This window comes from Exiguobacterium sp. s141, from assembly GCF_018618085.1.
Lineage (GTDB): Bacteria > Bacillota > Bacilli > Exiguobacteriales > Exiguobacteriaceae > Exiguobacterium > Exiguobacterium mexicanum_A.
Genome location: NZ_JACSLJ010000002.1, coordinates 459,711 through 516,401, shown reverse-complemented (window position 1 = coordinate 516,401; position 56,691 = coordinate 459,711). Strand labels below are relative to the sequence as shown.

The following is a 56,691-nucleotide window of genomic DNA, read 5'->3' as shown; positions in this document are numbered from 1 at the left end:
ACATGACGTCGACCGTACCGCTCGCGATTTCTGGTACTTCGAGCTCGAACAGACGACGCAACAGACCTGGATGTGTCCGTGAGACTTGGATGGCTGCGCCAGAACCTTTCGTCGTCGAATCGACTTTCGTCACATACACTTTGATACGGTCATGAATCTGGTACGATTCATTCGGCATCTGCTCGTTCGGTGTGAGCACCGCTTCGATATTGTTTTCAAGACCGATATACAAGTTGCGTGGGTCGAACCGTTCCACAATCCCCGTCATGATCTCGTCTTCTTTATCGACGAAGTGGTTATAGATGCGCTCGCGCTCGGCTTCCCGCATCTTTTGCGTGACGACTTGTTTGGCCGTCATCGCCGCGACGCGACCGAAGTCGCTCGGTGTGACTTCTTCTTTATGGAAGTCCCCTAACTCGTAGTTCGGGTCGATCTCATGCGCTTCTTCGAGCGACAATTGTTGCTCGGGATGCGAGAGACGTTCAACGACTTCAAGAAGTGCGAAGACACGAATATCACCAGTCACTTGGTCGAATTCAACTTTTACGTTTTCATTCGGGTTGGCGACGTTTCGGCGGTATGCCGAAATGAGCGCCTGCTCAAGTGCATCGATGATAATCTCCTTCTCGATTCCTTTTTCGTTAGCAATCTGTTCGATTGTTGTGAGTAATTGTGGCCCCATCTTTACCTCTCCTTAACTAAACGTGACCGCTAGGCGGGCTTGTGCAATTTTGTCTACCGGTAGCGATATCGCTTTTTTTCTTGTCTTAATACGTGTCTCGACGACGGCGGTCTCGCCGTCATATTCTGTCAAAATCCCTTCGAACTCTTTAGCACCTTCAATCGGGGCGAACGTCTTGATATAGACGTTCTTTCCAATCGCGCGTTCAAAGTCGGTCGGCTTCTTCAGCGGTCGCTCGGCACCGGGACTCGAGACGTCAAGATAATAGGCTTGTTCGATCGGATCGCTATCGTTTAGTTTTTCCGAGAGTTGTTCGTTGATGTTGACGCAATCATCTAAATCGACGCCCCCCGGCTTGTCGATATAGACGCGCAAGAACCAGTCTGGCCCTTCTTTCACGAATTCGACATCGACCAATTCCATGTTCTCACGCTCCACGATCGGCAACGCGATCGCTTCGACGACTTCTGTTATTTTGGACACTCTCATCCCTCCTTCTGGCTTTTACATACAAGAAAGGAGTAGGGTTCCCTACTCCTTTCCGTCGTAGTATCCAACATTGTTCGATACCAATATATCATATTTTCCCGTTTTTTCGCAACTTACACCCCAAAATCAAAGAACGAGAGTTGGTTCTCATCCGGGAGGCCTTCGAGACATTTCATCGTATCGAGCGTCTCAACGATCGTCTTCGACAACTTGGCCCGTTTGCGCAAGTCTTCTTTTGATAAGAACTGTCCTTCGGCACGTGCATCGACAATCGCTTTCGCCGCGTTCGTCCCGAGTCCATCGACTGCATTGAACGGTGGGATGAGCGTGTTCCCTTCAATCAGGAATTCGGTCGCACTCGAACGATACAAATCGATGTTTTGGAACTTCATGCCGCGCTCCAACATCTCGAGAGCGAGCTCGAGCACGGTGTGAAGGCCTTTATCTTTCGCCGTGGCTTCAAATCCTTTTTCACGGATATCCGACATCGCTTTACGCACGGCCTGTGATCCTTTGATCATCGCCGACAAATCGAAGTCGCCGGCCCGGACCGTGAAGTACGTCGCATAATACAAGATTGGATGATGCACTTTGAAGTAGGCGATTCGCACGGCCATAAGCACGTACGCCGTGGCGTGCGCTTTCGGGAACATGTACTTAATCTTCTTACAAGACGAGATGTACCATTCCGGGACATCGTTGGCCCGCATCTCCGTCTCCATATCTTCTGACAAGCCCTTCCCTTTCCGCACCGACTCCATGATTTTGAAGGCGAATGACGGTTCGAGGCCCGCATATATCAAGTAGACCATGATGTCATCACGACACCCGATCACGTCTTTCAGTTCACACGTCCCGTTGTAGATGAGCTCGTTGGCGTTTCCGATCCAGACGTCCGTCCCGTGAGACAATCCAGAGATTTGAACGAGCTCGGAGAACGTCGATGGCTTCGTCTCTTCGAGCATCTGCCGGACGAATTTTGTCCCGAACTCTGGAATCCCGAGCGTTCCCGTCTTCGATTCGATTTGCTCTGGCGTGACACCGAGCACGTCCGGCGACGAAAAGATTTTCATGACTGTCGGATCGTCCGTCGGAATCGTCTTCGGATCGATACCGGACAAGTCTTGTAGCATCCGGATGGCGGTCGGGTCATCGTGACCGAGAATATCGAGTTTGAGCAAGTTGTCGTGAATCGAGTGGAAGTCAAAGTGGGTCGTTTTCCACTCGGATGACTTATCATCGGCCGGATATTGGATCGGCGAAATTTCGGCGATGTCCATATAATCCGGGACGACGATGATTCCCCCCGGGTGTTGTCCCGACGTCCGTTTGACGCCGGTGACGCCCGAGACGAGCCGATCGACTTCGGCGTTCCGATAAATCTTATCGTTCTCGGTCGCATAACCTTTCACATATCCATACGCCGTCTTATCGGCAATTGTCCCGATCGTCCCCGCACGGTACACATAATCCTCTCCGAACAACACTTTCGTGTAGGCGTGGGCGTGTGGTTGATATTCACCCGAGAAGTTCAAATCGATATCCGGTACTTTGTCCCCTTTGAAACCAAGGAACGTCTCGAACGGGATATCGTGCCCGTCCTTCGTATACCAAGTCCCACACTCCGGACATTGCTTGTCGGGAAGGTCATACCCGGACCCGACCGATCCGTCGTCGAAGAAGTGGGAATGTTGACACTTCGGACAGACGTAATGCGGCGGCAACGGGTTGACCTCGGTGATTTCGGTCATCGTCGCAACGAAACTCGAGCCGACCGAACCACGTGAACCGACGAGATAGCCGTCATCGAGTGATTTCTTAACGAGCTTATGCGAAATCAAATAGATGACCGCAAAGCCGTGTCCGATAATCGATTTCAGCTCTTTCTCGAGCCGGGCCTCGACGATTTCCGGCAGTTGTTCTCCGTAAATCGAACGGGCCATGTCGTAACTCATGTTCCGGACCTCATCGTCTGCGCCTTCAATCTTCGGTGTGTACAAATCGTCCGGAATGATTTGAATCGACTCGATTTGATCGGCGATCGCATTCGGGTTCGTGATGACGATTTCGCGGGCGAGTTCGTCCCCGAGGAACTTGAACTCTTCCATCATCTCTTTCGTCGTCCGGAAATGGGCGTGCGGGAGTTCTTTCCGCGTGTTGATGAAGTTGGCACCACCTTGCGTCCGAATCAAGATCTCTCGGTATGAGCGGTCTGTCCGGTCAAGGTAATGAACGTTTCCGGTCGCACATACCGGCAGGCCGGCCTGTCCGGCGACGCGAATGATCCGCTTAATGATTTCCCGTAACTCGAGCTCGTTGGCGACGATCTCTTTATCGATCAAATGCATATAGAGCGCCGGGGGATGAATCTCGATGAAGTCGTAGAACGCCATCATCTTCTCAAGCTCTTCGTCTGACTTGTTCAGGGCGGCGTCAAAAATTTCACCGTTGTCACACGCCGAACCGATGAGGAGTCCTTCACGACGCTTCACGATTTCCGAGCGCGGCATGCGTGCCATCCGGAACAAGTAATCGATGTGGGACAACGAGATTAGTTCGTATAAGTGACGAAGTCCCGGTTTTTTCGTTTTCGCATAAATCGTCGCATGGAACGGACGGATTTTCGAGACGTCGCTTCCGACTTTCGCGTTCAGTGAGCGATGCGTCTGCATCTCAAACATCTGTTTGGCGAGTTCGAGCAGTTTCATGAGCAAGTACGCCGTCGCCTCCGCATCATAGATGGCCCGGTGATGCTGGGTCAACTCGATATCGAATCGCTTCGCGAGCGTGTTGAGGCGGTGGTTTTTGAGCGTCGGTAAAATCGTCCGGGCGAGTTCGAGCGTGTCGATGACGGGATAGTCATCCGGCTCGTGCCCCCCGCTCCGAAGCGTCGCTTCTAAGAAGCCCATATCGAACGATGCGTTATGGGCGACGAGGATGCCGTCCCCGCACCAATCGACGAACTGTTTGGCGATGACTTCGGGATCGGGCTGGCCATGGACCATGTCGTCCGTGATGCCCGTCAGCTCGATTGTCGTAGCCGAGAGCGGATGTTTCGGATCGGCGAACGCCTCGAACCGGTCGATGATTTCACCGTCTTTAATTTTGACCCCGGCGAGTTCGATGATTTTGTTGTAGACGGCCGAAAGTCCGGTCGTCTCGACGTCGAAGACGACATACGTCGCATCATCGAGCGGGACATCGGTCGGGTGATACGCGACAGGCACGCCGTCATTGACGACGTTCGCCTCGACCCCGAACAGCACTTTGATGTCATTCTTTTTCCCGGCGTAATAGGCTTCCGGGAACGACTGGACGCCGGCGTGGTCGGTGATGGCGATGGCGCGATGGCCCCATTTGGCCGCCCGGGCGACGAGCGCCGACACGTTCGTGACCGCGTCCATCTGGCTCATTTGCGTATGCGCGTGTAATTCGACGCGTTTCTCGCCGGCCCACTCGTCACGGGCCGGTTCGACTTTCACTTCTTGCAGTTGCGATGCCATCATGCACAGTTCGCGCATGAAGCTGTCATCCTCGACCCGGCCGGCCGCTTGGATCCACATGCCTTTTTTGACGGCGCTGAGCATCCGGTCATCATCGTCATCGCGTGCGAACACTTTGACGATGAGTGAATCGGTATAGTCTGTCATCTTGAACGTGAACAGTTTCTTCCCGCTCTTCAGTTCTTTCCGTTCGGCCGAGAAGACGAGACCTCGGATGGCGACGCGTCGTTCTTCTTCGATGATCGTCTTGATCGGGACGATCTCGTCTTTGATCAAGGCGCCCATCCGTACCTCGGTGACCGGTTCGTCGTTCGTCTCGGTCGCCTTCGCGAATTGCGCTGCGAGGGCGAGCTTCGCTTGTTCCAAATCTTCTTGCACGACTTGTTCGCGGAGCGCTTGGTTTGCTTCTTCATTCTCCGAGAACAGCGCTTGGCAAGGTTTCTTCATAAAGCCATAGGCGCTATAGAGCGCTTGGACTTCTTGGCATAACTCTTTATCGACATAGTTCGCCTCAGGGGCCGAGCGCACCGGGATGAGCAATTTGTTCTGCTCAAAGCGCGGTGAGACCGATGCGAAATAACTGCGCATCGCACCCGACACTTGGCTGAGTTCACTGACGATACGCGGCCAATAGTCGATATAATCCTGTTCGGCACCGCCTGAGGTCGTCGTGAAACGCGCGTACACCTCGTCAGCGAACGTCGCGTACCGGCTCTCGATTCGACTCATGAACAGTTGATACACCTCGTACGGCAACACGCGCTGCAACTGGAAATAAAACGTCCACGTCCGGCGCTGCTTGTTGACGACAAGTCGCGTCAATTCCGCATCGTCGAATTGTTCCGTCTCGGTCGTGATGCCGAGATCGGTCAAGAGCAATTGCATTTTTTGATTAGCTTCCACGGGTAAGAAGTCCCCCCTTTTATCATTCGATGTCGAAAAATGAAGGTGACGGCAAGAAACCGTCACCTTCATCGATCATTTTGCCTCGTTCAGTTGCGCCGTGATCACACGTGGCAACTCATCTACCGTCGTCTCAAGGACTTCGCCAGTGGCACGTACTTTCACTTCGACGATACCTTCGCTCGCTTTTTTCCCGACGTTGATACGAATCGGAAGACCGATCAAATCAGCATCGGCGAATTTGACGCCAGCCCGTTCTTTACGGTCATCATACAACACATCGTACGTCGATGACAGCTCATCGTATAAACGGTTCGCGAGTTCGACTTGCGCTTCGTCTTTCGTGTTGATGGCAATCAAGTGCACATCGAACGGAGCGACGCTCTTCGGCCAAACGATACCGCGATCGTCATGATGTTGCTCGATGACGGCCGACAATGTGCGTGAGACGCCGATGCCGTAGCAACCCATAATGAGCGGTTCGGCCCGACCTTCTTCGTTCAAGAACGTCGCGCCCATCGCTTCTGAATAGCGCGTGCCGAGCTTGAACACTTGTCCGACTTCAATCCCGCGAGCGAAGCGGACCGGACCCGACTCGTCAGGTGCCATGTCGCCTTCGACGACGAAACGGAGGTCATGATACGTCAAATGCGACAAGTCGCGTTCGGCGTTGACGTGCGTATAATGGGTGTTCGCCTCGTTGGCGCCACATACCGCGTCGACCAAATATTTGACGGCGTAATCGGCCACGACTTTGACCGGTGCATGAATCGGTCCGAGCGTGCCCGGCTCACAGCCGAACAAGTCGATGATCGTCGCTTCTTCTTCCATTTGGATGTCGAGTCCGCCGAGGGCGTTCTTCACTTTGACGTCGTTCGCCTCGTGATCACCTCGAACGATGGCCATGACCGTCTCGCCATCGACGTTGAAGAGGACCGACTTGATCGTCGTCTTCGTGTCGACGTTCAAGAAGCGCGCCACATCTTCAATCGTCTTATTGTCTTTCGTGTCGACCTTGTCGAGGGCAAGCACTTCGGCCGCTTGCATGTCATAGCGGTCGAGCGTTTCTGCCATCTCGATATTGGCGGCGTAGTTCGACGTGTCCGTATAGACAATCGTGTCTTCCCCGATATCGGCAAGCGCTTGGAATTCGTGCGTGTCTTTCCCGCCGATGGCACCCGAGTCAGCTACGACCGGGCGATATTTTAAACCGATGCGGTCAAAGATGTTGGAATAGGCGTTATACATGTTCTTGTATTCGTCGTCCAAGTCATCTTGTGTGGCGTGGAACGAATACGAATCTTTCATCAAGAACTCACGACCCCGGAGCAGTCCGAAACGTGGACGACGCTCGTCGCGATATTTCGTTTGAATCTGATACAAGTTGACCGGTAACTTTTTGTAGGAGTTGAGTTCATCGCGCACGATCGACGTGATGAGTTCCTCGTGCGTCGCACCGAGGGCGAAGCGACGATCGTGACGATCGGTCAATCGCATAAGTTCAGGACCATAAATACCCCAGCGACCCGTCTCTTCCCACAGTTCCGCCGGTTGAATCGCTGGCATGAGCAATTCTTGGGCACCGGCCCGGTTCATCTCTTCGCGGATGATCGTTTGAATCTTTTGTAACACGCGGTGGCCTAGTGGAAGATACGAATAAATTCCAGCGGCGTTTTGGCGCATGAAGCCCCCGCGGACGAGGAGTTGATGGCTGATGGCTTCTGCGTCGGCCGGCACTTCTCTAAGCGTAGGCATGAACAGTCTCGATTGTTTCATAGGTATCAACGTTTCCCTTCTATAACCCGATTAGATCTTACTTTTATTATTTAAAGAATGATTGAATATCATTCCACGTGACGATCAACATGAGGAGCATGAGCAAAGCGAACCCGATAAAGTGGACGAATCCTTCCTTTTTCGGATCGATCGGCCGTCCGCGCACCGCTTCGAACAAGAGGAAGATGAGTCGTCCTCCATCAAGTGCCGGGAGCGGCAACAAGTTAAAGATGGCCAAGTTGACTGATAAAAGTGCCGTCCAGTTGAGGAGCATGATGAGCCCGCTCGCCGCCACTTCATCGGTCATGCGGACAATCCCGACCGGTCCGGCCAATTGGTCGACGCCTACTTGACCGGTAACCAAATCACCGACCGCGGAAAAGATGAGCGTCGACATCGTCCACGTCGTCTCAGCCCCAGTCGTGAAGGCTTTCGTCGGTGAACGCTCGAGCGCGTTCGTCACGCCCAATATCCCGACCGTCTCGCCGTTTTGTTCGACCGCTTGCGGCGTGAGCGTCACCGTTTGTTCTGCATCATCCCGAATATACGTCACTTCTGTTGGCGTGTCAGCCCGGTCGGCAAGCACAGTCCGAAGGTCGAGCCAGTCATCAATCGTCTCGCCTTCGATGGAGACAATTTCATCTCCCGCCATGAGACCTGCTTGATCTGCAGCCGAATCTGGCTGCACCGTACCGATTCGTCCATCGTCCGTTGGCGTCCCTTGGACGAGACCGACGATGACAAGCAAGATGAAGGCAAGGACGAAGTTCATCGCTGGGCCGGCTGCAATCGCGAGCACACGTTTCCATACCGATTGAGCTCCGAACGTGCGGTCGTATGGGGCAATTTGAATTTCCATGCCTTGGTCGACGAGAAGCGTGTCCCGTTCAAGTGAATAGACACGGACCTCATCATCGACGAGTAACTGGATCTTCAATTCGCGAATCGAATCGAACTTGTCGACCGTCCCGACGACGTGCACGTCTTTTGCCTGATCCGGCTGAAAGTAGACACGATCGACCGTGCCGGCGTTCGTCAGGCGTAACCCGACGTGTTGACCGGCTTTCACTTCGATCGGCTCAAAATCTTCTCCTGCCATTTTGACATACCCACCGATTGGCAATAAGCGAATCGTATACAGCGTCTCATTCTTTCTGAACGAGAGGATTTTCGGTCCAAACCCGATTGCAAATTCATGACAGAGAATCCCTGCCCGTTTCGCCATGACGAGGTGTCCCCATTCATGAACCGATATGAGTACCCCAAACATCAAAACGATGGCGATAAAAGTCGTCATTGTCTATTCCCCACCTTCACTTTCCTTGCTGAATTTGTTCTCGAACCGCTCGGTCGACTTGAAGGATCTGTTCGAGCGTCGGTTCTGCAATTACCGTATGTGTCTCCATCGCTTGTTCAACGATCCGTTCGATATCGAGGAAAGCGATCTCCCCGTTCAAGAACAGCTCGACAGCCGCCTCGTTGGCCGCATTAAGCACCGTCGGCATCGAACCACCGGCGCGTCCGGCCTCATACGCGAGGCGTAAGGCCGGATAACGCGTCAAGTCGGCTTCTGCGAAGTGAAGCGTTCCGATTTCTCTCAAGTTTAACCGCTTGTTCCCGTCGATTTCAAGACGTTTCGGACCTGAGAGCGCATAGAGGATCGGTCCCCGCATATCCGGATTTCCAAGCTGCGCCATGACGGCGGCGTCTTTGAATTCGACCATCGAGTGGATGATGGACTCACGATGAAGCACCACTTCAATATCATTATAATCGATATCGAACAACCAGTGCGCTTCGATGACTTCGAGTCCTTTATTGAACATCGTCGCCGAATCGATCGTGATTTTCGCCCCCATCGACCAGTTTGGATGTGCGAGCGCCTCTGCGACGGTCACGCTGTCTAATTCATCCCGCGACTTGTCACGGAAACTCCCGCCTGATGCCGTTAAGATGATTTTCGAGACGTCCTCTCGGCGTTCACCGTTCAAACATTGATAGATGGCCGAATGTTCACTATCGACTGGAAGCAGGCTGACCCCATGCTTCTTGACGGCTGCCGTGACGAGATGGCCCGCCGTGACGAGCGTCTCCTTGTTCGCCAAAGCGATGTCTTTACCTGCCTCGATGGCAGCGAGCGTCGGCTCAAGACCGATAGCCCCGACGACGGCTGTGACGACGATGTCAGCCCGCTCTGCGGTCGCACATTCGATCAACCCTTCAAGTCCGATAAAAAAGAGTGGTTCGTATGTAAGTCGTGGTTTGAGTCGTTCGAGCACTTCGATGTCTTTGGCGGACACGTATTTCGGCCGCAAGCGGTTGATCCATTCCTCGGCTACATCTACATTCGTTCCGAAGGCATATGCCTCAAGTTCAAACAAGTCGGGGTGCTGTTCGATGACGTCACATGTCTGTACGCCAATCGAACCAGTCGCCCCGATTAAGCTGATTCGCTTCATCTTGACACTCCTTTATAACAAATTAAATACCCAGATGACGGTGAATACCGCGATCATACTATCAAAGCGGTCCAAAATGCCACCGTGTCCCGGTAACAGATGACCCGAATCTTTTACGTTGAATTGACGTTTATACGCCGACTGTACCAAGTCCCCGAGTTGCCCGACGACGGATACGACGACCGCGAGCACCACTACTTCGAGAATCGGCAACACCGGTTCGACGAGGACGTAGACGAGACCGACGACGATAGACGAGATGATCCCACCGACCGCCCCTTCAATCGTCTTGTTCGGACTGATTGAGGGCCACAGTTTTGTCTTACCGATTGCTTTGCCCGTGAAGTAAGCACCCGAGTCGGTCGCCCAAATCATGAACAGGACGAGAAGTACTTTGACGAGCCCATCCTCCGAAAGACGGACGAGCGCAAAACTAGAGAAACCGATGACGAGATAGACAGCAGATACAAAATAAAAACTCGCGTCTTCATACGTGAAACGGTTTTTTGTGACGACCGTCCAAAACAAGAGGAGCATTAAACCGAGCACCATCCATTGATTCGTCGACATCGGCATCTCGCCCATGACAAGCTGTCGCTCGAGCAACATCAATACGAACGGGAAGGCTACAAGGAGCGACGTCACAAGGAACGGAAACGCCGTCAACTTGTGATTGCGCATCATCGTGAACTCGCTCAGTCCAATCAAGGCGAGCACACCCATCAAGATGACGAACGGACTGCCCCCGAGGGCGATCAAGCTGACAAAAATGGCACCGGCCCAAAGACCGGTAATAATTCGAGTCTTCATGTCACACCCCACCAAACCGGCGCGTCCGCGCGTTATACGCTTCGATTGCCTCGACGAAGTGGTCTCGTTTGAACTCAGGCCATAACACGTCTGTGAAATGGAGTTCAGCGTACGCCCCTTGCCAGAGCAAGAAGTTCGAGAGACGCTGTTCCCCGCTCGTCCGGATAATCAAATCGACGTCTTGCATATTTGTCATGAGACGCTGTCCGATCATGGCGTTATCGATGTCGTCCGGTTGAATCTTCCCTGCCGCTACATCGCTGGCGATATGGCGCATCGCTTGTACGAGCTCGTCGCGGCCACCATAGTTTAAGGCAAAGACGAGATCCAGACCTGTGTTCGTCGCCGTGCGCGTACGAGCCTCATCGACTGCATCCCGCGTGCCGCGCGGTAATTTTGACACATCACCTGCGACGAGGACGCGAACGTTTTGTTCGTCCAGTTCTTTTAAGTCCGTCTCTAAAAATTGTTTCGGCAATTTCATCAAGAAGTTGACTTCTTCTTCCGGACGCGTCCAGTTCTCCGTCGAGAACGCATAGAGCGTCAACGAACGGATCCCGAGTTCTTGGGCGGTGCGAACCGCTTCCCGGACCGATTTCATCCCTTCCCGGTGACCCATGATGCGAGGGAGTCCACGCTTTTTCGCCCAACGGCCGTTGCCGTCCATAATGATGGCGACGTGTTCGGGGATGCTCAGTTCCGCCTCGGTCTTCGTTTTAGGATTCACCCATTTAAACATACTCTATCCTCCTGATTGTATGAAAGAGGGACCCTCTCAGTAAAAGGGTCCCCACACAGCTTTTTGGTATACCACTTCCGTGATTACACTTCCATGATTTCTTTTTCTTTCGTCGCTGCAGATTCATCAATCTTTTTGATATACGAATCCGTTAACGATTGAACGTCATCCGCGTAACCGCGAAGGTCGTCCTCAGTCAAGTCCCCATCTTTTTCAAGCTTCTTCAAGTTTTCGTTGGCGTCACGACGAACGTTACGGACAGCGACTTTCGCTTCTTCCGCATATTTCTTCGTCACTTTCACGAGCTCTTTGCGACGCTCTTCCGTCAAAGCTGGGATGGCGAGACGAATGACGGTCCCGTCCGACGACGGCGAGAGACCAAGGTCGGCTTTTTGGATCGCTTTTTCAACGTCAGACACCATCGACTTGTCCCATGGTTGAATCAAGAGAAGCCGTGCTTCCGGTGTATTGATGTTCGCGACTTGATTGAGCGGTGTCGGTACGCCGTAGTAATCGACTTGAACCGGGTCCAAGATCGACGCGCTCGCGCGTCCCGTCCGAAGTGTCCCGAAGTCACGCTTCAGCGCGGAAACGGCTTTCTCCATTTTCTCTTCAGCAGTTTTCAATACGTCATTTACACTCATGAATTGATTCCTCCTACTACCGTCCCGATATGTTCCCCGAGTACGACACGTTTGATGTTTCCTTCTTCAAGCAATGAGAATACAATCAGTGGGATATGGTTGTCCATACATAGTGACGTGGCTGTCGAATCCATCACTTGGAGACCGTCCTTTAAGACGTCCAAGTACGTGAGCGTGTCGTATTTGACTGCATCCGGAACGAGTTTCGGATCGGCCGAATAGACGCCGTCGACGTTGTTTTTTCCCATCAAGATGACGTCAGCTTCGATCTCCGCTGCGCGGAGTGCCGCTGTCGTGTCTGTCGAGAAGTACGGGTTCCCCGTCCCTGCCGCGAAGATGACGACGCGACCTTTTTCAAGGTGACGCATCGCCCGGCGACGAATGTACGGTTCAGCCACTTGGCGCATTTCGATTGAGGTTTGGACGCGTGTTTGGACACCGTTCGTTTCAAGGCTATCTTGTAGCGCGAGCGAGTTCAATACCGTGGCGAGCATGCCCATGTAATCCGCATTCGCTCGGTCCATGCCGAGCTCGCTACCGGTCTTGCCGCGCCAGATGTTCCCGGCGCCTACGACGACGGCAACTTCGACGCCCAAGGCGACCAATTCTTTAATTTGCCCAGAGATCGAATTGACGATGGCCGGGTCAATCCCGTACCCTTGATCTCCAGCGAGCGCTTCCCCACTCAATTTTAACACAATTCGCTTATATTTCGGTTCCATACTTTGCCTCCTCTTGCTTGAAAAAAGGGAACACGCTCCCTTAACGAACTAACTCAAGGTTATACAGACGTGTTCCCAATTTTGATAGCACCATGTGAATGATGCAGATTATTTTTTAAGTTGGTTCATTACTTCTTCAGCAAAGTTTTCTTCGCGTTTTTCCATACCTTCTCCAACTTCGTAACGTACGAATGAGTTGATACGGCCGCCTTTAGACTCTACGTATTTCCCAACTTTGAAGTCAGCGTCTTTAACGAATGTTTGGTCGACGAGGCAGATTTCCTCGAAGTACTTGTTCATACGTCCCGCAATCATCTTCTCGACGATGTTGGCAGGCTTGCCTTCGTTGAGGGCTTGCTCAGTCAAGACTTTCTTCTCACGATCTGCTTCTTCAGCCGATACTTCGTCGCGTGTCGCGTAAAGTGGGCGTGCTGCTGCTACGTGCATGGCTACGTCTTTTGCAACTGTTTCGTCTGTTGTACCGTCGAGGACAACGACTGAACCGATGCGGCCGCCCATGTGGAGGTACGTGCCGAAGACTGCATCGTCCGCTTTTTCAAGGACAGCGATGCGACGGAGTGAGATTTTCTCTCCGATTGTCGAAGCTTCTTCTTGAATGTGTGTTTCAAGCGTTTTACCAGCTACGAATTCAGAAGCGAGTGCCGCTTCAACTGTCGTTGCGCCTGAAGTAAGAACAGCTTTTGCTACGTCTGAAACGAGTGTTTGGAACTTCTCGTTTTTCGCAACGAAGTCTGTTTCTGAGTTAACTTCGACGAGCGTAGCTTTGTTGCCTTCAACCGCTACTGCCGTCAAACCTTCTGCTGCGATACGGTCGCCTTTAGCTGCTGCTTTCGCGATCCCTTTTTCACGAAGGAAGTCGATTGCTGCTTGCATGTCACCGTTTGTTTCAGTGAGTGCTTTTTTGCAATCGAGCATACCTGCACCTGTTTTTTCACGAAGTTCTTTTACCATTGCTGCTGTAACTGCCATCGGAAATTCCTCCTTGTAAAACTTACAATTTTTTAAGAAAAAGCACTAAGGCTTTATATACGTGTCCTAAAAAAAGGTGATAAAAGGCTTTCCCTTTATCACCTGTTGTCTGACTGATTACTCAGCTTCTGTCGCTTCAGCTTCTGGAGCTACCGCTTCTTCAGCTACTTCTTCTTCGCCTTGTTTCGCTTCGATGATTGCATCTGCCATCTTCGAAGTGAGCAATTTAACGGCACGAATCGCATCGTCGTTCGCTGGGATGACGTAGTCGATTTCGTCTGGGTCACAGTTTGTGTCGACAATCGCAACGATTGGGATGTTCAATTTGTGAGCTTCTGCAATCGCGATCCGCTCTTTACGTGGGTCAACGATGAAGAGTGCATCAGGAACACCTGGCATGTCCTTGATTCCGCCGAGGAACTTCTCAAGACGTGTCATTTCTTTTTTCAAGATGATGACTTCTTTCTTAGGAAGTACTTCGAACGTACCGTCAGCTTCCATTTTCTCAAGCTGCTTCAAACGGTTGATACGTTTTTTGATTGTTGAGAAGTTTGTGAGTGTTCCACCCAACCAACGCTCATTGATGAAGTACATACCTGAACGGAGTGCTTCTTCTTTGATCGTGTCTTGAGCTTGTTTTTTCGTACCTACGAAGAGGACGTTTCCGCCTTCTGCCGCGAGTTCACGAACGAAGTTGTACGCCTCGTCTACTTTTTTGACCGTTTTTTGAAGGTCGATGATGTAGATGCCGTTACGCTCCGTGAAGATGTATTTCGCCATTTTTGGGTTCCAACGGCGTGTCTGGTGACCGAAGTGTACACCAGCTTCGAGCAATTGTTTCATTGAAATTACTGCCATGATAAATTTCCTCCTTGTGGTTTAAAAAAGTCCTCCGCCTCGTTCATCGTTGTATTCCGACCTTTCGGCACCGAGGAATACCATCCCGAGACGTGTGTGATGTGTTTAACACCAAAAAATACTATAGCATATGTCCGCCAATCCGGCAACTCTCACTTTTTGCGAAGTTTGGCATAAAGGGCGACTTCTCCCTCACCTTTTCCGAGGAGTCGGGCCGTCTCCCGGACCGAATGGTTCAGTAAAACGTCCTCGACGTGCGGTGCTGATTGCGTATCGTCATCCGATGTCTCTCGTTTTGGCTCCGCATGGGTCGACTGAGCACCGGCAACCTCTTCGTTTGAGGACGCTGGTTGTTTCACGACATCGTTCATCGATTCCATGAACGACAACAGGAGGGCCTCGGTCTCACGTTTCTCGTGCTCGAGTTGCGTGACGCGAGCGGTCAACGCCTGGACTTGACGAAATAAGATCAGCAGTCCGTAAGCGACGATACAGGCGATTGCGATATATACGATGGTCATCTCCATCCCTCCTTCACGATGTCTTTTCTTCTAAATACGAACGTCCAAGTGCAAGCTTTAACGTCTTTAACGCCTTGGAATGGATTTGGGAGATACGTGACGTCGACAGTTCCAACACTTCGCCAATCTCGGTCAACGTCAACTCGTCGAAGTAGAACAACGAGACGACGAGACGTTCTTTCTCGGACAAGTGCTCGATTTCGGTCGTCAGCACGTCGAGCAGCTCGCGCTGCAATAGCGTATCCTCCGGTTTTTCAGAGTCAGGGTCGAAATACGTGACGGACATGACCTTGCCTTCTTCTTGAAGCGTCACCGCTTCATCGATCGACAACATGTTCGCGAAGTACCCTTCCGCCATCGCCTTCTCGATTTCCGACACCGGCAGTTCGCAGGCGCTCGCGAGTTCTTCTTTCGTCGGGGCCCGGTGCAACTTCTGCTCGAGTTGTTCGGCGATGTGATCAATTTTTTTCACGCGTTCGCGCACCGAACGCGGTAACCAATCAATTTTCCGCAGCCCATCGATGATGGCGCCACGTATCCGAAACGCCGCGTACGTGTCAAACTTGTTGTTATGTTCTGGATCATATTTCATGAGGGCATCGTACAATCCCATGTAACCCAAACTTTTCAATTCGTCGCGTTCGACGCTCTTCGGGAGCGTCACGATCATTCGTTGCACGTGATAATGGATGAGGAACTCGTAGTGCGCCAATAGTTCATTCGCTGTATCCATATCGCGGTCAGTGTTCCAACGATCCCACAACTCGGTAAGCTGAGTCGTCATGTCGATCCCCCCTAGATTTCCTTAGTTCCTACGCTGACCGTTCGAATCGACAGGACGCAAGTCGCCACATCAAATTCGATCGTCCGTCCGTTATGCCCGCCACAGTCTTCTGCGATGAGCGGGATACGGTGCGCTTTCAGTGCGTTGCGCACGGCTTCGGCGTTTCGTTCACCGATCCGCATCGCCTCGTTCTCATACTTGAATTGAAACATTTGGGCGCCGCCGGCCATCTTCGCTTGCAGCCGACCCGCTCCGGCCCGTTTCAACGACGCGACGAGCGCATCGATGGCCGTATCCGCATATTTTCCTACTTCAACCGTTTGGTGTTTCCGGGCAATCGCCGAATCCGGCAACATGACATGGGCCATCGCCGCGACTTGGAGCCGGACGTCATACAAGATGACGCCGACGCACGAACCGAGTCCTGCCGTTCGCAATTTGTTCGGCGCGGTCGTCTGCTTCCATTCCGCGATGCCGATTTTGATGACTTCAGCCATGGCCAATCAACCGCTGTTGTATCCGTTCGAGCGAGCCATGCGTCGGTAGGAACAACACATGCCCAGCACTTACTTTCTCATCGATGCGGAACGTCGTATCGATGTAGAGTGCCGCATCTTCCTCAGGTTGGACCGACGTGACGACGAATTCGACGATCGAACCCGCCATGTCGACCGCTGTCGCCGGGACTTGGATGGAGATTGGTGTATCGAGCCAATCCCCGAGCGCCCGGGCGTAAGCCCCGCTCATGATGTTTCCGATTTCTTCCCATGCCGACTGGCCGAGCTCGTCCGCCGTTTGGAACGAGAACGTGCTTCCGATGAGGGAAGCGACCATTGTTTCGGCATCATCGACCGGAAACAAGATGAGAATCATGCCGCTAATGTCACCGCCGAGCTCCAACAAGACGGACGCCACGTGACGTTCCGGCCCGCCGACGCGTTCCGGCAAATATGTGATCGGTTCCATCTCCGCCGAGGAGACGGTGATCGTAACCGGCTTGCCCAAGAGCGTCGACAATGCCGTCGCGGCATGACCAGAACCGATATTGCCGAGTTCTTTCAATAAATCTTGCTCGAACTCACTCAGCATGCTGTTCCTCGAATAATGCGTTGGCGTCGAGGAGCGAGAACAATTTGTCCTCACCTTTGGCAATCGCCGTCAAGTGAGCCGACAACATGTCTCGGCTCGACTCCGGAATCGGCTCGATGCGAACGTCTTCGCTTTCCACGACCTCGTTGGCCCGGTCGACGATAAAGCCGGCATCGCCTTGATTGAGTGAAGCGATCAAAATCCGTGTTTCTTCGGTCGGTTCGACTGCCTCGTAACCGAGACGGAGCCGAAGGTCGATGACCGGTGTGACGACCCCGCGCAGATTGATGACACCTTTGACGTGAGCCGGCGCGTTCGGGACGCGTGTGACCGGTTGTACCCGTTCAATCGAGCGGACTGACTGGACATCGATTCCGTATGTGTTCGATCCCAATGAAAAGACTACCCATTTTTGTTCCATCCTTCTTCCTCCTTAGAACAGATCGTTGCTGTCGACAATCAAGGCGACACGCCCGTCTCCGAGTATCGTCGCACCAGAGATGGCCGGGATGCCCTCGAGATAAGTTCCGAGCGGCTTCATGACGATCTCTTGTTGGCCAATCAAGTCATTGACGACCACACCGACGAGCTTGTTTCCTTTGCGGACGACGACGACCGGGAATTGCGTCTTCGTTTCCGTTTCGATCGCGAACATTTCTTTCAAGTAAACGAGCGGGACGAGCTGACCTCTGAAGTCGAAGACGCGTTCGCGATGGGCCGTCAATATGTCGGCCTCGTCGAGGAGCGTCGTCTCGAGAATCGATGACAGCGGAACGGCGTACGTCTCATCGCCGACTTGTACGAGCATCGCCGAGATGATCGAGAGCGTGAGTGGCAAGCTGACTTGGAATTTCGTCCCTTGTCCGACGACCGTCTCGAGCGTGACGACCCCGCCGAGCGATTCGATCTTGTTTTTGACGACGTCTAGTCCGACGCCGCGACCTGAAAGATCGGTGACGACGTCTGCCGTCGAGAATCCAGGTGCGAAGATGAGCATGGCTACTTCGTTGTCCGTCATCGCCGTCGCTTCTTCAGGCGTGATGACGCCTCGTTCGAGTGCTTTTGAGCGGACTTTATCGACATTGATCCCTGCCCCGTCATCCTCGATTTCAATGAAGACACGGTTGCCGCCATGGTAAGCGCGAAGCGCGAGTCGACCTTGTTCCGGCTTCCCGGCTTCGAGGCGGACTTCCGGCAACTCGATGCCGTGGTCGATGGCGTTACGAATCAAATGGACGAGCGGGTCACCAATCTCATCGATGACTGTCCGATCGAGCTCGGTCTCAGCACCGGTGATCTCAAGTTGGACTTTTTTATGGATATCTTTCGCGACCGAACGCACCATGCGCGGGAAGCGATTGAACACTTGCTCGATCGGCATCATGCGGAGGGTCAAGACGAGCGATTGAAGTTCGTTCGTACCGCGTTTGATTTTCTCGACCGTTTCGTTCAGTTCAGGTTGACCGACTTCGTCGGCGAGCCGCTCAAGACGACCGCGATCGATGATGAATTCTTCGAACAAGTTCATCAGACGATCGATCCGCTCTAAGTTGACACGAATCGTCTTCGCTTGTGCGACGGCCTGTTCTTTCGGTTCGTCCGCCTCCACCGCTTTCGGTTTCACTTCGGCCACGGCGACACTCTCGGCACTGACGGCGACTTCCGGCGCACCGGCTGCCGCACTCGTGTAAGGTGTCACTTGGACGTGCTCGACTTCCGACACTTGGGACACGGCATGCTCAATCACGTCCGCTGACTCCTGAGACACGAACAAGACGTCAAATGAGAGATCGAACTGTTCTTGCTCGATCGCCTCGGTCTCAGGAACCGTCCGGACGACTTCGCCGAGTTCTTGGAGGCGATCGAACACCATGTAGGCGCGCGCCGCTTTCAACACGACGGCATCCGATAGCTTCACATGAAGTTGGAACGCTTCGAAGCCGGTCTCTTTCGCTTGCGTGATGACCGAATCGGTATATAGGTCGGCCGTGAAGACCGTCTCATCGACCACCTCGACTGCTTTCGGAGTGCTACCGATAAATGACTGGAACGCGGACACTGTCGCCGTCACATCGATGTTTGCGCCTCTGCCTCCCGTCTCGATATCAGCGATCATCTCTTCGATTTGTTCCATGGCCGAGAACATCGTATCGAGCAACAACTGGTTGCTCTCTTTCTTTCCGGCTCGAACCAAATCGAGCGCGCTCTCCATCTCATGCGTCAAGTTGGCGACACTCTCGTATCCCATCGTCGCCGACATCCCTTTGAGCGTGTGTGCCGAGCGGAAAATCTCTTGAATCGCTTCCTGACTGCCCGTCTGTTCTAGTTTCAACAGCTGGGTGTTAACCGATTGGATATGTTCTTGAGATTCGTCTAAAAACAATCCTAAGTATTCGTTCACGTCCATCTATAATGCCTCCCTGTCGTTAGACTCGGTTCCACTGACGTTTCAAGTTCCCCATCAAGCGTTCCATAAAATGACGCGGCTTCGGCGGTGTCCCGGTCAATGTCGTTAAAATCCGTTCAAGCCGCCAACTGATGTCACTCTTCCGGTCCAGATGGTAAAACGGGACTTGGGCGATGACCGCTCGTCTGACCGTGGCGTCATCTGGTAAATACCCGAGGAATCGAATCGATTTCTTTAAAAACTGCTCACATGCAACTTCCATTCGTTCAAAACATTGCAGCGCTTCTTCACCCGATTGGGCCCGATTGACGATCACACCGAGCGGTAAGTCCGGACTTTGACGATGAACGAGCTTCGTATAGGCATATCCATCCATGAGCGAGGTCGGTTCAGGCGTCAAGATAAGGAACATCTCATCGCATCCCTCGATGAACTGGAGCGACGTGTCTGTCGCCCCGGCCCCCATGTCGAATAACACATAATCGTATTCGGTCAGCACTTCGAGTTCACGCATAAAAAATTGCATATCTGCATGTGAGAATTGGACTAGTTCGTCGAGCCCACTTCCCCCATGTAATATATCGACACCATGCACGTCTTTCTGAACCGAGGCGGCGAGCGGAATTCGCGCTTTTACCGAATCCATCATCGTTCGTGACCGCGACGCGTTCAATAAAATGTGCACGTTCGCCATCCCGATGTCGAGGTCGACGATCAAGACACGTTTCCCGAGCTCGACGAGACCGATGGCCGTATTGACGCAGACGTTCGTTTTACCGACCCCGCCTTTCCCGCTCGCAAAAGCGATTGTCGTCGGTGCGGTCTCCGTTTTCGCCCTCAGACGTCTTGCTTGGTCCATTGGGTCCACCCTTCTTTCTCAAGTAAACGATCCGTCAATCGGTCCGGCTCTCCGGCGACAAGGTCGTCCGGCACTTCTTGTCCGTCCGTTAGCCAAGCGACCGGCAGTCCGCTCTCGCGGACCATCCGATACATCGCGTGAATGTCACTCGTCTCATCGGCTTTCGTGAAGATGAGCGACTGGAGCGGCAACGGTTCGAATTGGCGATAAATCATGTCCATATCCCGCATCTTCGACGTCAAGCTGAGGACGAGCGACAAGCTCGTTTCCGAGAAATCGTGATGTCGCTCGAACTGTTCGACGTACGCCTCGTCGCGGAAGTTGCGACCGGCCGTATCAATCAAGATGATGTCTTTCCGTGCGAACAGTTGTTTCGCTCGTTTGAAGTCATTGAAGTCGTAGGCGACCTCGACCGGGATGTCTAAAATCTCGGCGTACGTTTTCAATTGTTCGATTGCCGCGATCCGGTACGTGTCCGTTGTGATGAGACCGACCGAGAGCCCATGCTCGAGTTTGTAGTGAGCGGCAAGTTTGGCGAGCGTCGTCGTCTTGCCAACCCCGGTCGGACCAACGAGCATCATATACCGTTTCGGTTCGGGGACAGCCAAGAAGGAACTCCGGATTTGATCACGCACGTAGCGTTCGACGACTTCCACCGATTTTGTCGTGTAATACAGCTCGTTGATCGCTTCGTCCCACGTCTCACCACGGAACGACTCGGAGGCGAGCAGTGATTCGACATGCGCCAGCGCTGCGGGCAACCGTCTCGACGTCGACACGGTCGCCGCCTGACTTGATTCGTTCGTTTGGTGCGGTGGACGCGTCGTAGCCTTCACAGGCTTCGATGGTGCGACGGGTTTCGTCGCGGCACGCGGTTTGACAGCGAGCGGTGCTTTCTCGAGCGCGGCGATGACCTCGACGTGTTGCGATGCGAACAGGCCGAGCCAGCCTTTCTTCACTTGACGGGAGTTCAAAATCACGGCGTCGTCACCAAACTCCTGTTTGACTTTCGCCATCGCTTCCGCCATCGTCTTGCCGGTATATTTTTTGATTTGCATTTAAATCACCCCAATACTTTTCACTTCAATCGAGCTGAGCAGCTCGTTGTAGGCGAGAACCGGTACGTCCGGATAATATCGTTCGAGCAGTTGTCTCACGAACAAACGAATCGTCGGCGAGCATAAAATGACGGCCGAAGCCCCGTAGCGTTCGAACATCGACAGTTGCTCACCCGAGCGTTCGATAATCTCGCGCGCCTGTTCCGGGTCGAGCGCCAAATAGTTCCCGAACTCGGTTTTTTGAACGGCGTCTTGAATAAGCTGTTCGGTCTGGCCACCGAGTGTGACGACGTAGAGCGGTCCGTCCGGCGGGCTGACTTGGTCCGTCAATTGACGGGACAGGCCTTGGCGGCAATATTCGCCGAGGATATCGGCATCTTTCGTCACTTTTCCATAATCGGCCATCGTCTCGAACAAGAGCGGTAAATTGCGAATCGAGACGTGTTCTTTCAATAGATGACGGAGCACTTTTTGAATGTCGCCAATCGATAGGACGGATGGTGTCACGTCTTCGACGAGCACCGGGTGCGTCTCTTTCAAGTGTTCGACGAGTTGTTTCGTCTCTTCACGGCCGAGAAGGTCTGCCGAATGTTTCTTGAGCGTCTCCGTCAAATGCGTCGCGACGACCGATGGCGGATCGACGACGGTGTACCCGCTCATTTCAGCGCGAGTCCGCGTCTCTTCGTCAATCCAGAGAGCCGGGAGGCCGAACGCCGGTTCCGTCGTTTCGATGCCGTATACTTCCGGGTCTTCGATGCCAGGGCTCATCGCCAAGTAATGATCGAGCAACAGCTCCCCTTCAGCGACGACGTTGCCTTTCACTTTGATGCGGTACGCGTTCGGAGACAGTTGCAAATGATCTCGAATTCGGACCGTCGGCAAGATGAAGCCGAGTTCGAGCGCGAGCTGACGACGAATCATGACGACCCGGTCAAGCAGGTCGCCGCCCTGCGACTCATCGGCGAGCGGGATAAGTCCGTAACCGAACTCGAACTCGATGGCATCGATTTGTAGCAGCGACACGACGGTCTCCGTCGGTGCCATTTGTTCTTCTTCCGGTAGCGGTGTATCGATGACTCGTTTCATGTTGCGGCGCATCGCATACGCCCCATAGAAAGCGACACCGGCGATGATGACCGTCACCGGGAGCAGACTCGGTGAGATAAACCCGAGCATGATCACAATCGAGCCGGCGATATAGAGGAGCGTCGGATTTTGACCGAGCTGGTCGACGACGTCTTCTCCTAAATTCCCATCCGACACGGCACGCGTGACGATGATGCCGGTCGCCGTCGAGATAAGGAGCGCCGGGATTTGACCGACAAGCCCGTCCCCAATCGTCATGAGTGAGAACGTCTGGAACGCTTCACCGACCGGGAGGCCCATTTGGACGGTCCCGATGATGATTCCAAAAATCAAGTTGATGACGACGATAATAATCCCGGCGATGGCGTCCCCTTTGACGAACTTCGAGGCCCCGTCCATCGATCCGTAAAAGTCGGCTTCACTTTGAATTTTTTTTCGACGGATTTGAGCGTCCTTGTCGTCAATCAATCCTGAGTTCAAGTCGGCATCAATCGCCATCTGTTTACCAGGCATGGCGTCGAGCGTGAAGCGAGCCGATACTTCCGACACGCGTTCCGCCCCTTTCGTGATGACGACGAACTGGATGATGACGAGGATAAGGAAGACGACGAACCCGACGAGCACGTTTCCTCCGACGACGAAGTTCCCGAACGTCGCAATAACTTCTCCCCCGTACCCGGTCGAAAGAATCGACCGCGTCGTCGACACGTTCAATCCGAGCCGGAACAGCGTCACGATCAACAAGAGCGAAGGAAAGACTGAGAAGTCGAGCGCTTCGCGGGCGTTCATCGCGACGAGCAAAATCAGCAAGGCGATCAGTATATTAACAATGATTAAAAAATCTAATATGAACCCCGGTAACGGGATGACGAGCATGACGACGATCATAAGAACGCCGATCAATACCGCGAAATCTTTCGCTTTTACAGCCAACACATACTCCTCCTCAAGACGGTTGTTTCAATTGATAGACGAACGCGAGCACTTCAGCGATCGCCTGATAAAACGACTCGTCAACGACTTCCCCGATATCCATTTGGGCGTAAAGTGCGCGGGCCAACGGTTTATTTTCCACAATCGGGATGTCATGTTCTTTGGCCACGTCGCGGATGTTGAAGGCGACTTGGTCGACGCCTTTGGCGACGACGAGCGGCGCAAAGTCTTTCGTGTCGTCATAGCGAATGACGACGGCATAATGGGTCGGGTTTGTGATGACGACGTCCGCGTTCGGAATCTCTTGCATCATGCGGCGCATCGCCATCTCCCGTTGTTGTTGTTTGATTTTTGACTTGATGAGCGGGTCACCTTCACTGTTTTTATACTCGTCCTTCACATCTTGTTTCGACATGCGAATCGATTTCTCAAAATCGAATCGTTGATAGAAAAAGTCGAGCAACGCGAGTGCGAGCAAGGCGACGCTCACCCATAGTCCAAGTTCGATCGTGATGCTCGCGAGCGCGATGACCGATTCACGGACATGTTCGACAGCCATCCGGGACAGCTCTTTTTGATTCTGCCAGAGCACGGCAACAGCAGTCGTCAGGATAATCAATAATTTGAATAAGGACTTTAAAAATTCGACGACCGCTTTCATACTGATAATCCGCTTGACCCCTTTGATCGGGTCGATGCGTTCGAGTTTCGGTTGGATCGCCTCTGCCGAGAACAACGTCCCGATTTGAAGATAGTTGATCAAAATCCCGAACACGACCGCGACGACGAAGAACGGTCCCACAATCAAACCGACACGAAGCAACAAGTCGGTAAGCATCCCGGACAATCCATTCGATAAGTCGAACAACAAGTAACTCGTACCGAGCAAATCCTTCGTCAACCCGAACAGTTGCTTGCCGAGATACGGACCTAAAAACGATAACATGAGAAACATCGCGAACAAGGCGAACGCGCCGGTCAAATCGGCCGACTTGGCGACTTGGCCTTTCTTGCGCGAGTCCTCCCGCTTACGCGGGGTCGCTTTTTCGGTTTTTTCTCCTGCAAAAAATTGAAGATCGACCGATAAGGTATATAGAGGCTTCATGAGGCGTCTCCTAGCAATGTCATAAAATCACGCAACACTTCTTGTAAAATCGGGATGAACTGGCTGATGCCGTTCAAGGTCAACCCCATCATGACGACCATGACCGAGAAACCTGCAATCAGTTTGAATGAGAATCCGATTGCAAAAATATTGAACTGCGGGGCCGATTTCGCCAAGAACCCAAGCGCCATGTCGACAAGCAAGAGCGATGCCATGAGCGGAAAGGCGAGCTGTAAAGCGACCATCATCGTCATCGTGACGACCTTCACGGCCATCATGAGCGACGCTTCACTAAAGTTGATGATCGGCTGGCCCGGTGGATATATTTGAAAGCTATAATAGATGCCATCGATCAGCAGTAAATGTAAATTGCTCGACAGCATGATAAACAATGTGAAGATGTAATAAAAACGTCCGATCAATGGCGACTGGCCTCCGAACATCGGGTCATACGCCGATGCCATCGCGAGTCCGAGCTGCAAATCGATGACCCCTCCCGCAATCTGGGGCGCAAAGAACAAAATATTGATCAATATGCCGAGCACCAAGCCGATCAGCACTTCGTATAACACTTGCAAGATATAGGCTTGCCCGAGCTCGAGCGGCTCCGTCACCGTGAACATCGCATAGTAGGCTAAAAAAGCACTGAAGGCGACGCGATGCATGACAGGTAGCTGTCGGGATGAAAACAACGGGACGCTCACGAAGAAACCGGACAGACGTGCGAACGTCAAACCGTATAGACTGATAAAATCGACCGCGTTCATTTCGAGGCGACCTCGACCATCAGTTCAAAAATCAATCGGGTGAACCCTTCGATCTGTTGCAGCATCCAAGGCCCAAAGATAACGAGCCCGATAAACACCGAGACGATTTTTGGGACGAACGATAACGTCTGCTCTTGAATCTGTGTCGTCGCCTGTAAAATCGAAATGACGAGACCGACGACGAGTGAAATCAACAAGAGCGGCATCGAGATTTTTAATAACGTCCACACACTCTCCGTCGCCAAATAGATGACCATTTCCTGCGTCATATTCGTTCCTCCTACATACTTCTAAGCAAGGACTCCACAATCAAGTGCCATCCATCCACCAACACAAACAATAACAGTTTGAACGGCAAGGCGATCATGACCGGTGGAAGCATCATCATCCCCATCGACATAAGGACACTCGCCACAACCATATCGATAATTAAGAACGGCAAGAAGATCATGAATCCGATTTGAAATGCCGTTTTCAGTTCACTAATCGCATAGGCCGGAACCATCGCGAGGAGTGGGACGTCTTCGACCGACTCAGGTTGCTCATAGTTCCCATATTTAATGAATAATTGCAAATCTTCTTGGCGCGTGTATTGGGCCATGAACCGCTTCATCGTATTCCCCGCCTCTTCGAACGCCTCGTCTTGACTGATTCGGTCGTCCATGTATGGCGATAGTGCCTTGTCATTCAACTCCGATAGCACCGGTGACATGACGAACAACGTGATGAACAGGGCGAGCCCGATAATCAGTTGGTTCGGCGGTGTTTGCTGCGTACCGAGCGCCGGACGGATAAAGGAAAGTACGACGACGACGCGCGTGAAACAAGTCATCAAGATTAAGAAAGATGGCGCGAGCGTGAGCAGTGTCAACACGACTAACAATTTGATCGAAGTCGATGTGCTATCTGGTGTCTCTAGGTTGATCAGTTGTTCAATCGTCGTCATCGTTTCTTCCTCACTTCTTCAATCTGGGCCAATTGCTGTTTAAACGTGTCGAGAAAAGCCGATGTGTTCGAGTTGTTCAAGGCTGGCGCGTCGTGGATCGCTTCATCCATCGCTTCGGCATCGACCCGATCAAGCAGTTGAATCGAGTCACCGACTCCGAGCACGTAAACTTGTTCGCCGAGCTTGACGAGTTGTACCGATCGGTCTTTGCCGAGCGGTACCCCGCCGAGATGTGTCAAATGCTGTGCCGTTTTGACGCCTTGCGTGCGTGCGTTCAACCAACGCACGAGGACGAGAAAACCGCCGATGACAACGACCATGCTCAAGATGAGCTTGATCGCTGTCCCGACTGATGAGACGGCCGATTTCACCGGCTGGTCTTCAGCGTCTGGCTGTTGTTGCTCGAACTGTTGATCGACGGTGGCGGCCTCGACCGTGGCCGGGACGCTTAGCCCGACCACGAGAAGGATAATCAACCACCACTTGTTCATTGTGCGACCGTTTTCGAAACCGCTTCGACGACCCGTTCCGCATTGAACGGCTTGACGATGAAGTCTTTCGCCCCAGCTTGAATTGCGTCGATCACCATCGCTTGTTGTCCCATCGCAGAACACATGATTACTTTCGCGTTTGAATCAAAGCCACGAATTTCTTTCAAAGCGGCCAAACCGTCCATCTCTGGCATCGTGATGTCGAGCGTGACGAGGTCCGGCATGAGTTCACGATATTTTGCGACCGCATCCACACCGTTCTCCGCTTCCCCTACGACTTCAAATCCATTCTTTGTCAAGATATCCTTAATCATCATGCGCATGAACGCCGCATCATCTACCACCAAAATTTTTGCACTCATTGTTCTTCCTCCTTAAACGATGCCAATCCGCTCGTGCGGTTGGATAATTTCTGTTACACGGACCCCGAAGTTCTCTTCGATGACGACGACTTCGCCGCGGGCAATCCGTTGTTGGTTCACATAAATATCGACCGGCTCACCGGCAAGTTTATCGAGTTCGATGATCGATCCTTGCGACAACTCAAGCACTTCGCGGACCGAACGTTTCGTCCGCCCGAGCTCGACCGTCACGCTGAGCGGCACGTCATACAACAGACCGAGGTTTGCGGGAATCGAATCGTTCGTCGCAGGCGCATGCAGCGGCATGAATTCCGCTTGACTGACAGCGACTTCCGGTGCCGACTTCACTTCCTGACGTACAGGTTGTTGGGGAGCCGGTGCGGCCGGTGCTTTTGGTGCTTCTTGCTTCGGGGCGGCCGCAGCAGGCACGACCGGCTGAGGGGATGTGGCCGTCATCAATTCATTGACGAGCTGTTTCCCGAATTGAATCGGTGCGATTTGAACGATTTTTGAGTCGATCAACGTACCGACTTTCAAATTGAACTCGATCAACACCATCGTCTCCCAAAGTTCGAGACGATCGATGATCGTTTGGGTCTTCGTCGCATCGAACACTTCGACGAGAGGCGGTGAAATGTCAATTTTTTTTGAGAACACCGTCGACAAAGATGTCGCCGCTGCCCCCATCATTTGGTTCATCGCTTCTTGCACGGCCGAGAGTCGAATTTCGTCCAACCCTTCCGGATCGACATCGATCCCGTTCCCGCCGAGCATCAAATCCGAGATGATGGCCGCATCCTCACGTGTCAACACGAGGACGTTTTCGCCTTTCAAACCTTCTGTGTAACCGACGCGAAGCGCCACGTGCGGTGTTGGATAACGCTCACGGAGCGCATCGATTTTGACTTCACTGACGATTGGGGTCGTGATTTCTACTTTTTGTTGCAGTAACGTCGATAGTGCCGTCGCCGAGTTACCGAACGAGATATTCCCGATCTCTCCTAAGGCGTCGCTCTCCATCGAGTCAAGATGCTCTTCGGGCTTCGCCTCTGGTTTTGACGAGTCGCTCGTCCCTCGTAATAACGCGTCTATTTCATCTTGTGACAACATCTCACTCATTGCTCTTCCTCCTTCACCCGGTGGAGCACTTGGACGGCCATCCGCTTCCCGCTCACACCGACTTGCCCTTTGAACACTTTATTTTCCCCTACCATGACGGATAATGGGTCTTTCACCAATTGGTCGAGCGTCAAACAATCCCCGACCTCTAAATGTAACAAGTCACCGAACGTGATCGTCGTCTCTCCGAGCAGAGAAACGACCTCAACCGTCGAGTTCATCAATTGGGCTTTGAGCGGTTCCTTGCTGTTGCCGCTCGCATTGCGGCGGTTGGCCTCCTGCATCCAGTAATGGCTCGACAGTTTGGATAACACCGGCTCGATCGTCACGAACGGCAAGCAGACGTTGATCGTGCCGCTCACTTCGCCGATGGTGACACCGATCGAGATAAGGACGACCGTCTCGTTTGGCGAGACGAGTTGAAGAAACTGCGGATTGACCTCGACCGCGGTCATCTCTGACTTGATCTCGGCAATTGACTCCCACGCCTCCCCGTATCCGGCAAACGCTCGTTTATATAACTGGGTCAAGATGCGCATCTCGATTTCTGTGAAGCTCTCGACTTTTTCGATTTCGACTCCTGGACCACCAAGCAGACGGTCGAGCATCGCATATGAGATGTTCGGGTTGACCTCGATGATGAAGCGGCCGTTGAGCGGCGGAGCCTCAATCAAGTTGATCATCGTCATACTTGGGATGGAATGAATGAATTCATCGTACGGGAGCTGCTCGACCGAATTGACCGTGAACTGCACGTACGTCCGGAGCTGAGCCGAAAAGAACGTCGTCAACATGCGCGTGAAATGTTCATGGATTCGGGTCAGACTTCGGATTTGGTCTTTCGAGAAGCGGACCGCCCGTTTAAAGTCATATTGCCGAACCTTCCGCTCTTCTTCTTGATTTAAAAAGGAGTCGGCTTCGACGTCGCCACTGCTTAACGCCGATAGCAAGGCATCAATTTCTTGTTGAGATAAGACTTCTCCCATGATGCCACCTCACTGTATGATTTTCTTCGTCATATAGACTCGTTGGACCTCACCTGACTCCAACAGTCCGTTTAATTGTTTACGGAGCGACTGCTCAAATTTCTGCATGTCTTCCTTCGTCGTCAACTGGGCTTTCGTCATGCCCGCCAAATCACCAAGGATGACGTTATGCACTTGAAACTTGCGAAGTTCGAGATTTTCTTTCGTTTCAGCGGCATCGGTCACGATTGTGAACTGGACGTTGATGAAACGCTCATCTTGAATGTTCGTTGTCATGTCGTCTGTCGTGAAGCTACGTTCGGCCAACTCTTCGGCGGTGACCGGTTTCGTTTTCGCCGTCACGTTGTCTCCGAACAAATATTTATAAGTCATGAATCCGGCCCCGCCCATGACGAGCAGGACGACTAGCAAGATGAGCACCATCTTCATGGCGCCACCTTTTTGTTTTTCTTCACTCATCTTCTTCACCTCGTATGCCTGTCGTTCCAATCAGACCGATCGAGGCATAAAATGCCGTCGTCCGGTCGATGATTTGTTGTTTCGTCTCGCTGACGATATACGTTTTTCCGTTATACAAGTGAATGATCGTATCCGGTTCGGCCTTGACCGTCTCGATGAACAAGGCGTTCAATACGAGTTCTTCACCCCGGAGTGTCGTGACGCGAATCATCAGCGTTTCAAGTTGACGAGTTCTTGGAGGATCTCGTCCGATGTTGTGATGATACGAGTGTTCGCTTGGAAACCACGTTGAGCGACAATCATTTCTGTGAACTCTTCCGACAAGTCGACGTTCGACATCTCGAGCGCGCCCGAGACGAGTTCTCCACGTCCATCTTGTCCAGGGATGCCGATGTTCGGTTCACCTGAGTTTTGCGATTGAATGAAGTTGTTTGCTCCGACTTTCGAGAGTCCGGCATTGTTGGCGAACGTGACAACTTGGATTTGACCGACGACCGTCGATTCCCCGGCATTGTTCACGTAGCTGACTTGTCCGTCTTTACCAATCGAGAGTGACTTCGCACCGGCTGGGATGTTGAGGCGGTCACCCGTCGTACTGAGGACGTAGGCTCCATCTCCATTGACGAGGTCGCCCGTGTTATCTGTATAGAAGTTACCGGCCCGTGTGTATTGCGTTTGACCGTTCACATCCAAGGCGAAGAATCCTTCTCCTGAGATCCCGACGTCAAGTGCTCGCCCTGAGTTTTGCATGGCTCCTTGGTTATAGACGTTGTCGACGGTCGCCATCGTGCCCCCGAGACCGACTTCTTTCGGGTTGACCCCGCCGCTGACTCCGTTCGCCGCGGTCGCACTACCAACTTGCTGACTGACGAGGTCCTTGAACGTGACCCGACCTTTTTTATAGCCGAACGTGTTGACGTTGGCGATGTTGTTCCCGACGACGTCAAGCTTGGATTGGAAGTTCTTTAAACCACTGATTCCTGAGTACATTGCTCTTAACATGATGAATCCTCCTATGCTTGTTTGATGGAAGTGATGTTGTACACGTTGACGGACGTTCCGTCTTCAAGGTCGGCCACATAGCCGGCTTCGGTCTTCGAAATCGAGAGAACACGTCCCGAGCCTTTAATCGTCTCGGTTTCCGTTTCGTTTGTATAAGCGACCGTTTGCCCGATCATATTGCTGAACTCCGAAATCGAAGCCATTTGCCGATCGACAAGGGCCGAATCGAGTTGTTTCGAAATCGTCTGCATCTGTTCGAGAGAAGAGAACTGGGCCATCTGGGAGATGAACTCACGGTCTTCCATCGGTGACATCGGGTCTTGGTTGGCGAGTTGCGCTAGCAACAGCTTCAAAAACATGCTTTGATCATATTGGTTCGTTGCTTTCGGCATCGATTGATCCGGTAACGTATAGTCACTCGTCTTCGGCTGGATGGTCGTCATCTTCTGGTTCTCCTTTCGGTTGTTCCTGCTGTTCCGGTTCCGGTTGGTCGAACTCGTTGAATCCGGACCCTTTCGTCTCGAGCGCCTGTTGGGTCAAGTTGATCTCGACACGGACGTTTTGTGTCAGCGGTTGAAGCGTCTGTTGCAACTGTTGGACCTGTGACTGAAGCAACTGCTTCGCTTCTTGGTTGCTCGCAAACAGTTTGACGACGAGTTCCCCATTTTGACGTTCGAGTTTGACGACGAGCTCGCCTAACTGTTCAGGATAGAGGCGGACCGTGAACACTTTGGATCCGTCGGCTCCGCTCTTGAACGGTGCACGTTGCAAAGCGGCTTCGATTCGGGCCTGCAAATTCTCCGGCAGTGAACCTTTCGAGGCATACATCACCATTTCCGAATCAATTTGCGGTTTCGACCAGGTCATCCCTTTGGGCATCCATTCGGTCTCTTTTACCGAGGGTTGCAATTGCGCAACTTGTGTTTCGGTTTGAGTAAGTTCGGGTATAGACTTAGGGGTCTGTCCGAGCGTCCCTTTAAACTGCGCAACGACTTGTTGGATGATGCGCACGTTCTCCTCCACTTGGTCGGTCGGCACGGGTGTAACGAGTGCTTCCGTTTCCTTTTTCGTCAGCGTGAACGAGATTGTCGGCGCCGCCATTTGTCCAGCGAGGAGTGCGGGCGTCACGGCCGATGTCGTCTCAAGAGTTGTCGCTGACTGATCCGGGGCGACTTGATTTAAAATCCCAATATAAGCATCCATAAACTTTCGGTAAGCATCTGCCGGCAGTGATTTCAACCATTGCAGGCTGTCGGGCTGTTGGAGCCATTGCTCCAATCGGTTCGATACATTCTCGAGCGGAAGCGATTCCTCGTCTTCCGTGGCGACCGCCACCTCTGTAGATGGCGTCGAGGTCCCGAGCATCGCCGAGAGTAATTCCAAAAACTGTCCGGTCGGGGTCGCAGCCGCTTCCCCGCCTTTTTGGGTCGTCCCTTGTAGCGATTGGGCGAGTAAGGCGATATTCATCATCACGTCCTCCTTTCCTGTCATTGGAGCAACTGGGTCACGACGGCGGCCTGTTGGGCATCCATCCGTCCTAAAATGTCGGCTTGTTGCTTCGGTGACAATTCTTTCAATAAGTTGGCCACTTGCGGGCTCTCGAGTTCATTCATGATGGCAGCAGCTTGTTTCGCGGACATCTCTTCATAGACGCGAGAGACGTCCGAGGTTTCTTCTTCCGCCGCACTTGCCGTCGCCAATTCCGCGACGAGCCGGTCACGCTCTTTGATCAACTTCGATACTTCCTCTTGGCGCGCCTTCACTTCGTTCGTCAACTCGACATTGTCCGCTCGAAGCTTCTCAATCTCGGCGTTCGCCACTTTCAAACGATTCGCGGTATCCGCGTCGATTCCGGTCACGTTCACGTCCGTCTTCACTTTTTCTTCCGGCTCTTGTTTCGCACCAATCTCTAGAAACGGGACCGATAACAACGGACGGTCCATCGCATAGTTCATGACGACGATCCCTCCAACGAGTAGAAAGATGGCCGGGACGAGAACGAGCGCGACCAGTAGCTGTCTTCCCCGCTTCGAGTTGTCTTTTTCCATCGGTTTACTTCCCTTTCCCGTGATGAATCACTGCCAGCTCATCGATGAAATGTTGCTCGATGAGCTTCGTCGCAGCCACTTCATGTTGACTGACTTTTTCATGCAGCGTTACATATTTCTTTTCCTCAACGACTTTTCCGAGCAAGCGCTCTTGTGACAGATGGTACCGATTGCGCGCCTGCTGGACGACGAGCTGTTGCGTCTCGATTTGACGTTTCAGCCGTTCGCGTGTCTGCTCACGATATTGCGACATGAGCAGGTCGATGACGCCATCCTGTTCATCTTGACTCTTCATAAGCGACTCGTACGTCAACACGAGCCGATAGAGCGCCTCCATCTCCGTCTCGAACCGTGCTTTCTGTTGTCTCATCTCCGTCGCGGACTCTTCTTTCTCATGTTCCGCGATCGGCATGATGCGTTCTAACAATAGTCTGTTCATGGTTCACCTCGCACGATCTTGGCCAAACGTTCGAGCGATTGCTCGAGCGGGGCCTCTTCTTCGATGGATTGCTTTAAAAAAGTCAATAACTCTGGGTATTGCTCAATCGCCGTATCGATTGCCGGGTTCGTCCCTTTTTTATAGGCCCCGATATTGATCAAGTCCTCGGCGTCCAAGTACGTCGCCAACCAGCCGCGGAACGTTTGGGCGGCCTCACGGTGCATCGGCCCCGCAATTTGGTTCATGACACGGCTAATCGACTTTAAGACGTGGATTGCCGGGAACTGGCCACGGTTCGCGAGCGAACGGTCCATGACGAAGTGGCCGTCCAGTATGCCTCGCACCGCGTCTGCGATTGGTTCATTCATATCATCCCCGTCGACAAGGACGGTGTAAAAAGCGGTGATCGAGCCCGTCACAGCGGTACCGCTTCGTTCCAACAGTTGCGGCAACATCGCGAACACGGATGGGGTATACCCTTTTGACGTCGGAGGTTCACCGGTCGCAAGACCGATTTCCCGTTGCGCCATGGCAAAGCGGGTCACCGAGTCCATCATGAGGACGACTTCCTTGCCTTGGTCCCGGAAGTATTCAGCGATGGCTGTCGCCGTATAAGCCCCTTTCAATCGGACGAGAGGCGGTTGGTCGCTCGTCGCCACGATGACGACCGAGCGGGCCATCCCTTCTGGTCCGAGCTCTTTCTCGATGAACTCTTTCACTTCACGGCCACGTTCACCGATTAAAGCGATGACGTTTATGTCGGCCGATGAGCGTTTGGCGATCATCCCGAGCAGAGTCGACTTCCCGACTCCTGAACCCGCGAACAACCCGACCCGTTGCCCTTTACCGACTGTTAACAGACCGTCGATGACGCGGACGCCGGTCGACAAGACATCTAAAATCCGCGGTCGCTCGAGCGGGTTCGGTGGCTTCCGAAGGACATCGTAGCGTTTTCCCGGAGTGACTGCTTCACCGGACAAGGGACGGCCGAGACCATCGAGCACTTGTCCGATCAGTTCGTCACCGACCGGGACTTGGAGCATCCGACCCGTCCCTTTGACCATACAGCCCGGAGCGATCTGGGTCGTCTCCCCGTAAGGCATGAGGAGCACGCGGGCCTCATTGAATCCCACGACTTCCGCCTCGACATGTTGGCCGGACGGGAGTTCGATCAGACAGCGCTCTCCGATAAAAGCGCTCGGCCCCGTCGATTCAATCATCAGTCCAACGACTCGACAGACCCGGCCGACTTTCCGGACGTATTCGTCCTCGGCGGATGCCGTGATTGACTGAAGGACGTGGTCAATAAGCGCCATCGGCCAAAACCTCCTCGATTTTGGATTGGATGCGTTCAAAGCTGTAAGTCAAATCGAGTTCGTCACCGTGGTGAGGTGTCTCGATCCGGACGCTCGTCTCGCTTAAACCGGCATCCGCCCGATATTTCAAAGGCGGACCGTCTGGTGTCGCCCACTCCGAATCGAAACGTTGAATCGAAGCGAGACGGGTCGGATGGACGTACACCGTCAACGACTCGGCGTCGAGCTGACGGAGCAACTGTTCTCGAATCCGGTCGGCGAACAGCGCCTCATCTTTCCGGACAAGCTCTGTTGTGACGCGGGCGCTGACCTCGAGGGCGAGGGCGACGAGTTGTCGCTCCGCGTCCCGCCACTTCGTATCGAACAGTTGTTCAAGTTCGACGGCGACGGTATTCAGCCGCGTCATCAACTCGTCGTACTCCGCCTTGCCTTCCCGTCTACCGTGGTCAAATCCTGCGTCAAACCCTTCTTGTCGGGCTGACGTCAACACTTCCTCTCTCAGCACCGCGAGTTCCTGTTCCATCGAGGCACGGCGACTCTGAAGCGCTTCTTCGTCTAAACGGAGTTGTTCACGCTTTTGTTCCAACTGCTCATTCTCTTGGTCGTCATGCTCCACCGATACCGGCTCAAGAAAAGGTTTCGAGTCGATCCGTTGTGGTTCGAGCGGTGTCGCATAATAGCGTTTAATCACGTTAGACAACGATGTCATCTCCTCCGCCGCGGCTGATCACGATCTCTCCGACGTCTTCTAAGCGACGGATGATGCCGACGATACGGCTTTGCGCTTCTTCGACGTCACGCAACCGGACAGGCCCCATGAATTCCATGTCTTCTTTGAACGTTTCGACCATTCGCTGTGACATGTTTTTGAAGATGATCTGTTTGACTTCTTCGGACGACACTTTGAGGGCAAGCAATAGGTCGTCGTTTGCCACTTCGCGGATGATTCGTTGAATCGCACGTGAATCGAGGGTGACGATATCTTCGAAGACGAACATCCGTTTTTTGATTTCCTCGGCCAGTTCCGGGTCTTCAATTTCAAGCGCATCGAGGATGGTGCGCTCGGTCGTACGATCGACCCCGTTGAGCACTTCGACGACCGCTTCGATGCCACCAGATTGGGCGTAGTCTTGCATATCGGTCTGGGACAAGTTTTTCTCGAGAATCTGTTCAATCTCGTGAATGACGTCCGGATTGAGTCGATCCATCGTCGCGATCCGCTTGGCGACTTCCGATTGAATTTCAGGCGGGAGTTCCGATAGGATTTGTCCCGACTTGACCGGTTCGAGATGCGCCAAGATCAAGGCGATCGTCTGCGGATGCTCGTTCTGGATAAAGTTGAGCAACTGCTTCGGGTCGGCCTTACGGGCAAACTCGAACGGTCGAACTTGGAGCGTCGATGTGAGCCTATGGATGAGGGCCATCGCTTTCTCTTCTCCGACCGCTTTCTCGAGCACCGTTTTCGCAAACCCGATCCCGCCTTGCGTGATATAACTTTGTGCCATGGCGAGCTCGTGGAACTCGCCCATGATCGCTTCTTTTTGTTCGGACGATACTTTCTTCAAGGCCGAGATTTGTAACGTCAACTGCTCCATCTCTTCTTCCGACAGATGTTTGTAGACGTTCGCAGCCACCTCAGGTCCAAGCGAGATCATGAGCATGGCCGCTTTTTCCCGGTTCGCTTGTTTTGCGTAATTCACAGTACTCACTCCTCAGACATCCAAGTACGGAGAAGTTTGGCGAACTCTTCAGGATTGCTCTCTGCCAATTTCTCCAACTGTTTCTTCTTGACGGCCCCTTCGCCTCGTTCTTCAAGGTCAAGGTCCGGTACTTCGTCTTCATATGGGACTTCCCATTCGTTCGACTCGGCAATCGGTTCACGTTTGCGTTTACGCATCGCGAAGAACAAGAGCGCGAGCAATACGACGCCCCCTGCTGCTGCCGCATACATCCACCACTGGGTAGGTTGTTCGACCGCAGCCGCTTCTTCCGTCTCAGCGAACGGACGCGATACGACGACGACTTTCTGTTCAAGTTCCGCCTCTGTGAGCGCCTCGCCGGTCTTGGCGAGTGACGTCCGGATAATCGAGTACATCATCGTCTCGAGGTCACCTTCGAGTTGTGGATCAATCGTCGTCGCCCCGTTCGGCGGTTCGACGATCAATTGAACACCGAGATCACGGATCGAGTACGGTGCGTTTTGAATTTGTTTCGTGATGCGGTTGACTTCATAATTGATGATTTCATGATTCTTTTCGCTCTCTTCTTCCCCGGTGCCGGTGGCGGCCGGGAAATTGACCGTGTCATTCTCGGCCGTGCCCGCCGCGGTCGCCGCGCCGGTACCGCCGGTGTACGCTTCGGCGATTCGTTCGGCCGATGTGACGATCCCTTCCATGCTGTCCTCGTTGACAGGTGTCACGAGGTTCTGCTCTTCTGCCGCTTGCGTTGTGTCGATATCGGCCGTAACCGAGACGAGGACGCTCCGCTCTCCTAAGAGGACGGAAAGCATCTGTTGAATCTGTTGACGGACATCTTTCTCAACTTGACGCTTCAAGACGAGCGGATCGGTGGATGATCCTCCTGCCGTCGTCGTTTGGTCCAAATCGTAATACGTAAAATATTGGTCCATGACCGAGATGTTTTCTGGTTTCAAGTTCGGTACGCTCTTACTAATCAAATGGTAGAGCCCTTTGACCGTCGCCGGTTCAAGATTCGTACCTGCTCCTAAATTTAAGACAATCGACGCCGTCGGCTCGCCCTGGTCTTCCGCCAAGAAGACCGATTTCTCAGGAATCGAGATGATGACTTTCGCTTGGTTGATCCCTTCGATCTGTGTGATCAACCGCTCGAGCTCGGTCTGCATCGCACTCCGTTCGATGACGGCCATCTCGCGGTCGGTCGTTCCGAAACCGGCATTTTCACTGAAGAAACTGTAGTCGATTGCGCCTGACTTCGGGATGCCCGCTGCCGCGAGGCTGACTTTCAATTGATCGACCTGTTCGCTCGGTACGTATACACTCACGCCGTTCGATGTCGCTTTAATTTCGGCTTTCACACCGTCAGCCGTCAGCTTCTCCGTCACCTCGCCCGCTTCTTGGGCGGACAGGTTCGTATAAAGCGGAGCCATGTTCGGGCGCGACAGCCAGACGGTCAAGACCACCGCGACGAGAAGTACGCCGGCGATGACGAGGCCCCAAAAGATTTTACGGTTCGTCTTCATCATTTGAAGGGAACCGGTCAGTGAACCGAATCGTTCTTTTAACTTTTCATTCATCGCAACTCGTCATCCTCTACATTAAACTTGCATTCGCATCATTTCTTGATAGGCCTCGACCGCTTTGTTTCGCACCTCAATGGCGAGTTGCATCGCAATCGACGACTCTTCACTTTGAATCATGACTTGATGTAAATCTGCTTTGCCGACAGCAAGGTCGGCCCGGGCTGAACTCGTCGCTTGTTGGACATCGTTCAACGAGCGCATCGCCTCGTTCAAATACGTACCGAACTGAGACGGTGTCTCTTTTACCGTCGGCGTGACGGTCGGTTGTGTACCGATCAACTGTATCGGGTTAATTTGCATCGTTTGTCACTCCTTATCCTTTACCGATTTCCATCGCTTTGACGAGCATCGCTTTCGTGGCGTTCATTGCAGCGATGTTTGCCTCGTATGACCGGGTCGCCCCCATCAAATCGACCATTTCTTTCAACAGGTCGACGTTCGGCATTTGAACGTAGCCGCGGTCATCCGAATCTGGATGGCTCGGGTCATAGACGAGCTTGTACGGGCTTTCATCTTCCACGATTTGTGATACTTCGACGCCGCCGCTGACGGCGGACAACTGTTGTCGAAACGGTGCTTCCTGCAAGACGGTCATTTTCCGCGTGTACGGTTGCCACTCTCCGTCGACGAGTTTGCCTCTTGTCGTCTGGGCGTTCGCGATGTTTGCGGATACCGTGTCCATCCGAAGCCGCTGTGACGTCAATGCCGTCGCCGAGATATGAAAACTATCAAACATCCCCATCGTTAACGTCCTCCTCTAATGACGGTCTTGAGTCCGCCGAGCCGGCGGTTCAATTGTTCCATCATCGCTTCGTATTGAAGTTGGTTCCGGGCCAACTCGCTCATTTCATAGTCGAGGTCGACGTTGTTCCCGTCACTTCGCATCGCTCCTCCGGCCCGGTCCGTGATTGTCGTTGCCGCTCGCTCGCTCGGACGTCCACCCGCCAATTTGAGACGCATCTCGTTGTTCAACGTCTGTTCGAACACGGCTTGTTTCGCCCGGAAGTTCGGGGTATCGATATTTGACAGGTTATGGCTGATGACCTTCTGATTTACGACCGAATGATTGATTGCTTGCTTCATTAATTGATAGTCGGTGCCAATCCAATTCATGCGTTTCACTCACTTTCACCAAAAGAATGCATGTATATACCTTATTTGGAAAATCTACTATTACATTGAAACAAATCTGTAACAGTGTTGAAAGATATTTTTTTCAAAACAGGTAAATGCTATCTTCTGTTTTTGTCGAATTTACGACGAATTCTGAAAATAATTACTTTTGCACTAAAAAAAGTCGCCCCCGACGTATCGGAAGCGACTTTATAAGCCGAAAGTCCTGGTTCAATAGACTTTCCTATAATTCATATACTGAATTGTCTTTATTTCAATTCGATTTCAACTTTTGCAATTCGAACAAGAAGTTGTCATTTAGTATCTTAATATACGTTCCTTTCATACCAAGCGAACGTGATTCGATGACGCCTGCGCTTTCCAATTTGCGGAGCGCATTGACGATGACCGAACGTGTGATTCCCACTCTATCGGCAATTTTGGAAGCAACTAACAGCCCTTCGTTTCCACCAAGCTCCTCGAAGATATGTTCGATCGCTTCGAGCTCTGAATAAGAGAGCGAGTTGATCGCCATTTGAACGACCGCCTTCTTACGGGCCGACGCCTCGGCTTCAGCCGCTTTCTCACGCAGAATCTCCATTCCGACGACCGTCGCGCTATATTCTGCCAAGACGAGGTCGTCTTCCGTGAACTCATTGTTGAGACGACCGAGTACGAGTGTCCCGAGACGTTCGCCGCCTCCGATGATTGGGACGATCGTCGTCATCGAGTCGAGGAACAGTTCACGGTTCTCGACCGGGAAGGCTGTATATTCACTGTCAATGCCGATGTTTTCTGTCGTCTCCTTCACGTTGAACAAGTTCGAGGCATAAGGCTCCGGGAATTGGCGGTCGACTAAAAACGCCTTCATCCGTTCGTTCTCGATCTGTTGTTTGATCGCGAAACCGAGCAAGCGGCCGCGACGGCTCACGATGAACGTATTCGCTTCGAGTACTTCGCGCATTTTGTCCGCCATTTCTTTAAAATCAACGTGCGCGCTTGCCTCTTGTTGAAGCATCGTGTTCAATTGGCGTGTTTTGTCTAGTAAGTTCATAATTCTTATTTTCCTCCCTGTATGTGCATACAGAATCTTATAGTATAAATTGGCTCAAGTCTCGATCTTCCGCGATCGATCCGACTTTTTCTTTCACATAAGCCGGTGTGATTTGAACGTGTGTCTGTGGCATATCGGCCGCCTCGAACGACAAGTCCTCAAGCACGCGCTCCATGATCGTGTACAAGCGGCGGGCACCGATGTCGTCCGTCTCTCGGTTGACGTGCGTGGCGATACGAGCAATCTCTTCGATGGCCGAATGCGTGAACTCGACACTGATCTCCTCAGACTCGAGAAGAGCGGTGTACTGCTTAATGAGTGCCTGGGACGGCTCGGTCAAGATCTTGACGAAGTCTTCTTCGGTCAAGCTGCCCAATTCGACGCGAATCGGGAACCGACCTTGAAGTTCAGGAATCAAATCGGACGGTTTGGCCATATGGAATGCGCCGGCGGCGATAAACAGCACGTGGTCCGTCTTGACCGGGCCATACTTCGTCACGACGGTCGACCCTTCGACGATTGGGAGAATGTCACGTTGGACCCCTTCCCGCGAGACACCGGCGTGATCTTGCGACTTCGTCGCAATCTTGTCGATCTCATCGACGAAGATGATCCCCATCTGTTCACTGCGGCGGACGGCCTCGTCATGAACCTCGTTCATGTCGAGCAAGTTCTCCGCTTCTTCAGCGATGATGAGCGGTCGTGCTTCACGGACTGGCAGTTTGCGCTTTTTCCGTTTTTTCGGCACGATTTGACCGAGCATGTCTTGGAGATTCGATAACCCTTCCATGCCTTGTCCTTGGAACAAGTCGACTGTCTGTTTTTCTTCGAGGTTGACCTCAATCAACCGTTCTTCGAGCTCACCGAGTTCAAGCAAGCGGCGCAGTTGCGCGCGATCGGACGACTGTGTGCTCGTCGGTTCCTCGGTCTTTTGACCTTGACCCCCGAACAGCGCCTCAAACGGATTGGATGCGGTCGGCTCGACCTTGGCTTTCCCTTGCAGGGCGTCGAGGATGCGTTCGGTCGCTGCGACCTCGGCTTGTTCTTTCACGCCCTCTTTCTTCTCTTCCTTCACGAGACGGACCGAATCTTCGACGAGGTCGCGAACCATCGACTCGACGTCACGGCCGACATAACCGACTTCCGTGAACTTCGTCGCTTCGACTTTGACGAACGGTGCCCCGACGAGTTTGGCCAACCGTCGCGCAATCTCCGTTTTCCCGACACCGGTCGGTCCGATCATCAAGATATTCTTCGGTGTCACTTCATCGCGCAAGTCGGCGCTCAGTTTTTGACGCCGATAGCGATTGCGGAGCGCGATCGCGACCGCGCGCTTCGCATCTTTCTGTCCGATGACGAAGCGGTCTAACTCCGCTACGATTTGGCGGGGTGTCAGTTCACGTTTCATTCAGAATCGCCTCCGATCGTTTCTACGATGACTTGGTCGTTCGTGTAGACGCACAGCTCCCCAGCAATCTCGAGAGCGGCACGGGCTATGTCTTCTGCAGTTTTCTCCGGCGAATGCCGCACGAGGGCACGTCCGGCGGCGAGGGCGTAGTTTCCGCCCGAACCGATGGCCAAGATGCCGTCGTCCGGTTCAATCACTTCCCCGTTCCCAGACACGAGCAATAAGTGATCGCTGTCCATGACGATCAACAACGCCTCAAGTTGGCGGAGCATCTTATCTCCACGCCACTCCTTGGCCAGCTCGACGGCCGCACGCGGCAAGTTTCCGTTATACATCTCAAGTTTCGATTCAAACTTTTCGAAAAGGGTGAACGCGTCGGCGACGCTGCCGGCGAATCCGGCGACGACTTTGCCGCCATAAAGACGTCGTACTTTTTTGGCCTTGTTTTTCATGATGACGGCGTTCCCGAACGTGACTTGTCCGTCTCCGCTCATCGCGCCGTGTCCGTTATGGTGGACCGCGAAAATCGTGGTTGCATGAAACATCTGATGACCTCCTACTTTCTCGGATGTGTAGCTTGATAGACCGCTCGCAGACGCTCGGTCGAGACGTGAGTATAACGTCCGGTCGTGGAGAGCGACTCGTGTCCGAGCAGTTCCTGGACGGCGCGAAGGTCCGCCCCGCGCTCGAGCAGGTCCGTCGCAAAACTGTGACGGAGTGAGTGTGGCGTCAACGGCTTGTGAAGGCCTCCCAGCTTCCGGAGTCGCTTCATAACGTAGCGAATTTGGTCCGTTGTCACCCGATTCCCTTTTTGACTGAGAAATAATGCCGTTTCCTGAGTCGTCGCGCACGTTTGCCGCATGTCTAAGTAACGGTCGAGCGCCGTGATGGCGAACTGTCCGATTGGGATGTAACGTTCTTTCTTCCCTTTCCCAACGACATGGACAAACGCGAGGCCCGCATCGTAAGACGACACGTCCATGCCGCACAACTCGGCGACACGCATGCCTGTCCCGTACAACATCTCGACGATCGCGACATCACGTGCCCGTAGGAATGGGTCGTCTTGCCCTTCGGCTGCCTTCAAAAGCTGTTCGACCTCGCTCGGCACGGCGAACGTCGGTAGCGTCTTTCGCCGTTTCGGTGACGTCAAACCATGAAACAACGGTTCACCGCCCGTTTCACGTGCCACAAATTTCCCGAATTGTTTGAGACACGATACTTTTTGGGCGACCGTCGTCGTGGCGGTGTCTGCCTCATAAAGAGCATATAAATAACGCCGCGCCGACTGCACATCATAAGGATCTTGATGTGTCGATTGGCAATAAACGGCGTACTGGTCGAGCGTCTGCTCGTAAGAGCGTTTTGTATGAGGAGACAGTCGGCGTTCGACTTGGCAATAGCGCAAAAACGATTGTTGATCGTCAACGAATCTCATCCTCTCGCCTCCTCGTTTTCAGCTTAAAAACGCATGTTCCCATCAAATCGAAATTAGCATAGCATACACAGTCAGAGGTGACAATAGATACCTCTTCAATAATCTGAAAATTTTCAAAGTGTTGTACAAATTACACAATTGAAATTTAGATTCATCAAAAAGGAGCCAAAATGGCTCCTTTCCCTTAAATCTCTTTATACTGTTGAATCGTTTCGAGGGCACGGTTCGCATAACGCTCATAACGTTCTTGTTTCTTCATCTTCTTCGGAGCATCTTCAAGCGACGGCACGAGACCGAAGTTCGCGTTCATCGGTTGGAAGTGTTTCCCGTCCGTTGTCGTGATGTAGTGCGCCATCGAACCGAGCATCGTCTCACGTGGGAGGACGACGAGCTCTTCCCCAGCGATCAGCTTCGCCGCGTTGATCCCGGCGAGGAGACCGGAGGCCGCCGACTCGACATACCCTTCGACACCGGTCATCTGGCCGGCAAAGAACAACGTGTCGCGTGTGCGGGCCTGATACGTCGGTTTCAAGAGGCTCGGTGAGTTGATGAACGTGTTCCGGTGCATGACACCGTAACGCACGATCTCGGCGTTCTCAAGACCTGGAATCAATTGAATGATTCGTTTCTGTTCGCCCCACTTCAGGTGCGTCTGGAAACCGACCAAGTTGAAGAGCGTCCCGGCCGAGTTATCTTGCCGCAATTGCACGACCGCATGCGGACGTTTGCCCGTCTTCGGATCTTCGAGGCCGACCGGCTTCATCGGTCCGAACAAGAGCGTCTTCTTGCCGCGTTGGGCGAGTACTTCAAACGGCATGCAGCCTTCGAAGTAAATCTCTTTCTCGAACTCTTTGAGCGGGACGACTTCGGCTTTGACGAGTTCGTCATAGAACAAGTCGAACTCCTCTTCCGTCATCGGACAGTTGAGGTAGGCCGCTTCGCCCTTATCGTAACGTGACTTCAAGTAAACCTTGTCCCGGTCGATCGTCTCGCCGTCCAGGATTGGAGCGGCTGCGTCGTAGAAGTACAAATAGTCTTCACCAGTGAACGCTTTGAGCGAAGCCGAAAGATCAGGCGATGTGAGCGGCCCGGTCGCCATGATGACGATCCCGTCCGGAATCGCCGTGATCTCTTCGTTGTGCACGGTCACGTTCGGATGGTTTTTCAACGTGTCGGTCACGAATCCTGCGAAGTCGTGACGGTCGACGGCGAGAGCGCCGCCGGCCGGTACGCTCGCCGTATCCGCCGCTTTCAAGATGAGCGAGTCGAGCGTACGCATCTCTTCCTTCAAGACACCGACCGCATTTTGGAGCCCGTTCGCCCGGAGCGAGTTCGAGCAGACCAATTCCGCGAATTGGTCCGTATGGTGTGCCGGCGTCTTTCGCACCGGTCTCATTTCATACAAATCGACTTTAATCCCGCGCTTCGCGAGTTGCCAAGCCGCCTCGGAGCCGGCGAGGCCCGCTCCGATCACAGTTACACGTTGCTGCAAAGTTAATCCTCCTCTAACTGATGTACCTCGGCATGGGTACAGTTCGTACATTGATATTTCACGCCGTCTTTGATTTTTTTCTCGACCATCATCTTACCACATTCCGGACACGGTTTCGCGACCGGTTTGTCCCATGAGACGAACTCACAGTCTGGATAGTTCGAGCAGCCGTAGAACAGACGACCTTTTTTACTGCGTCGTTCGACGACTTGTCCGTCTTTGCAGCTCGGACATGGGACGCCGATCTCGACTTGTACCGGTTTCGTGTTCGTACAGTTCGGGAAGTTCGAGCACGCCATAAATTTACCGTAGCGGCCCATTTTGATGACCATCGGCGCACCGCATACTTCACAGTCGATGCCAGCCGGTTCATCTTTCACTTCGATCTTCTCGATCTCGGCCTCGGCCCGTTTCAAGCGTTTCTCGAAACTGCGATAGATTGGGGCAACGACGTCGGTCCATTGGACTTCCTCGTTCTCGATCGAGTCGAGGAGCGTCTCCATGTCGGCCGTGAACTGTACGGTGATGAAATCGTTGAAATACTCGTCAATCATCTCGATGACAAGTTCACCGAGCTCCGTCGGGACGAACTTCTTCTCTTCGAGGACGACGTAACCACGTTTTTGAATCGTGTCGAGCGTCGGTGCATATGTCGACGGACGACCAATCCCGAGCTCTTCCATCGCCCGGACGAGCCGTGCCTCACTATAGCGCGGCGGCGGTTGGGTGAAGTGCTGTTTCGGCTCGATCGTGTCGAACTTGACGAGGTCGTCGACTTCGAGCGGTGGGAGCAACCCTTCTTTTTCTGGATTCGTATCTTCGATATCATCATCTTTCGATTCGATATACACTTTCATGAAACCTGGGAATTTGACGGTCGACCCGTTGGCACGGAAAATCATGCCGTTCGATTCGACGTCGATTTTTACCGTGTCGAGGATAGCCGGCGCCATTTGGCTCGCCACGAGACGTTCCCAAATCAACTTGTACAGTCGGAGCTGATCGCGTGACAGGTATGCTTTGACCGAGGCCGGGTCACGTAACGCCGACGTCGGACGAATCGCTTCGTGGGCATCCTGGGCGTTTGCCGCCTTCTTCTCTTTTTGTTTCTGCAATGCGACATACTCTTCACCGAACGTGGACTCGATATACGATTTCGCTTCTTCTTTCGCCAAATCTGAGATCCGTGTCGAATCGGTACGCATATACGTGATCAAACCGACGGTACCTTCTTTCTTACCGAGGTCGATCCCTTCGTAAAGCTGTTGCGCGAGCATCATCGTTTTCTTGGCACGGAAGTTGAGCTTACGGGCCGCATCCTGTTGGAGCGAACTTGTCGTAAACGGGAGCGAGGCGTTCCGCTTCCGCTCTTTCTTCGTGACATCGATGACTTTGAACGAGTCGTCGATCGCGTTGAGCACCGCGTCGGCGTCTGCCTCGCTCTTGAGCTCCAGTTTCTTCCCGTCTTTCCCATAAAACGATGTCTCGAACAATTCGCCTTCATGGTTGAGCATGAGTTTGATCGTCCAATACTCTTCTGGGTCGAAGGCGTTGATCTCCCGCTCCCGGTCGATGATCATTTTGACGGCCACTGATTGGACACGTCCGGCCGATAAGCCTTTTTTGACTTTCTTCCATAATAATGGGCTCATCCCGTATCCGACGAGACGATCCAAAATTCGCCGCGCTTGTTGGGCGTCGACGAGATCGTGATTGATTTTACGTGGGTGCTTGAATGACTCCTTGATCGCATCTTTCGTGATCTCGTTAAAGACGACCCGACATTCTGTCGTTTCGTCGACACCAAGGGCACGCGCTAGATGCCAGGCGATCGCTTCCCCTTCGCGATCCGGGTCAGCCGCGAGAAAGATTTTCGTCGCTTTTTTGGCTGCCGTCTTCAATTCTTTCAAAACTGGGCCTTTTCCACGAATCGTAATGTACTTCGGTTCAAAGTCATGTTCCACGTCGACACCGAGTTGACTTTTCGGTAAATCGATGACGTGACCCATTGACGCTTTGACCGTGTAATTCGATCCTAAATAACGTTTAATTGTCTTTGCTTTCGCCGGTGATTCGACGATCACCAAATATTTTGCCATACATCTGCTCCCCTTTTAGAGGTCGTTTTAAATCCCTACCATAATATTCATGTTGTCGCTCGTTTGTCAACGTCCAATCCTTGAACGCATTAGAATTTGGTCGGAAGTCGTCAATGGAATCGCCCCGTCCTCAATCAATCGATTCGGACCTGCCGCGAGCGGATCAAGCGGGCTTCCAGGTACCGCAAACACCGTCTTTCCTTGCTCGAGCGCATGTCCGACCGTATTCATCGTCCCGCTCTTCTGACGGGCCTGAATGACGACGAGCTGATCGCCGAGTCCGCTGACGAGACGATTACGTTCTAAAAATTGAAATTTTTTGACAGGTGTTTCCGGTGGATATTCGGTGAGGAGTAACCCGTGTCTCGAAATTCGTTCGAACAGCGGCGCATGCGCTTGAGGATACATGTGTGAAAAGCCCGCTCCGAGGACAGCGATCGTCGGACGGTTATGCTGGAGTGCCAACTCATGGACGAGACCATCGATGCCGAGCGCACCGCCCGATACCGAGACAGTTTCTTCTATTAAAGGGTAGAAATGCTCGACGAGACGATGGCTGATGCGATTCAATTCACGGCTTCCGACCAAAGCAGTCGTTTGTTGTTGTAGTACCTCTAAATCGCCTCGGTAAAACAAACAATACGGAGGGTTCGGAATGTCGAGCAACGCGCGCGGGAACGCGTCGTCTTCCCACGTCAAAAAACGGTCGTACGTGACCGTTGAACGAAGCGCCCGTTTTGCTTTGTTCCAGACGTTCGGATGGAAGGGACGAGTGCTCGAACCCGGATGCGATAAGTAATGATGGACGAACTCGACAGGCAGCCGTTCAGCCGCGAATCGAGCGATTGTTTGATTCATCACAATCACCTCTAAAAAAATGAGGGATGGCGCGCATCCCTCATTTCCGAATGGTTTACGTGGTCGGTTGACCCGTCACGCAAGCTTCATACAATCCTTCTTGCTTCAACACCCGGATGAGCGTCTCTCCGATGACGGCAGGCGTCTCGGCGACTTCGATTCCGTTGGCATTCAACGTCTTGATTTTCTCGGCGGCCGTTCCTTTTCCGCCTGAGATGATGGCGCCCGCATGGCCCATCCGTTTCCCTTCAGGAGCGGTTTGACCGCCGATGAAGCCGATGACTGGCTTCGTCATGTTCGCCTTCACCCATTCGGCGGCTTCTTCTTCGGCCGTTCCACCGATTTCACCGATCATGATGACCGCTTTCGTGTCCTCATCTTCGTTGAACGCTTGGAGCGTATCGATGAAGTTCGTCCCGTTGACCGGGTCTCCACCGATTCCGACCGCTGTCGATTGTCCAATCCCGGCCGTCGTCAACTGATGGACCGCCTCGTACGTGAGCGTCCCTGAACGCGAGACGATCCCGACGTGGCCTTTCGTATGGATATAGCCTGGCATGATGCCAAGTTTTGCTTCCCCTGGCGTGATGATTCCCGGGCAGTTCGGTCCGATGAGACGGGCCGGTTTGTCCTCGAGGTAACGTTTCACTTGAATCATGTCGATGACCGGGATGCCTTCTGTGATACAGATGATCAGTTCAATCCCGCTATCGGCCGCTTCCATGATTGAATCGGCTGCGAAGGCCGGTGGTACGTAGATGATCGATGCGTTCGCGCCCGTTGCTTCGACGGCCTCTGACACCGTGTTGAAGACTGGTACGCCGTCAAGTACGGTCGTGCCACCTTTTCCAGGTGTCACGCCTCCGACCAATTTTGTGTTATAAGCCAGCATCTGTTCGCCGTGGAACAGACCTTGTTTCCCCGTGATCCCTTGAATGATCACTTTTGTATCTTGATTCGCCCAAATACTCATGTCGTTTCCCCCTTATCGAACGAGTGCCGCGATTTTTTCTGCACCGTCAGCCATCGAGCTCGCCGAAGTGATCGCAAGTCCAGATTCATCGAGAATGCGTCGTCCCGCATCCACGTTCGTGCCTTCTAAACGGACGACGAGTGGTAAATCGAGACCGATTTCTTTCGTCGCCGCGACGATACCTTCAGCGATGATGTCACATTTCATGATGCCACCGAAGATGTTGACGAAAATGCCTTTGACTTGGTCGTCTGACAAAATCAATTTGAACGCTTCCGTTACTTTTTCTTTCGTCGCACCGCCACCTACATCGAGGAAGTTAGCGGGTTCGGCGCCGTAGTGCTTGATGATATCCATCGTCGCCATAGCGAGACCGGCTCCGTTGACGAGGCAACCGATATTTCCATCGAGCGCGATATAGCTGAGGTCGTGTTTCGACGCCTCGACTTCACGCGGGTCTTCTTCCGTCGTGTCACGAAGATCGACGATGTCTGTATGACGATAGAGCGCGTTGCTGTCGAAGTTGAGCTTCGCATCGAGGGCGATGACGTTTCCGTCTTTCGTCGTGACGAGCGGGTTGATCTCTGCGATCGTGCAATCCGTCTCGACATACACTTTGTACAGTTTCATGACCATGTCACTGAACTTGTTGACGAGCTTGGTCGGCACTTCCATCTTGAAGGCGAGACGGCGCGCTTGGAACGGACGGAGTCCGACGACCGGGTCGACGACTTCTTTATGAATTTTTTCTGGCGTATGTTCAGCGACTTCTTCGATGTCCATACCGCCTTCTGATGAACCCATGATGACAATTCGGCCGATCGAACGGTCAAGCACAAGTCCTAAGTAGAATTCTTGATCAATCGCAGATCCTTCTTCGATGTAAAGGCGTTGCACGACTTTTCCTTCAGGTCCAGTCTGGTGCGTGACGAGCGTCTTGCCGAGAATCTCTGACGCATACTGTTTGACTTCCTCATCCGTCTTCGCAAGTTTGACACCGCCGGCTTTCCCGCGGCCCCCTGCGTGGATCTGGGCTTTGACAACTTTTAGTTCACCGTCTAGCTTGGCAGCGGCTGTAACTGCTTCTTCAACACTAAACGCCGGATAGCCCGTAGGTACGGCCACTCCGAACGCACGAAGCAATTCTTTCGCCTGATACTCATGGATATTCATTTCGTTTCCCCCTTAGTCCCCTTTAATATCGGCACGTCTATTGTAACGAAAAACTGAAAGCGCTGTCTATCGTTCTTGCTTTAAGTTTTCATCTTTTTTTCACATCTACCCCTAGACATCTTCGATTTTTCCTTGTTCCATCTGATAAAGAAACACGAAAAGCTCGGCGATGACCTGATAAAGGTCGTCCGGGATATGCTCCTCAATCTGTAAAGCGGACAATAGTGACAATAGCGCCGGGTCCTCATGGATCGGGACCCCATTCTCCTGCGCGAGCGCGAGCATGCGCTCGGCGACGAGTCCGCCCCCTTTGGCGACGACACGCGGGGCATCCATCGATTGCTCGTAGGACAAGGCGATCGCTTGCTTACGGTCCGTCATATGCGTTGGTCCACCTTTCCGAGCGGGGCGAACGTGTCTGGCACGGATTCCCGCTTTTCTTCGAACGAGAAGCGTGACAGTTCATAGCCGCTCGCTTCAAGCGCCTTGCTGAGCGACGGCTCATAAGCGTTGACGAACGAGCTCAAATCGTGCCGTTCATTGAACACTTTGATCGTGACGTGTCGCTTTTGGACGAGCAGATCGATACCCGTCTCTCCAAACTTCGGTGTCTCCAAAAATAGGACGATGCGTGCGTGGTCGGCGTCAATCATCTCGCCCTTCGGCGCCTCGAGGCGGAATCGGACTTGTTCAAACGGTCCTAATTGCGGTATGTGAAATGCTTGAGCGACGTATGGCGGCGTCTGAAGGGCATTGAACGTCTCCTGAGCCCGGACGAACTGCTCGAACTTCGGGTCCCCTTTCGCTTTGAACAACTCGCCGATGAGTTGCTTCACATCCGACCCGGCTCCGCTCTCGAGCAGTTGACGCCCTTGCGCCTGAAGCGATTCAGGCGTGTCGAGCGGCTGACGGGCGAGCCGACCGAGTTCCGAACTTAAAAGGGCGAGCGGGGACCGTGCGGCTTGCGCAAGGGCTTCTGCTTGTTGCGGCACGACTTTCAAGACGAGCTTTGGTTCGAGCTCGGTGACGACCATCTTGTACGTAACATTCTCTTTGACGTCAGCGTTCACCCCGACCCGGAACAAGCCTTGCGGCAGTTGCATGACCGCCTCGCCTCCCGGCAGCAGCTGGAGCACCCGACCGACGACCGTATTGCCGATGAGCAATTGCCGCGAATTCTGTTCCGTGACCTTGAACGGCATGACGCCTTGATGATCGATCCGCATGATGACCCCTCCTACATATGTTTAATCGGCGCGAACGATTTTCGGTGGATTGGCGTGATCCCATGTTCCGCTAGTCCGGCCAAGTGCGCTTTCGTCCCGTAACCGGCGTTCTGTTCGAAACCGTAGCCGGGATAGAGGACGGCGTAGTCTTCCATCATGTTGTCACGGACGACTTTGGCGACGACGCTCGCCGCCGCGATCGATACGCTCCGGGCGTCGCCTTTGATGAGCGATTGTTGCGGGATGTCGAGCTCGAGCGTCATCGCGTCAATCAAGAGCGCATCGACTTCACCGAGTTGCCGGACCGCCTCCATCATCGCGAGTTTCGTCGCCTCGTAAATGTTGACGCGGTCAATCACGTCGGCGTCGACGATCCCGACGCCGACCATGGCCTCGTCCATGAGGGCCCGATACGCGACTTCACGTGCTGATGGCGACATCAGTTTCGAGTCGTTCAAGCCCGGATGATAAAATCCTTCCGGCAAGATGACGGCCGCGGCGACGACCGGACCGGCGAGCGGTCCTCGACCGACCTCATCGACGCCACCGATGCGGACATAACCGTTTGCCTTCAACTCGTCCTCGAACACGCTCCGGGCCGCATAATCGTCCTGGCGCTCACGTTCGACCTTAAACTGGCGCTCACGCTGCCTGAGCAACGTCTGGACGCCTGCGCGCGGGTCATCCTTCAGTTCGGCCCGGACTGCTTCCCACTCTTCATATCGGACCGTCTGTAGCCGTTGTTTAATCGCTTGAATCGTCATGCTGTTCCTCCTATTCAAAAAAGCCCTGTTTGCACAGGACTTCACGCCATGTCATGGTCGGCCGGTGTCTCAAGAGAGACCCGTCCGATTTTCTCATGACGTAGTTCGTTCAATAGTAATTCGCTCGCCTTCTCGAAATCGACGTAGCCGCCGCTGACGAGTCCACGTTTCTTCCCGATCAATTCGAGCAGTTCGACGGCGTCTTCCGGCAGTTGATCGATTTTGAATCGCTCTTTCACCTGTTCCGGATAGCGGGCCGATAGCTCACGGGCCGCATAGAGCGCGATATCATCAAGGTTCAAAATATCGTCCTTGATGGCACCGGTCGCCGCCAAGCGATAACCGACCATCTGGTCCTCGAACTTCGGCCATAGAATCCCCGGCGTATCGAGCAATTCCATCTCGCCGCCTTTCATCTTGATCCATTGCTGACGCTTCGTGACACCCGGACGGTCGCCAGTGACAGCGATATTGCGTCCAGCGAGGCGGTTGATGAGCGTCGATTTCCCGACGTTCGGGATGCCGATGATGAGGGCGCGGATCGGACCGGGATTCCGGCCTTTCTCACGCATGCGGTCATGCTTCTCTTGCATGAGCTTCTCGGCACCCGACATGAGCTGCTTCAAGCCTTTGCTATGTTTCGCGTCGACGGCGACGACCTCGACGTCGTCACGCTTCAAGGCGCGGAGCCAGGCGTCGGTGACGACGGGATCGGCCATATCGGCTTTATTCAAGACGATGAGACGCGGTTTGCCTTCTGTGATCTCATCGACCATCGGGTTACGGCTCGATTGTGGGACGCGTGCATCGACGAGTTCGATGACGACATCGATGAGCTTTAACTTTTCTGTTACTTGTCTTCGTGCCTTGGCCATGTGGCCAGGGAACCATTGAATTGCCAAAAAAACACCACCTTATTCTTGTACGGTCCCGAAATCGCCGAGCGGCCAGAACACGAAGTTCGTTTTGCCGACGACGTCCTCTTTCGGGACAAAGCCGATTTCACGGCTGTCTTTCGAGTTTTGTCGATTGTCACCCATCACGAAGTACGAACCTTCCGGGACGACCGTTTCGCCCGTCACTTGTTCGAGCGTGAAGTTTTCGGTAAGAGGAAAGCCGTTCATCTGGGCCTGGAAATCCTCTAAATACGGTTCTTCGACCGCTTCGCCGTTCAAGTAAAGCGTATCGTCCCGATATTCGAGCGTGTCGCCAGGAATGGCGATGACGCGTTTAATATAGTCTTTTGATTCCGTCGCGTGGAAGACGATAATATCGCCCCGATCGAGCTCACCGACGTAGTTCGAAATTTTGCTAACGATCATGCGATCGGCATTTTGGAGCGTCGGCATCATTGACTCTCCCTCGACGATGACAGGTACAAAGATGAACGTCCGGATCACGAACGCGATGACGAGCGCCACGACGATCGCCTTAAGCCAACTGAACACTTCTTTCAACTTGCCTCACTCCTCTGTCCGTTTGAACTTATTGTACTAGAAAAAAAGAAGCTTGTCGCAAGCGACAAGCTTAATCCCCATCTTAACGACGGATTTCTTTAATACGTGCTGCTTTACCGCGAAGGTTGCGGAGGTAGTAGAGTTTCGCACGACGGACTTTACCGTAACGAACGACTTCGATTTGCGCGACACGCGGTGAGTGAAGCGGGAATGCACGCTCAACACCTACGCCGTAAGAAATCTTACGGACTGTGAATGTTTCGCTGATGCCGCCACCTTTACGCTTAATGACAACGCCTTCGAAGATCTGGATACGCTCACGCGTTCCCTCTACGACTTTAACGTGGACACGTACTGTGTCACCAGGACGGAAAGCAGGTACGTCCGATTTGAATTGTTCTTCTGTGATTTCACGGAACAGTTTTTGTGTGTTCATGAATTGTTCTCCTTTTTCTTCAATGTTCATATCTTCATCTGCCCAAGCATCCAACAGCGGAACATCGGTAATCGGTGGGGGTTAACCCACATGCTCAAACATAGCATAATTTGGTCAATCGCGCAACGATTCAATAAATTTTTTATCCGCCTTCGACAGGTCGATTTGCTCGAGCAGTTCCGGCCGCCGTCGATACGTGCGTTCAAGTGACCGTTCACGACGCCACGTCTCGATGTTGGCATGATTGCCCGACAAGAGGACGTCCGGTACCTTGAGACCCCGGAAGTCGGCTGGACGCGTATAGTGCGGATATTCGAGGAGTCCCGTCGAAAACGAGTCGTCCTCGTGGCTCGCCTGGTCACCGAGCACTTCCGGGATGAGGCGCACCGTGGCATCGATCATGACCATCGCCGCGAGCTCACCGCCGGTCATGACGAAATCGCCGATTGACACTTCGTCCGTCGCAAGCTCGTCATGGATCCGTTGGTCGAACCCTTCATAATGACCGCACAAAAAGATAAGGTGTTCCTCGGACGCCCACTCTTCTGCCATTCGTTGATCAAAACGGCGTCCGGTCGGTGTCGTGACGATGACACGGGGTCGCGTCTTCGCGATCGCCTCAAAGGCGTCAAAAATCGGTTGCGGGGTGAGTAGCATGCCCGCCCCGCCCCCGTACGGATAATCGTCGACTTTGTGGTGCTTGTTCGTCGAGAAGTCACGGAAGTTCGTGAACGCCATCTCGACGTGACCGAGCGTGCGCGCCCGTCCGACGATCGAATGATCGAGCGGGGCGAACATCTCAGGGAATAAGGTTAAGACATCAATCTTCATCGTCGATCATTCCCGGAATCGGGGTGATGACGACACGTTTCGCCTCGACATCGATGTCGCTCACGACCGATTCGATGTACGGGATGAGCGCATCCGACTTGCCAGGACGTTTGATGACCCAGACGTCGTTCGCGCCGGTCTCGAAGATGTCATCGACGACTCCGATGACCTCACCATCGACGACAGCTTCACAGCCGATAATCTCATGGTAATAAAACTCATGTTCCGGCAACTCGTGGACGTGCTCGACGTGGACATACAGCTTCATCCCTTTATATTTCTCGACGAGATTGATGTTCTCGAGCCCTTTGAACGTGACGAGATGGAACTGCTTGTGTGGACGATACGTCGTCACTTCGAACGGCACTTTCTTGCCGTCGATGTCTAAATAGAGCGTCTCGCCTTTCTTGAAGCGCTCCGCCGGAAAATCGGTCGCGGCGAGCAACTTCAATTCTCCTTTTAAGCCATGGGTGTTGGCGATCTTACCTACGTATAACCATTCCATTGTTATGCCTCCTCACAAAAATGGGCCGACCTCATAAAAGGTCGGCCACATCCTTACTTCGCGTTTTTCGCGTTGTGGAATTTCTCCATGATCCCTGCTTTAGAGAACAAGTTACGTACTGTGTCAGATGGCTTCGCGCCGTCTGCCAACCATTTGAGAGCGAGTTCTTCGTTGATGCGAACTTCTGCTTCTGGTTTTGCAACCGGGTTGTAGTGACCGAGTTGCTCGATGAAGCGGCCATCACGTGGTGAACGTGAATCAGCTACAACGATCCGGTAGAAAGGTGATTTGTTTGCGCCCATGCGCTTGAGACGAATTTTAACTGCCATGGTAATATACCTCCATCATGTGTTTAAGAATTGACAACTTTAATAGTATACTGCTTTTTTGTCCGACTGACAAAAGTTTTCTTAGAAGAATGGAAGGCCGAGACCTTTTTTCTTCCCTTTCATTTGTCCTGACATCTGCTTCATGAGCTTCTTCATGTCATCGAACTGTTTGATGAGACGGTTCACTTCCTGGATGGAGCGACCGCTCCCTTTTGCGATCCGCTTGCGACGACTCGCGTTGAGCACTTCAGGATTGGAGCGCTCATGCTTCGTCATCGAGCGAATGATCGCCTCGACATGATCGAGTTGCTTCTCGTCGATTTGGACGTTCTTCAACCCTTTCATCTTACCTGCACCAGGTAACATCGAGAGCAATTCATCAATCGGGCCCATGTTTTTCACTTGACCCAATTGCTCGATAAAATCATCGAACGTGAACGATGCGTCGCGAATTTTGCTTTCAAGCTCTTTCGCGGCATCTTGGTCCATCTGTGACTCGGCTTTTTCAATGAGCGTGAGCACGTCACCCATTCCAAGAATCCGTGACGCCATGCGTTCCGGGTGGAAAGGTTCGAGGGCATCCAACTTTTCACCGAGACCGACGAACTTAATCGGCGCTCCCGTGACTGCCTTGATTGAAAGGGCTGCCCCACCACGTGTGTCACCGTCGAGCTTCGTGAGCACGACGCCGGTGATTCCGAGTTTCTCATTGAAGCTATCGGCCACGTTGACCGCATCTTGACCCGTCATCGCATCGACGACGAGGAAGATTTCATTTGGTTTGGCAATCGTCTTCACGTTTTCGAGCTCGCCCATGAGCGTCTCGTCAATATGAAGTCGACCGGCCGTATCGATCAACACGAAATCGTGATGATTGGTTTTGGCGTACTCGAGCGCTTTTGTGACGATTTCTTCCGGCTTCACTTGGTCGCCAAGTGAGAACACCGGTAAATCGAGCTGCTTGCCGAGTGTCTCGAGCTGTTTGATGGCCGCAGGCCGATAAATATCTGCCGCGACGAGAAGTGGACTCCGGTTATGCTTTTTGCGAATCAAATTCGCGAGCTTACCGGTCGTCGTCGTTTTCCCCGCACCTTGTAACCCGACCATCATGACGACTGTCGGTGGTTTTGGGTTAAATGTGATTGGGACGACGTCGCTTCCCATCAAGTTCGTTAGCTCTTCATGAACGATTTTGACAACTTGTTGGCCAGGTGTCAACGATTTCATGACGTCTTGGCCGATGGCCCGCTCTTTCACGTCGTTGACGAACTGTTTGACCACTTTGAAGTTGACATCGGCTTCAAGGAGAGCGAGACGAACTTCTCTCATCATCTCTTTGACATCTGCTTCGGAAATTTTACCTTTCCCCCGCATTTTCGCCAGTGTCGATTGCAACCGTTCGGATAATCCTTCAAATGCCATGCTTCAGCCCCCTACTCTAAATTCTCAAGCGCCGAAATCGTTTCCGTCAAATCGGGCGAGTGCTCGACTTGACGTTTGAGCGTTTGAAGCAGTTGTTGCCGCTGTTCGAATTTCTCGAACAAGGCCAACTTCTCCTCATACTGCTCAAGCATCGCTTCGGTACGCTTTATGTTATCGTAGACCGCTTGACGGCTGACTTCAAACTCTTCCGCAATCTCTCCGAGCGAGTAGTCATCTAGGTAATAAAGAGACATGTAGTTGCGCTGTTTCGGTGTGAGAAGCGCTTGATAAAAATCGAACAGATAGTTCATTCGATTCGTCTTTTCGAGCGACATGACCTCCACCTCCACATGTTAAGTGAAATCCCTTTACAACTACCAATAGTACAGCCGTCCCCACCTCTTGTCAAGTTTTTTTCTTAACAGTGAAAGTTAGGCGAGGTCATCGTTTGTCTGTTGTTTTTCTTCGAAGATGTCCCCGA

Annotated in this window: 64 protein-coding genes (2 of these 64 running past the window's edge); all 64 read right to left on the bottom strand. The window is 52.9% G+C overall.

Translation table 11 applies throughout. From position 1 onward, the window contains the following. Nucleotides 1–682, bottom strand: partial view of a transcription termination factor NusA gene (nusA, locus tag KNP74_RS07180; protein ID WP_214763893.1) — the 5' portion only. 485 nt of this gene lie to the left of the window's left edge; the window shows 682 of its 1,167 coding nt (coding positions 1–682); the start codon lies at nt 680–682; the stop codon falls past the left edge of the window. A gap of 12 nt (nt 683–694) precedes the next feature. Next, complete coding sequence (gene rimP, locus KNP74_RS07175) at nt 695–1,165, bottom strand: ribosome maturation factor RimP (protein ID WP_034777274.1); 471 nt, start codon at nt 1,163–1,165, stop codon at nt 695–697. A gap of 119 nt (nt 1,166–1,284) precedes the next feature. Next, on the bottom strand, nt 1,285–5,577 hold the full coding sequence (locus tag KNP74_RS07170; protein WP_214763892.1) for a PolC-type DNA polymerase III: 4,293 nt from the start codon (nt 5,575–5,577) through the stop codon (nt 1,285–1,287). A gap of 75 nt (nt 5,578–5,652) precedes the next feature. Continuing rightward, the gene (locus KNP74_RS07165; protein ID WP_214763891.1) at nt 5,653–7,353 is read right to left on the bottom strand and encodes a proline--tRNA ligase; all 1,701 of its coding nucleotides are present in this window, start codon (nt 7,351–7,353) and stop codon (nt 5,653–5,655) included. Between the two features lie 46 nt (nt 7,354–7,399). After that, nucleotides 7,400–8,650, bottom strand: coding sequence for an RIP metalloprotease RseP (rseP, locus tag KNP74_RS07160; protein ID WP_138859588.1), 1,251 nt, complete (start codon nt 8,648–8,650; stop codon nt 7,400–7,402). Nucleotides 8,651–8,666: 16 nt separating this feature from the next. Next, nucleotides 8,667–9,812, bottom strand: coding sequence for a 1-deoxy-D-xylulose-5-phosphate reductoisomerase (gene dxr / locus KNP74_RS07155; RefSeq protein ID WP_214763890.1), 1,146 nt, complete (start codon nt 9,810–9,812; stop codon nt 8,667–8,669). Between the two features lie 12 nt (nt 9,813–9,824). Continuing rightward, the gene (locus tag KNP74_RS07150) at nt 9,825–10,622 is read right to left on the bottom strand and encodes a phosphatidate cytidylyltransferase (RefSeq protein ID WP_138859590.1); all 798 of its coding nucleotides are present in this window, start codon (nt 10,620–10,622) and stop codon (nt 9,825–9,827) included. Between the two features lies 1 nt (nt 10,623). Then, on the bottom strand, nt 10,624–11,361 hold the full coding sequence (locus KNP74_RS07145; RefSeq protein WP_214763889.1) for an undecaprenyl pyrophosphate synthase: 738 nt from the start codon (nt 11,359–11,361) through the stop codon (nt 10,624–10,626). An 83-nt stretch (nt 11,362–11,444) separates the two neighbouring features. Then, entirely contained in the window at nt 11,445–12,005 is a 561-nt protein-coding gene (gene frr, locus KNP74_RS07140; RefSeq protein ID WP_034777248.1) for a ribosome recycling factor, read from the bottom strand. After that, on the bottom strand, nt 12,002–12,727 hold the full coding sequence (gene pyrH, locus KNP74_RS07135; RefSeq protein ID WP_138859591.1) for a UMP kinase: 726 nt from the start codon (nt 12,725–12,727) through the stop codon (nt 12,002–12,004). The genes frr and pyrH overlap by 4 nt, the downstream gene beginning before the upstream one ends. Before the next feature lie 108 nt (nt 12,728–12,835). Then, the gene (gene tsf, locus KNP74_RS07130) at nt 12,836–13,717 is read right to left on the bottom strand and encodes a translation elongation factor Ts (protein ID WP_138859592.1); all 882 of its coding nucleotides are present in this window, start codon (nt 13,715–13,717) and stop codon (nt 12,836–12,838) included. 117 nt (nt 13,718–13,834) lie between these two features. Further along, on the bottom strand, nt 13,835–14,575 hold the full coding sequence (gene rpsB / locus KNP74_RS07125) for a 30S ribosomal protein S2 (RefSeq protein ID WP_021067146.1): 741 nt from the start codon (nt 14,573–14,575) through the stop codon (nt 13,835–13,837). 152 nt (nt 14,576–14,727) lie between these two features. Beyond that, nucleotides 14,728–15,096 (bottom strand): hypothetical protein, encoded by a 369-nt coding sequence (locus KNP74_RS07120; protein ID WP_214710610.1) that lies wholly within the window; start codon nt 15,094–15,096, stop codon nt 14,728–14,730. A 13-nt stretch (nt 15,097–15,109) separates the two neighbouring features. Beyond that, on the bottom strand, nt 15,110–15,880 hold the full coding sequence (locus KNP74_RS07115) for a FliA/WhiG family RNA polymerase sigma factor (RefSeq protein WP_034777239.1): 771 nt from the start codon (nt 15,878–15,880) through the stop codon (nt 15,110–15,112). 11 nt (nt 15,881–15,891) lie between these two features. Further along, a complete protein-coding gene (locus KNP74_RS07110; protein ID WP_138859594.1) occupies nt 15,892–16,377 on the bottom strand; it encodes a chemotaxis protein CheD in 486 nt (161 codons plus the stop codon). Continuing rightward, entirely contained in the window at nt 16,370–16,969 is a 600-nt protein-coding gene (locus KNP74_RS07105) for a chemotaxis protein CheC (protein ID WP_138859595.1), read from the bottom strand. Before KNP74_RS07105 ends, KNP74_RS07110 begins: the two co-directional genes overlap by 8 nt. Then, nucleotides 16,959–17,390: a chemotaxis protein CheW gene (locus KNP74_RS07100; RefSeq protein ID WP_034777232.1), complete on the bottom strand. Its 432-nt coding sequence runs from the start codon at nt 17,388–17,390 to the stop codon at nt 16,959–16,961. Before KNP74_RS07100 ends, KNP74_RS07105 begins: the two co-directional genes overlap by 11 nt. A 12-nt stretch (nt 17,391–17,402) precedes the next feature. Beyond that, complete coding sequence (locus KNP74_RS07095; protein WP_214710608.1) at nt 17,403–19,376, bottom strand: chemotaxis protein CheA; 1,974 nt, start codon at nt 19,374–19,376, stop codon at nt 17,403–17,405. 19 nt (nt 19,377–19,395) lie between these two features. Further along, nucleotides 19,396–20,235 (bottom strand): MinD/ParA family protein, encoded by an 840-nt coding sequence (locus KNP74_RS07090; protein ID WP_034777227.1) that lies wholly within the window; start codon nt 20,233–20,235, stop codon nt 19,396–19,398. After that, on the bottom strand, nt 20,214–21,293 hold the full coding sequence (locus KNP74_RS07085) for a flagellar biosynthesis protein FlhF (RefSeq protein WP_214763888.1): 1,080 nt from the start codon (nt 21,291–21,293) through the stop codon (nt 20,214–20,216). Before KNP74_RS07085 ends, KNP74_RS07090 begins: the two co-directional genes overlap by 22 nt. Further along, nucleotides 21,294–23,267 carry a flagellar biosynthesis protein FlhA gene (gene flhA / locus KNP74_RS07080; protein WP_251130122.1) on the bottom strand — a complete coding sequence of 658 codons (1,974 nt, stop codon included), beginning with the start codon at nt 23,265–23,267 and terminating at the stop codon, nt 21,294–21,296. It lies immediately after the preceding gene. A 58-nt stretch (nt 23,268–23,325) separates the two neighbouring features. Continuing rightward, nucleotides 23,326–24,417 (bottom strand): flagellar biosynthesis protein FlhB, encoded by a 1,092-nt coding sequence (gene flhB, locus KNP74_RS07075; RefSeq protein ID WP_034777221.1) that lies wholly within the window; start codon nt 24,415–24,417, stop codon nt 23,326–23,328. Next, a complete protein-coding gene (gene fliR / locus KNP74_RS07070; protein WP_034777220.1) occupies nt 24,414–25,184 on the bottom strand; it encodes a flagellar biosynthetic protein FliR in 771 nt (256 codons plus the stop codon). The genes flhB and fliR overlap by 4 nt, the downstream gene beginning before the upstream one ends. Beyond that, entirely contained in the window at nt 25,181–25,453 is a 273-nt protein-coding gene (gene fliQ, locus KNP74_RS07065) for a flagellar biosynthesis protein FliQ (RefSeq protein WP_034777219.1), read from the bottom strand. Before fliQ ends, fliR begins: the two co-directional genes overlap by 4 nt. A gap of 11 nt (nt 25,454–25,464) precedes the next feature. After that, nucleotides 25,465–26,130, bottom strand: coding sequence for a flagellar type III secretion system pore protein FliP (gene fliP, locus KNP74_RS07060; RefSeq protein ID WP_034777218.1), 666 nt, complete (start codon nt 26,128–26,130; stop codon nt 25,465–25,467). Beyond that, entirely contained in the window at nt 26,127–26,621 is a 495-nt protein-coding gene (locus tag KNP74_RS07055; protein ID WP_214707459.1) for a flagellar biosynthetic protein FliO, read from the bottom strand. The genes fliP and KNP74_RS07055 overlap by 4 nt, the downstream gene beginning before the upstream one ends. Further along, nucleotides 26,618–26,983 carry a response regulator gene (locus KNP74_RS07050; protein ID WP_021067131.1) on the bottom strand — a complete coding sequence of 122 codons (366 nt, stop codon included), beginning with the start codon at nt 26,981–26,983 and terminating at the stop codon, nt 26,618–26,620. The genes KNP74_RS07055 and KNP74_RS07050 overlap by 4 nt, the downstream gene beginning before the upstream one ends. A gap of 12 nt (nt 26,984–26,995) precedes the next feature. Next, on the bottom strand, nt 26,996–28,102 hold the full coding sequence (gene fliY / locus KNP74_RS07045) for a flagellar motor switch phosphatase FliY (RefSeq protein ID WP_214710605.1): 1,107 nt from the start codon (nt 28,100–28,102) through the stop codon (nt 26,996–26,998). Continuing rightward, on the bottom strand, nt 28,099–29,088 hold the full coding sequence (gene fliM, locus KNP74_RS07040; RefSeq protein ID WP_131484570.1) for a flagellar motor switch protein FliM: 990 nt from the start codon (nt 29,086–29,088) through the stop codon (nt 28,099–28,101). The genes fliY and fliM overlap by 4 nt, the downstream gene beginning before the upstream one ends. Before the next feature lie 9 nt (nt 29,089–29,097). Next, nucleotides 29,098–29,547: a flagellar basal body-associated FliL family protein gene (locus KNP74_RS07035; RefSeq protein WP_214763885.1), complete on the bottom strand. Its 450-nt coding sequence runs from the start codon at nt 29,545–29,547 to the stop codon at nt 29,098–29,100. Further along, complete coding sequence (locus tag KNP74_RS07030) at nt 29,540–29,758, bottom strand: flagellar FlbD family protein (RefSeq protein ID WP_034777209.1); 219 nt, start codon at nt 29,756–29,758, stop codon at nt 29,540–29,542. The genes KNP74_RS07035 and KNP74_RS07030 overlap by 8 nt, the downstream gene beginning before the upstream one ends. Further along, nucleotides 29,758–30,549, bottom strand: coding sequence for a flagellar basal body rod protein FlgG (gene flgG / locus KNP74_RS07025; protein WP_138859600.1), 792 nt, complete (start codon nt 30,547–30,549; stop codon nt 29,758–29,760). Before flgG ends, KNP74_RS07030 begins: the two co-directional genes overlap by 1 nt. A gap of 11 nt (nt 30,550–30,560) precedes the next feature. Beyond that, complete coding sequence (locus tag KNP74_RS07020) at nt 30,561–30,992, bottom strand: flagellar hook capping FlgD N-terminal domain-containing protein (protein WP_138859601.1); 432 nt, start codon at nt 30,990–30,992, stop codon at nt 30,561–30,563. Further along, entirely contained in the window at nt 30,964–32,016 is a 1,053-nt protein-coding gene (locus KNP74_RS07015) for a flagellar hook-length control protein FliK (RefSeq protein WP_251129601.1), read from the bottom strand. Before KNP74_RS07015 ends, KNP74_RS07020 begins: the two co-directional genes overlap by 29 nt. A 20-nt stretch (nt 32,017–32,036) precedes the next feature. Next, a complete protein-coding gene (locus tag KNP74_RS07010) occupies nt 32,037–32,597 on the bottom strand; it encodes a MotE family protein (protein ID WP_138859603.1) in 561 nt (186 codons plus the stop codon). Nucleotides 32,598–32,601: 4 nt separating this feature from the next. Beyond that, nucleotides 32,602–33,036, bottom strand: coding sequence for a flagellar FliJ family protein (locus KNP74_RS07005; RefSeq protein ID WP_034777199.1), 435 nt, complete (start codon nt 33,034–33,036; stop codon nt 32,602–32,604). Further along, nucleotides 33,033–34,352 carry a flagellar protein export ATPase FliI gene (fliI, locus tag KNP74_RS07000; protein ID WP_214763884.1) on the bottom strand — a complete coding sequence of 440 codons (1,320 nt, stop codon included), beginning with the start codon at nt 34,350–34,352 and terminating at the stop codon, nt 33,033–33,035. The genes KNP74_RS07005 and fliI overlap by 4 nt, the downstream gene beginning before the upstream one ends. Further along, on the bottom strand, nt 34,339–35,061 hold the full coding sequence (locus KNP74_RS06995) for a FliH/SctL family protein (RefSeq protein WP_214710602.1): 723 nt from the start codon (nt 35,059–35,061) through the stop codon (nt 34,339–34,341). Before KNP74_RS06995 ends, fliI begins: the two co-directional genes overlap by 14 nt. After that, the gene (fliG, locus tag KNP74_RS06990; protein ID WP_034777193.1) at nt 35,045–36,052 is read right to left on the bottom strand and encodes a flagellar motor switch protein FliG; all 1,008 of its coding nucleotides are present in this window, start codon (nt 36,050–36,052) and stop codon (nt 35,045–35,047) included. The genes KNP74_RS06995 and fliG overlap by 17 nt, the downstream gene beginning before the upstream one ends. A 5-nt stretch (nt 36,053–36,057) precedes the next feature. After that, on the bottom strand, nt 36,058–37,626 hold the full coding sequence (gene fliF / locus KNP74_RS06985) for a flagellar basal-body MS-ring/collar protein FliF (protein WP_214763883.1): 1,569 nt from the start codon (nt 37,624–37,626) through the stop codon (nt 36,058–36,060). A gap of 21 nt (nt 37,627–37,647) precedes the next feature. After that, nucleotides 37,648–37,932: a flagellar hook-basal body complex protein FliE gene (gene fliE / locus KNP74_RS06980; protein WP_034777189.1), complete on the bottom strand. Its 285-nt coding sequence runs from the start codon at nt 37,930–37,932 to the stop codon at nt 37,648–37,650. Between the two features lie 13 nt (nt 37,933–37,945). Then, nucleotides 37,946–38,374, bottom strand: coding sequence for a flagellar basal body rod protein FlgC (flgC, locus tag KNP74_RS06975; RefSeq protein WP_034777187.1), 429 nt, complete (start codon nt 38,372–38,374; stop codon nt 37,946–37,948). 2 nt (nt 38,375–38,376) lie between these two features. Further along, a complete protein-coding gene (gene flgB / locus KNP74_RS06970; protein ID WP_034777185.1) occupies nt 38,377–38,745 on the bottom strand; it encodes a flagellar basal body rod protein FlgB in 369 nt (122 codons plus the stop codon). Nucleotides 38,746–39,019: 274 nt separating this feature from the next. Further along, nucleotides 39,020–39,799, bottom strand: a complete 780-nt coding sequence (gene codY, locus KNP74_RS06965) for a GTP-sensing pleiotropic transcriptional regulator CodY (RefSeq protein WP_016508279.1) — start codon at nt 39,797–39,799, stop codon at nt 39,020–39,022. Between the two features lie 37 nt (nt 39,800–39,836). Next, entirely contained in the window at nt 39,837–41,207 is a 1,371-nt protein-coding gene (gene hslU / locus KNP74_RS06960; RefSeq protein ID WP_138859608.1) for an ATP-dependent protease ATPase subunit HslU, read from the bottom strand. Beyond that, nucleotides 41,204–41,752, bottom strand: a complete 549-nt coding sequence (hslV, locus tag KNP74_RS06955) for an ATP-dependent protease subunit HslV (RefSeq protein ID WP_034777181.1) — start codon at nt 41,750–41,752, stop codon at nt 41,204–41,206. Before hslV ends, hslU begins: the two co-directional genes overlap by 4 nt. An 11-nt stretch (nt 41,753–41,763) precedes the next feature. Continuing rightward, a complete protein-coding gene (locus KNP74_RS06950; RefSeq protein WP_214763882.1) occupies nt 41,764–42,645 on the bottom strand; it encodes a tyrosine-type recombinase/integrase in 882 nt (293 codons plus the stop codon). Nucleotides 42,646–42,829: 184 nt separating this feature from the next. Then, a complete protein-coding gene (gene trmFO / locus KNP74_RS06945; RefSeq protein ID WP_214763881.1) occupies nt 42,830–44,188 on the bottom strand; it encodes an FADH(2)-oxidizing methylenetetrahydrofolate--tRNA-(uracil(54)-C(5))-methyltransferase TrmFO in 1,359 nt (452 codons plus the stop codon). Continuing rightward, the gene (topA, locus tag KNP74_RS06940; protein WP_034777177.1) at nt 44,140–46,236 is read right to left on the bottom strand and encodes a type I DNA topoisomerase; all 2,097 of its coding nucleotides are present in this window, start codon (nt 46,234–46,236) and stop codon (nt 44,140–44,142) included. The genes trmFO and topA overlap by 49 nt, the downstream gene beginning before the upstream one ends. Before the next feature lie 66 nt (nt 46,237–46,302). Beyond that, a complete protein-coding gene (dprA, locus tag KNP74_RS06935) occupies nt 46,303–47,094 on the bottom strand; it encodes a DNA-processing protein DprA (RefSeq protein ID WP_214707451.1) in 792 nt (263 codons plus the stop codon). Nucleotides 47,095–47,149: 55 nt separating this feature from the next. Next, complete coding sequence (gene sucD, locus KNP74_RS06930) at nt 47,150–48,067, bottom strand: succinate--CoA ligase subunit alpha (protein WP_034777173.1); 918 nt, start codon at nt 48,065–48,067, stop codon at nt 47,150–47,152. A 12-nt stretch (nt 48,068–48,079) separates the two neighbouring features. Then, on the bottom strand, nt 48,080–49,240 hold the full coding sequence (gene sucC, locus KNP74_RS06925; protein ID WP_034777171.1) for an ADP-forming succinate--CoA ligase subunit beta: 1,161 nt from the start codon (nt 49,238–49,240) through the stop codon (nt 48,080–48,082). Between the two features lie 111 nt (nt 49,241–49,351). Further along, nucleotides 49,352–49,621: an EscU/YscU/HrcU family type III secretion system export apparatus switch protein gene (locus tag KNP74_RS06920; RefSeq protein WP_138859611.1), complete on the bottom strand. Its 270-nt coding sequence runs from the start codon at nt 49,619–49,621 to the stop codon at nt 49,352–49,354. Beyond that, on the bottom strand, nt 49,618–50,466 hold the full coding sequence (locus KNP74_RS06915) for a hypothetical protein (protein ID WP_214763880.1): 849 nt from the start codon (nt 50,464–50,466) through the stop codon (nt 49,618–49,620). Before KNP74_RS06915 ends, KNP74_RS06920 begins: the two co-directional genes overlap by 4 nt. A gap of 11 nt (nt 50,467–50,477) precedes the next feature. Continuing rightward, a complete protein-coding gene (locus tag KNP74_RS06910) occupies nt 50,478–51,230 on the bottom strand; it encodes a ribonuclease HII (RefSeq protein ID WP_138859613.1) in 753 nt (250 codons plus the stop codon). A 41-nt stretch (nt 51,231–51,271) separates the two neighbouring features. Further along, complete coding sequence (ylqF, locus tag KNP74_RS06905) at nt 51,272–52,132, bottom strand: ribosome biogenesis GTPase YlqF (protein ID WP_138859614.1); 861 nt, start codon at nt 52,130–52,132, stop codon at nt 51,272–51,274. A 12-nt stretch (nt 52,133–52,144) separates the two neighbouring features. Further along, the gene (gene lepB, locus KNP74_RS06900) at nt 52,145–52,687 is read right to left on the bottom strand and encodes a signal peptidase I (RefSeq protein ID WP_034777162.1); all 543 of its coding nucleotides are present in this window, start codon (nt 52,685–52,687) and stop codon (nt 52,145–52,147) included. A gap of 82 nt (nt 52,688–52,769) precedes the next feature. Next, the gene (gene rplS, locus KNP74_RS06895) at nt 52,770–53,123 is read right to left on the bottom strand and encodes a 50S ribosomal protein L19 (RefSeq protein ID WP_015881369.1); all 354 of its coding nucleotides are present in this window, start codon (nt 53,121–53,123) and stop codon (nt 52,770–52,772) included. A 114-nt stretch (nt 53,124–53,237) separates the two neighbouring features. Beyond that, complete coding sequence (gene trmD, locus KNP74_RS06890; protein ID WP_214710596.1) at nt 53,238–53,954, bottom strand: tRNA (guanosine(37)-N1)-methyltransferase TrmD; 717 nt, start codon at nt 53,952–53,954, stop codon at nt 53,238–53,240. Further along, nucleotides 53,944–54,459 (bottom strand): ribosome maturation factor RimM, encoded by a 516-nt coding sequence (rimM, locus tag KNP74_RS06885; RefSeq protein ID WP_034777158.1) that lies wholly within the window; start codon nt 54,457–54,459, stop codon nt 53,944–53,946. The genes trmD and rimM overlap by 11 nt, the downstream gene beginning before the upstream one ends. A 53-nt stretch (nt 54,460–54,512) precedes the next feature. Next, on the bottom strand, nt 54,513–54,788 hold the full coding sequence (gene rpsP, locus KNP74_RS06880) for a 30S ribosomal protein S16 (RefSeq protein ID WP_021067098.1): 276 nt from the start codon (nt 54,786–54,788) through the stop codon (nt 54,513–54,515). Nucleotides 54,789–54,869: 81 nt separating this feature from the next. Next, nucleotides 54,870–56,210 (bottom strand): signal recognition particle protein, encoded by a 1,341-nt coding sequence (gene ffh, locus KNP74_RS06875; RefSeq protein WP_034777156.1) that lies wholly within the window; start codon nt 56,208–56,210, stop codon nt 54,870–54,872. 11 nt (nt 56,211–56,221) lie between these two features. Then, a complete protein-coding gene (locus tag KNP74_RS06870) occupies nt 56,222–56,545 on the bottom strand; it encodes a putative DNA-binding protein (RefSeq protein ID WP_034777154.1) in 324 nt (107 codons plus the stop codon). Nucleotides 56,546–56,641: 96 nt separating this feature from the next. After that, nucleotides 56,642–56,691, bottom strand: partial view of a signal recognition particle-docking protein FtsY gene (gene ftsY / locus KNP74_RS06865; protein ID WP_034777152.1) — the end only. Its footprint extends 952 nt past the window's final position; 50 of the gene's 1,002 nt are visible here — the last part of the coding sequence; the start codon falls outside the window, past its right edge — the gene reads right to left on this strand; it ends in the stop codon at nt 56,642–56,644.

Bases quoted from the DNA above. Each gene is read 5' to 3' on its own strand.
- KNP74_RS07165 (WP_214763891.1), bottom strand. From the start codon at position 7,353: ATGAAACAATCGAGACTGTTCATGCCTACGCTTAGAGAAGTGCCGGCC.
- rseP (WP_138859588.1), bottom strand. From the start codon at position 8,650: ATGACGACTTTTATCGCCATCGTTTTGATGTTTGGGGTACTCATATCG.
- dxr (WP_214763890.1), bottom strand. From the start codon at position 9,812: ATGAAGCGAATCAGCTTAATCGGGGCGACTGGTTCGATTGGCGTACAG.
- KNP74_RS07150 (WP_138859590.1), bottom strand. From the start codon at position 10,622: ATGAAGACTCGAATTATTACCGGTCTTTGGGCCGGTGCCATTTTTGTC.
- KNP74_RS07145 (WP_214763889.1), bottom strand. From the start codon at position 11,361: ATGTTTAAATGGGTGAATCCTAAAACGAAGACCGAGGCGGAACTGAGC.
- frr (WP_034777248.1), bottom strand. From the start codon at position 12,005: ATGAGTGTAAATGACGTATTGAAAACTGCTGAAGAGAAAATGGAGAAA.
- pyrH (WP_138859591.1), bottom strand. From the start codon at position 12,727: ATGGAACCGAAATATAAGCGAATTGTGTTAAAATTGAGTGGGGAAGCG.
- tsf (WP_138859592.1), bottom strand. From the start codon at position 13,717: ATGGCAGTTACAGCAGCAATGGTAAAAGAACTTCGTGAAAAAACAGGT.
- rpsB (WP_021067146.1), bottom strand. From the start codon at position 14,575: ATGGCAGTAATTTCAATGAAACAATTGCTCGAAGCTGGTGTACACTTC.
- KNP74_RS07120 (WP_214710610.1), bottom strand. From the start codon at position 15,096: ATGACCATCGTATATATCGCAATCGCCTGTATCGTCGCTTACGGACTG.
- KNP74_RS07115 (WP_034777239.1), bottom strand. From the start codon at position 15,880: ATGACGACTCAGCTTACCGAGTTGTGGGATCGTTGGAACACTGACCGC.
- KNP74_RS07110 (WP_138859594.1), bottom strand. From the start codon at position 16,377: ATGGCTGAAGTCATCAAAATCGGCATCGCGGAATGGAAGCAGACGACC.
- KNP74_RS07105 (WP_138859595.1), bottom strand. From the start codon at position 16,969: ATGCTGAGTGAGTTCGAGCAAGATTTATTGAAAGAACTCGGCAATATC.
- KNP74_RS07100 (WP_034777232.1), bottom strand. From the start codon at position 17,390: ATGGAACAAAAATGGGTAGTCTTTTCATTGGGATCGAACACATACGGA.
- KNP74_RS07095 (WP_214710608.1), bottom strand. From the start codon at position 19,376: ATGGACGTGAACGAATACTTAGGATTGTTTTTAGACGAATCTCAAGAA.
- KNP74_RS07090 (WP_034777227.1), bottom strand. From the start codon at position 20,235: ATGGACCAAGCAAGACGTCTGAGGGCGAAAACGGAGACCGCACCGACG.
- KNP74_RS07085 (WP_214763888.1), bottom strand. From the start codon at position 21,293: ATGCAAATCAAAAAATATACCGGCAAGACGATGGCGGAAGCGATGGCG.
- flhA (WP_251130122.1), bottom strand. From the start codon at position 23,267: ATGATCGTCGTCATGCTCGTCATCCCGTTACCGGGGTTCATATTAGAT.
- flhB (WP_034777221.1), bottom strand. From the start codon at position 24,417: ATGAAGCCTCTATATACCTTATCGGTCGATCTTCAATTTTTTGCAGGA.
- fliR (WP_034777220.1), bottom strand. From the start codon at position 25,184: ATGAACGCGGTCGATTTTATCAGTCTATACGGTTTGACGTTCGCACGT.
- fliQ (WP_034777219.1), bottom strand. From the start codon at position 25,453: ATGACGCAGGAAATGGTCATCTATTTGGCGACGGAGAGTGTGTGGACG.
- fliP (WP_034777218.1), bottom strand. From the start codon at position 26,130: ATGACGACGATTGAACAACTGATCAACCTAGAGACACCAGATAGCACA.
- KNP74_RS07055 (WP_214707459.1), bottom strand. From the start codon at position 26,621: ATGAACAAGTGGTGGTTGATTATCCTTCTCGTGGTCGGGCTAAGCGTC.
- KNP74_RS07050 (WP_021067131.1), bottom strand. From the start codon at position 26,983: ATGAGTGCAAAAATTTTGGTGGTAGATGATGCGGCGTTCATGCGCATG.
- fliY (WP_214710605.1), bottom strand. From the start codon at position 28,102: ATGAGTGAGATGTTGTCACAAGATGAAATAGACGCGTTATTACGAGGG.
- fliM (WP_131484570.1), bottom strand. From the start codon at position 29,088: ATGGGAGAAGTCTTATCTCAACAAGAAATTGATGCCTTGCTATCGGCG.
- KNP74_RS07035 (WP_214763885.1), bottom strand. From the start codon at position 29,547: ATGAGTGAAGAAAAACAAAAAGGTGGCGCCATGAAGATGGTGCTCATC.
- KNP74_RS07030 (WP_034777209.1), bottom strand. From the start codon at position 29,758: ATGATTCGCGTCACGACACTCCGGGGTGAAGAACTCGTATTGAACGCC.
- flgG (WP_138859600.1), bottom strand. From the start codon at position 30,549: ATGTTAAGAGCAATGTACTCAGGAATCAGTGGTTTAAAGAACTTCCAA.
- KNP74_RS07020 (WP_138859601.1), bottom strand. From the start codon at position 30,992: ATGACGACCATCCAGCCGAAGACGAGTGACTATACGTTACCGGATCAA.
- KNP74_RS07015 (WP_251129601.1), bottom strand. From the start codon at position 32,016: ATGAATATCGCCTTACTCGCCCAATCGCTACAAGGGACGACCCAAAAA.
- KNP74_RS07010 (WP_138859603.1), bottom strand. From the start codon at position 32,597: ATGGAAAAAGACAACTCGAAGCGGGGAAGACAGCTACTGGTCGCGCTC.
- KNP74_RS07005 (WP_034777199.1), bottom strand. From the start codon at position 33,036: ATGAACAGACTATTGTTAGAACGCATCATGCCGATCGCGGAACATGAG.
- fliI (WP_214763884.1), bottom strand. From the start codon at position 34,352: ATGGCGCTTATTGACCACGTCCTTCAGTCAATCACGGCATCCGCCGAG.
- KNP74_RS06995 (WP_214710602.1), bottom strand. From the start codon at position 35,061: ATGACATCGTTGTCTAACGTGATTAAACGCTATTATGCGACACCGCTC.
- fliF (WP_214763883.1), bottom strand. From the start codon at position 37,626: ATGAATGAAAAGTTAAAAGAACGATTCGGTTCACTGACCGGTTCCCTT.
- fliE (WP_034777189.1), bottom strand. From the start codon at position 37,932: ATGCAAATTAACCCGATACAGTTGATCGGTACACAACCGACCGTCACG.
- flgC (WP_034777187.1), bottom strand. From the start codon at position 38,374: ATGGGGATGTTTGATAGTTTTCATATCTCGGCGACGGCATTGACGTCA.
- flgB (WP_034777185.1), bottom strand. From the start codon at position 38,745: ATGAATTGGATTGGCACCGACTATCAATTAATGAAGCAAGCAATCAAT.
- codY (WP_016508279.1), bottom strand. From the start codon at position 39,799: ATGAACTTACTAGACAAAACACGCCAATTGAACACGATGCTTCAACAA.
- hslU (WP_138859608.1), bottom strand. From the start codon at position 41,207: ATGAAACGTGAACTGACACCCCGCCAAATCGTAGCGGAGTTAGACCGC.
- hslV (WP_034777181.1), bottom strand. From the start codon at position 41,752: ATGTTTCATGCAACCACGATTTTCGCGGTCCACCATAACGGACACGGC.
- KNP74_RS06950 (WP_214763882.1), bottom strand. From the start codon at position 42,645: ATGAGATTCGTTGACGATCAACAATCGTTTTTGCGCTATTGCCAAGTC.
- trmFO (WP_214763881.1), bottom strand. From the start codon at position 44,188: ATGTACGAACTGTACCCATGCCGAGGTACATCAGTTAGAGGAGGATTA.
- topA (WP_034777177.1), bottom strand. From the start codon at position 46,236: ATGGCAAAATATTTGGTGATCGTCGAATCACCGGCGAAAGCAAAGACA.
- dprA (WP_214707451.1), bottom strand. From the start codon at position 47,094: ATGAATCAAACAATCGCTCGATTCGCGGCTGAACGGCTGCCTGTCGAG.
- sucD (WP_034777173.1), bottom strand. From the start codon at position 48,067: ATGAGTATTTGGGCGAATCAAGATACAAAAGTGATCATTCAAGGGATC.
- sucC (WP_034777171.1), bottom strand. From the start codon at position 49,240: ATGAATATCCATGAGTATCAGGCGAAAGAATTGCTTCGTGCGTTCGGA.
- KNP74_RS06920 (WP_138859611.1), bottom strand. From the start codon at position 49,621: ATGACGGACCGTAAGCAAGCGATCGCCTTGTCCTACGAGCAATCGATG.
- KNP74_RS06915 (WP_214763880.1), bottom strand. From the start codon at position 50,466: ATGCGGATCGATCATCAAGGCGTCATGCCGTTCAAGGTCACGGAACAG.
- KNP74_RS06910 (WP_138859613.1), bottom strand. From the start codon at position 51,230: ATGACGATTCAAGCGATTAAACAACGGCTACAGACGGTCCGATATGAA.
- rplS (WP_015881369.1), bottom strand. From the start codon at position 53,123: ATGAACACACAAAAACTGTTCCGTGAAATCACAGAAGAACAATTCAAA.
- trmD (WP_214710596.1), bottom strand. From the start codon at position 53,954: ATGAAGATTGATGTCTTAACCTTATTCCCTGAGATGTTCGCCCCGCTC.
- rimM (WP_034777158.1), bottom strand. From the start codon at position 54,459: ATGGAATGGTTATACGTAGGTAAGATCGCCAACACCCATGGCTTAAAA.
- rpsP (WP_021067098.1), bottom strand. From the start codon at position 54,788: ATGGCAGTTAAAATTCGTCTCAAGCGCATGGGCGCAAACAAATCACCT.
- ffh (WP_034777156.1), bottom strand. From the start codon at position 56,210: ATGGCATTTGAAGGATTATCCGAACGGTTGCAATCGACACTGGCGAAA.
- KNP74_RS06870 (WP_034777154.1), bottom strand. From the start codon at position 56,545: ATGTCGCTCGAAAAGACGAATCGAATGAACTATCTGTTCGATTTTTAT.